This is a genomic window from Desulfosporosinus acididurans (assembly GCF_001029285.1).
In the GTDB taxonomy this organism is placed as follows: domain Bacteria; phylum Bacillota; class Desulfitobacteriia; order Desulfitobacteriales; family Desulfitobacteriaceae; genus Desulfosporosinus; species Desulfosporosinus acididurans.
In genome coordinates this window covers 173,015-230,600 of record NZ_LDZY01000009.1, presented here as the reverse complement: position 1 = coordinate 230,600, position 57,586 = coordinate 173,015, and the positions used below count along the sequence as shown (strand labels likewise).

The window sequence follows — 57,586 nt, the reverse complement described above, 5'->3', positions numbered from 1 at the left end:
TTGTGCTGTTTTAGTGTGATAGTCTTGGAGTAATAGCTGAATTTCCATTCGGGAACAAGACTCTCCTTCGGTGCAACCAATGCTCTTCTGAGCAGCTTCATACAGGCTCTTAGCCCTTTTCATTCCGACTGCTCTCAACTTGTTGTCTCTCCAAATTCGGTTTATTCCTTCTACTCCAAGTCTTTTGATATCCCTAGGTTGCGGGGCAACTTGCAGAACCAGCATGCTACTTGTCGCATCAAACTTTCCAAACACCGTTTCATGCTCGGGAAAGTAGATTTTCAGCCACCTCTGAATGCGATTTTTTATACTGCTCATTTCCTTTTGGATGCGCATTCTGCAAGCCATCGCTATTCGCAGTTCTGCATAGATCCCCTCCGGGATATAGGGCTCATTGTATCTCCCCTCGATGACCAGCTTAGCAATTGTTTTGGGGTCCTTAGCATCCGTTTTGCTGGGGTGGTTGTCATCAAGCTCCTTACTACGCTTTACATGGAATGGGTTTACGAGGACTAGCTTAATGCTTTGCTCTTTTAGATATGATGCCAGGCCGAACCAGTAATGGCCGGTTGGCTCTGCGCCTACCACTATGCAGTCCTTTTGTGCTTGACCTTTTAAACGTTCAATCCATGCATAGAAATCCCTGAATCCTTCAGCACTGTTTTCAAACTTGAATACTTTGCCCAGCTCTACTCCTCGCCAGTCGAAAGCCCTGGCGTAATGAAGCTCGCTGGCGATGTCCACTCCGATAACAATACTTCTTTCAGAAAGTTGCTTTAGTTTCTCGTTTTGTGTAAAATTCATTTGGGATGACCTCCGTTATTTTGATTGGATTCTGTTGGCCAACAGTCCTTTCAAATTGTAACGTGAGGTCTTCTTTTTGACAAAGCTCATTTTTTCCTACTACAGGAATGCTCCTTGAGTCCTATAAAGAACGTTACGTCAAGTCTCTTTGTCCACATAGGAAAGCTAGTTTATGTAAGTCTTTTTAAAATATCTTTACAAGCCTCATCCTCAGTAGAAAACGTCAATAAATCAAACTTATTCCCACGCTCGCTGTAATAAACAATCCATCCTTGATTATCAATTCCAAGACATACTTTTTGATCAGTCTCTCCAACTTCATCAAGATTATAGTAATATTCAGGTACTCCTTTTATCTTTAGTAAATTTCTTAACTCTTTTCTATTCATACAAGAACCAAAAATTTACTTTCTGTACTCACTGACATTACCCCTTAGTGTTTAGGATATTAATCTTCCACCCATCAATTACATACGCGGTATTTAGACTACAATTCATTTTCCAATAATGAGATATTTACCTTTATTTTGAAATTGGGTCCGATAAAGGATACTTTGCCATTCCTCAACAATCCTCGCATTGAAGGTGGTGCTGCATACGGTTAAGGGGTTGACACGTCTTGAACGGCTCTCGTTTAAAATTCTACAAATTTCCTAAATATTCCTGCTACAAATACGAGTTCCAGAAAATAATAATACTAGAACGGCAAGAACGTCCTGTAGTCAATATCCATCCTGAACCAATTTTGCCCTATAAAAATAATTGAAATCATCCTTAACCCTTCACTTATGGGATTTAGAGACATTATAATAGTCGCAGTAAAGATTATCCAAATTAAGCCTCGTCAACTTCAATTACACCATATCCAACGGTCAAATATTATGTAACAATAATTCATGGCAAACCTGATTCTGCACTAATAGGATGAAGTGATTTGTAGTTATTCCTACTTTATTTAAACAAACCTCTAACCTACATGTTGGTCATATTAATAATCCACACCAAAAAACTCAAGCAAATTGCCTGAGTTTCATTGTACTTAATTAAAAGGATAATATTATTTTCCAACTCCAAAAGGAACATCACCTTATAAATGGAAAAGCATAAGTATGATAAAATTAGATATTTTCCTAAAAAGCAGACCATAATTGGGAACCATAACTTTTCCATACGAAATTAGAAGCATATCTTTTCCAAACGGAAATTTTATGGTTTAAGTCACATTTATTATTTTCTATTATTGGTATTTATTAGTGGAGGCGAAATGACACTTTTAAAAACCCTGTATGTCAAATTTTCATCATCTTTCTTAGGGGGCTAGCATCTTTTTTTAAATGCTGGATGCTCCCGTTGAAAATAACTTGTAGCTTTGGCATAAAACAAATGATAAGCAATTACCATTCATGAAAGGGAGGGTTATTTATAATTAGTTAATTAGTGTAAAAACACAGGATGCTAGTATATGAACTTAATGAAGTTCGGTGCCGTTAACCTATCTCAAGTTAGATTCAAAATTACTCTTCTGCCTTAAAATTGTATAACGGCTTAATAACATCAACAATTTCAACTGTATCGACAATGTTGCTTATTATCTCTTCCATTGGCTTATAGGCCACGGGAGTAACGCTAAAACCTCAAGTTACCCGACAAATAAAGATTGCAACTATAAAATCACTCTTCTCAGTCTACAATCTGATGCAGAATATTGGGATCCTTTATTTTATTATCCTCAGCCAGGAAAATAATTTTGGAGATTATCTCGGCAGTTTTTGGATCATCATCGATAAAGGGGAGAAAGATTCTTCCTTTATGCTGAGAGTAAACCGGGAGGATGTGCATAGCTCCACTTGCCATCTTGTGCGCAACAGCGCTACCAAGGTGGACGGTATATTGTCCAAGCATACCCTTAATAAATGCATGAGCGCCTTTCAGTTCCACATTGGTCAGTTTAAGCAATCTCAACATTTCCACTACAATCACCGTACGCATTTCGATGGTGGATAAACTCGCTTCTGGATCAACCCCACCAACATGAGCAACGCTGACAACCAAATCGATATCGCGCATAATCTCGGAAAAAATAACTTCTGGAATATCCGTAATCGTTAAACCTTTTCCGGTTTTTCGGTCCCGGAATACCACTCCTTCAATTGTTGGGGACTCAACTTCAGCCGGAGAGAACCAGTCGGCCATGGCATAAATTTGGGCTATGATGTTTTCCTTGTATAACACTTTTTGCAATCCTTCATCATAACTCACCGACCAACCCCTGGTCTTTAGAAGCGCGGCCGCCTTTTTCGGCTGAATCTGATGTCCGTCATATCTATGGGAGATGGTTCTGGCTTCAATCTCATCCATATTTGGTCTGTACAATTCCCTAAATACCTGCTTAAACGGCTGGGCAATCTCGCGGTCAAAAATTCCCCTCTGATAGGCCGACCATTCCCCGCCTGCATATAGGTGAACAGGGTGAGCGATCAGACAGTTATCTTTAGGTTTAAGTTTATAGTATTTGTTTTTGGCATCAACAAGTGCCTGCTCTCTGAAATAGCCTAGATGATCGCCGCTCTTGAAAACGAGATTTTTCAATAGAGGATAGATCACAGGATTTTGCGCAAGGTTTTGCAGTTCGTTAATGGTAAACGCATCTCCACTTTCCATCGCCTTTTCCAATGATACCCTCGCCCGGGCGTGTTGATCCTTAAGGGATTTCTGAACGGCTTTTATCTCCTTGATATATTCATTACCCTTTAATTTGGAAGGAACATCCTTTAACACTTTGCTGCCTTTGACAGCTACTACTGAGGCTCTGCCTAGTTCGTCAATTCCGATTTTTAAATCAAATTCCCCAACCGATACGGTCTGCAAATATGGTGCGATGGATTTCATTTTTTCCGTTTCCATCGACCAGGTAAATCGAGCAACATCACCGAAACCAGCGTTCCTCGCCAAATTCTCCAAAGCAATCGCAACTGCTTTGCCTTCACTTTCGCGCCGCTGCGCTCCAAACTGCTTACTCTCTTTCAGAAAAGCCTGCAGAAATTCATATCTGTGCAGCACTTCCATTGGTTCATTCCCGAGGGGGATCAGCCCGTAACAGAGGACATAATCCTTGTTGCGTTTTTCATGGATCATGTTTTCGGCTTGTTGGAGATCAAGCTTACCCAGCACTGCATCGGCAAAAAGTTGGGCGCGTTTATGTAAGCCGCCCCCGGCGATATATTTCGCGCTATCATAAACTATATTAAAACGCTTTTCCCCCAAAGTAGAATAAGCCTCTTTAAACCAAGAGATATCAAAGGCCCCATCTTTAAAATCCTGAGGGGATACCGGGGAATAGCGGGCGACGATGGTTTCCTTATCCGCTGAAAAGGTTTCATTGACATGGGCGTGAAAATACCAACAGGCGGATTTGAGCCCCGGCCAGGCAAGGTATTTTTCCACAAGATCCACCCATTGCGGCGAATACATTGCCGCATCAATCAACTGCTTTTCAGTAACCCTAACACCCTTAAGCAACTCACGCAGGGTGTTCTCATCCTCGCCGTCCGCCAAATAGCAGCATTTTAATAGGTGGCTGAATATTTGCTTTTTAGTACTGTTTTCACTGGCGAAAACGTACCCGCGCACATAGGTATCCTTCTCTGCTCCAACCAGTATGTCCACAAAAAATTTAGTTCCAGAGAATTTATCAATTTTAGCGGCCAGATGGCTAACCTCTGTGGTCATATCTCCTCGCCTGACTTCAATCTCAACTATCCTGTCAATTACCTTGCGACCGGTTTCATTAATCGTTTGACAATCAACCAGGTCATTGTGTCCGTGTCGTTTAGGATTGCTGAGAAGTTTTAAATTTTCCGAGCTTAAAGGTCTGCCACATAGCTCGGCGAACAATTCATTTTCATCTACTAACCCTAAATTGAAGGCCCTTTCAAAATCAGCTAGTTGTAGAGAAGCGTGTGATTTATACTTGGAGGCTTTGTACAAGGCATACCTGATAAGAAAACCTTCCTTGAAGCTTTGCTCATCATAAATGCTCGCTTGTAAATTTCGGTGCCAGAAAGAGAACTCTTTAGCGTCGACTAGACAGGAAGTGTGCCTTCCAAAGTGATGAACTTGCTTATTAAGCTTTTCATAGTCTTCTGCAAAAAGATGAACCGGTGTCTCCTGATAAATATAGGCTGCTATGTCACGGCAGAGTGCGAATATATCCTCACGTGGAAACTCGTTAATTAAAGCTGAAAAAGCGCTTCGTATATGAGAAATGTAAGGAGTTTTCTTAAAAACAGCCTCTAATTCCGTATGATTGATGGAGAACAATCGTGTCATAAGGTCTTTATACCACTCTTGCTTACCCGATCCAAACGTAAATTGTTTTACATCAAAGTAGAAAAGTATTTCAATTAACTTTTGAACTGTCAGATTAATTTCTTTGACAGCCCCCCGCCACACCTCCGGCAAGGGATAATCATCAAGGGTCAGCTTTCTGTTTCTATAGTTTTTTAAGGTTCTGATGGTATGCTGTCCACCAAGCACCACTTTAGTAAAAGAGCCATTCCATTCCTCAACCTCATATTCATAATCCTTATGTCGATCAACCAGATCGCTAAAAACATGCAGAACCTGCGCAATTTCATTCGTGTTTAAAGATAGAATTTCCCGGGCGGAAAAATCTTTGGGAGATCTTATTTCCGGCAGAGGGATTTCTCGGATTGGATCAAAGAGCCCCAAACCATTAGCCAGTGTATAATTCTCTTTATCATTGCAGATGATCTTTTCCGCCAAGACCTTGGTCTTTTGCGATGTTCCGGCCAGCGTGGCGGCTATCTGCCGGCATTCCGTCCGGATTTTCTCATATTTGGAGTCATTTTCAACCATCCCAATCATATCCAAAGCGGCAAGGTGTTTATCCTCGTTTTTCTCCTCACCAAGGTGTCGGATGCTCTCCAACAACGCTTGAGGAGTCTGACGTAGTAGGATGGAAATAGCATTTTTCCGCCGTCACTTCGTCATCGAGGGTTATGCTAATAAGCATCTTAACAATAATATCGTCCGACGATGTACTGATCCGACACCACGGAAAAATACTCTCATGAAAGATCAATTCTTTGCTCTGGAGATGATCCAGCATGTTTTTGAGTTTAAGAAACAATTCCTTCGGGCTACCAATGACCTTCTCTGTCTTGTATTTGGCAAGTCCGTTCCTTAATTCCGGTCTTAGGAAGGTCCGGTTGGCATCGGGGAAAAGATTGCCGAGAACCCAACATTTGACCTCTTTATCCGAGTCCTCCAACAATGGAGCGGCAAGCCGATGCTGAAAGAGAGGGAATTTAATCTGTCTCAGGAAAAAGAGAGCCACCATTCTTTTATATTTCTCTGCTTGAGCCAGGAGATGCTTTAAAATGCTCTCTGTAGACGCTACCTCTCCAAAAGCCTTCGACCATAGCCCCATATAAATAAGCAAAGAATCATTGCCGTTTATGCATTCATCGGCAAAAGCATCTTCTGTCAGGCAACGGTAGGCGGTTTCAAGGCATTTATTGAGCACTGCTGGTTTCTGGGCCGAAATACCCAAGCCCGTCCAGACATCAAGGGCTCGGGCAACGGACGAGAAGCGGGCAAGATTATGATCCAGGATAAGTTTTAGCAAATACACAAAGCCTTCCCGCGAACCCTCGTCCATACATTCCACGATTGCCTGGCGCAACCCCTCCTGCAATTTTGCCGCAAGGAGCAAATCCCCGACCCATTTATGAGCTTCACTACTATTACTCATGAGAAGGCCTTTAATCATGGCATGCGTAATCAGCCCTGTGTTGTTATCTCCATAGACAATGTCCTGAAGCCACTTTTGCACCAACTCGTTTCCTTCATCAATTTCCAGAGCTAAAAGGTCCGGAAGGACCGGATTATTGACAAAGGGATTATCTTTCTGCTTAAAATAACTCTCATAGCTAAAGTCGTTAGCGACTAGATCAATCATGGCATCCAGCTTAAAAATCGAATTTGAGAGATATAACGTTTCGATTAACTTAGTTCTAAAAGAACGTCGATCGTATCCAGTCGGATATATGTAATCATGGCTTCTGTCCCAGATCTTTTTAAATTTCTCCGCCCATTCCTTTCCTAAGAGCGCAACTAATACCTCGAACTCAGAACCTGAGAATACACTGGCCATGTGCTTACTGCCCGCTGGCCATAATTGGATACAAAGTTCATTCCGTTTTCTTACGGATTCGGAATATCCCGCTCCCCCGACTTGGAAACTCTTCAAGACAACTGCCAGGATTCCCGCATTACGACCGGAAAATAAGTCAAGTTTATCGGCAATTCTAGAAAGATAATTTTGCTTTATTTTATTGTTGCTAAAGTAAAACATTCTTAAATCACCTCACCCCATTCTGCCGGCAAGCATAGTAAACCGGATAAATGTCAACAGATCTCCCTCTTTTAAGGAAAGCTTTTCCTCAAGGGATGACACTTCATTATCGCCTATAAATACCCGATAAATGCCATCTTCAAAAGCCTGAATAGCTGTTTCGATTGCTTCCACCTCGTCAACTTTCTGAGGATTCTTTAGTACGTCGAAGCTAACCTTCCCCGTTTTCGCCTGATTCTCTGTCTCTTCCGCAGAAAGATATTTCAGGATCCACGACCCATCTGCTTTGTTATTATATTCAGTCACATTAAACTGGACAATCTCAGACAAAAGCTCTCTTAAGCAAGGCGGGGCGCCGGCCAAAACCAGCTCTTTTTTCGTGATGTAATCTTTACGTTTTCCTGCCTGTTTCACTGAAACATAAACTTTCATCTCTTCACCCCTCTGCCGATTTTCCTATACTTCATGATGGTAATTTGGCATATAGATCATACACCATTAATAATCTTCCTTAATTCAAGGAAATATCGGTATTCATTCTTCATATACAGTTCCACATACAGAATAAAATATCAGCTGATTTAGCTGATTTAATCAACCAGATCACTCTCTAAAGTTAAACGGAAACACACTCTCGTGTACCAGATACAAGGGTTCACACTCTACAAACCGTTCCAAAGCTTCAATACATAATGAGATTCCCTGTAAAGCGAGAAAACGTTTCCTTCCTTAGGCGAAAAACAGCATCCCACTCACCATATGGATTCAATCAGTACAGATGTTACCATTTACCCCAGCAACCACCGAATAGATTAACTTACGTCAATGTGATTTATGGTACGGGAAAATCGTCTTACCACATTAAGAAAGATGTAATTACCTTATTTTAGTATAGTCGCTAATACCATTCCAGTCATTACGTAAATTTGCAACGGAAAAGGGGCAGCTACAGCTGATCTCGACTTCTTACCAACTTTAAGTTATAGTCAAACCGTAAAGATAATGGATTAAAAATCCTCACAGGCAAGTTTCCTGTGAGGATTTCTTCAGAGATATATGTAATTTTTAAGGAAGCATAAATTATCATACTTCAAAAAGAAGCATATCTTTTCGTTTCGAAAATTAGTGGGTATTGCCGCGAGTAAATTGTTTATCATAATTGGTAAATTATGGAGGAGACGAGGGGACTTGCACCCCTGTATCGAAGAGCAACCACAAAAGCGTCTACGCGTGTGTCCTTAAATTTAAGTTTCGCCATTCATGACTCCTAAAGGCTAAGATTCATCTCAGGCTAGCTCGATAATCTTAGCTAACAACTTCGAGCATTATTGTTAGAGCGTCCTACTAATTTGACACCCTGACCCTTCACCGTAGGTCTTGAAGGCAGGATGCTGGCGGCAATTAAGCTGCTAGAGCGAAATTATTTTCGTTAACTATTTTGGTCCACCGTTTAACGAGACCAGGTGGAATCTCGACGCGCAACTTTTGTCACCGCTTCCCCGAGCGAGTCTATAACGTCCCCGTTTGAAATGGTACTCGCACAGTATAACATATTAAAATATAATGCCAACTGGATGTTAATGGATTTTTTATTATTTTTGTTCAATTATAATATATTTATTGTTTTAACCAGCAAACGCCAAAACGTTCCGTAGTAAAAATCTGTTGCAGTCATGTCATACCCAAACACTTTTTAACATGCTCCTGAAGCCCAGCATTTTTTGATGGTTATCGTTAAACTAACCCATAATCGCTTAAAAATTCTTATTGACAAAACAAAACCCATTATGTATAATCGCAGACAAATACAGTCTACAATATCTTTATAGAGGAGCTGCTATGAAGTATACAAAAGCAACAAATTATGCTTTGCATATAATAGCCTATTTCATTAGGCAAGAAGGCAAAGACAATTTAAGCCTTCAACCTTTAGCTAGTCACATGAATATATCACCTACCTACCTGTCCAAGATACTCACTCAATTAGTCAAGGCTGACCTTATTCAGTCTACACCAGGAGTAAATGGAGGCTATAGTCTCAGGAAGCCCAAGACCGAAATAAGTTTTTTCGATGTCATTCAAGCCATTGAAGGCAGCGGGGCACTTTTCACTTGTGAAATGGACGAGAATCGAACTTGTCACATAGAAAAGGTTATGAGAGACGCCGAAGAGAAAATGCAGAACCATCTTAAAAAACAACGTATTTTCGACGTTGTCTTAAAAATGAGTTAAGAAGAGTAGGCAGTTTTAACTGCTCACTTTTTTAGCATAATTATAGATATTTACAGTCTACATTATATTTTATTGGAGGTTTTATTATGAATCACATGCATCATCACAACGAACTGGATCAAAAATTTTTGAGCAAAATTGCCTTTTTAGATAGTAGGCAAAGGGAGCAGCTCATACCACCTGAAGCACTTATTAGCCAAATGCCAATTCAAAAAGATTATACTCTACTCGACGTCGGTGCTGGCTCAGGTTTTTTTACAATTCCTATGGCAGAAAATACATCTAGTAAAGTGTACGCTATGGATCCCGATAGGCGTATGCTCAGCGTCATAGAAGAAAAGGCTAAGGAAAAAGGACTGACTAATATTGAACTGATTCAAGATTATATTGAAAACTTAAGCATTCAAAATAACAGCATTGATTTTGTTATGGCATCCCTAATCCTCCACGAAGTAAGTTCACTAACAAAAGCACTCACAAATATATTTGAGGTATTAAAAGCAGGAGGGCACTTGTTATGTCTGGAGTATGAAAAGGACGACTTACTAATAGAAGGTCCTCCAATGCCCATTCGTATTGGTTCAACGGAACTCGAAAAAGCATTGTCATCAATTGGATTTGACATTCTAGAGAAGACTAAGATTAATGATGCTATATATACTGTTTTAGCAGTTAAAAAATAATCAAATGGAAACAAATTAATAATCTTCGGATTAATAGCTTATGCCGGCTTAATAAAAACCCCTTATCCTTATTTTATACGACCTATGTTAAAATCAATTCTTTTTGCTTGGGCAAGCGAGAGAAATTCTGTGATAATCTCGTAGCACGATCAAGCTCTGAGATCATCAAATCGAAGTTTGGATCAAAATATCTTGGCGGCAAAAAATAAAAGAAGCCAATGAAAAGAAGGATTTTCTCACTTCTCATTGGCTCAAATTGATGTTATTCGGCGAACTTCAGAAATTGATGATGAGGTACTCCTATCAAAGAAATCCTTTAACTATAGGTAAAAACCTTTAAGAGCTTCAATCAAGTTCTGCATAGCCGGGATATCCTTAATGGCAACTCTCATAAAATCCCCCTGCAAACCGGAAAAATTGCGGCAATCACGTACAAGAATTCCTCTCTTCCCAAGATAGGGAATTAATTCAGAAATGGAAGAGTCCAGAACCTTAAGCAAAGCAAAATTCACTGCCGAGGGATAAATCCGCAGATAATTGAAGCAAGCCGCTTCAAATTCGTGATAAAAATAGGATCGGCTTGCTTCGATCTTATTTCGTACTTCGTCTGAATACTTCTGATCCTTAAGTGCCGAAATCCCGGCCTTTTGAGCAAGGACATTAACCGACCAGGGATCGCGAAATCCTTCAAATTGGGTTAACAATGATCGATCTGCAAAAGCAGCCCCTAAACGCAATCCGGGGATGCTGTAGAACTTTGTTAAGGAATATAAGACAATAAGATGTTTATAAGTTCTTAAATAAGAGCGAGCAGATGTGTACTGCCCGGGAGGTAAAAAATCGAAAAAGGACTCATCGAAAAGAATTTTACAATCCATCTCTGCGCAAAGCTTAAGGATTTGTGCAAAGGAATCCCGTTGTAAGACACTTCCGGTAGGGTTATGAGGAGAACATAGAAATAAAAGATCACAGTCCTTTAACGTTTCGGCCCATTGTTCTTTTGTTAAATGGCAGCCGTTCCAGCCCTCTGCTCCCAAAGTGATATAACACACCTCAGCTCCCACCGATCGAGCTGCTCGTTCGTATTCGCTAAAGGTGGGCAGCGGTATAGCTACTTTGCGTGGCTTTAGGGCATTTACAATAGTAAAGATTAATTCACCGGCACCGTTACCGACCATTATTTCTTCAAGAGGAAGTTCTAAATGACTTGCAAGGGCTGTTCTCAAGGCCAAACATTCAGGATCAGGATAACTTACAATTTCCTTGAGACTTTCGTTCAAAGACTCCCAAACGCCTTGTGGAGGTCCAAAGGGATTAATATTTGCCGACAAATCTATAAAGTCATGTAAGCCATAGTTTTCCTGTGCTTTTCTAAGATTTCCGCCGTGCACGATGATGTCACCCCGCATTTTCTCTATACTTTAAATTCTTGGTTATAATTCCTCCAGGATGGCTGTTAAAGACATCGAGATAAACAGGATTGAATCGCTGCTGAACCTCACGCTGCAGATGGCTGCGTAGTGCCCGTTCAACAGATTCTGTGGCTGGGAAAACTCCGGCCAGCAACGTTCCGCTGTGAGCTGTTACTACGCCTAAGCCACCGTTTTGCAGAACCCAATCAAGAAACGGTTTAAATTGAGGTTTGGGATTTATCTCAAGATTGCATTGAGCACTTATTGTCCCGGATATAGCTAATTTTTCAATATCCCCCTGCTCAATTCCTTCCAAAGCTAATTTGTAGGCTCTTTGAATCGCACCTTCAAAACGACGGTAATGTCCTCCAAGTCCCGGGCGGGCATTAAAGGCTTTAGTATCGATTGAACCGCCCCAATCCAGAGCTAAAAACAAGGCGGGTATGGAAGATCCCAGAAAGCGATAGTTATGTCTTTGAACATGTTCAAGTGCAGTAATTCCGGGAAACATCACACTGTCACTTGGCTCTATGCGCAAAGCTAATTTCATCACTTGCTCTGGAGCAGGATTTTGATCTAAGGCCAATAAAAGAGCGGCGGCAGCAGCTGAAATATCGGCCGTTGAACTGGCCATTCCTTTCCCTTCCGGAAGCTGTTGAAGAAATTCGACTTGTCCCCCTAACGTTTGCAAGCCCAAATCTTCCTTGAGCAATTCCAGGACCTGAAGAACTTTCGTTTTATGCTGAGGGAGATCCCATTGGCCGCCGTGCGGGTTAAGGGTCACTTTAATCTCCGCAAAGCGATCGATGGGACAATCGACAAGAAATGGAACTCCGCCGTGAGCCCCTTGTACCCATTCCCCGCATGTTCCCGGACACCGGGCTAAACCGACCGAGAAATTCATTAATATTCAATCCCCCTACGACTGTGTACCCCTTGAGCAAAAGGATGCTTTACCGAGTTTAAGTCCCACCAGGAATCTACCCAAGGTTCTATTGCTTCGGGCATTCCCCTGCCTGTTAGAATCCAGCGTATAAGAGTGTTAGCTGAAAGAAGTTCCTGCAGTCGCTTGAAGCTCAAAAAACCTTTATTAAGAGCATGACTGACTTCATCTAAAATAATGAGGTCATAGCTGTTGCTCTTAGCTTCTTTGATGACATATTCGCAGGCCATATTGACAAGATCATTGGCGATCTCCGGGTCGCGATTTTGGCGAAAGCATTCACCACATCCTGTACAATGTTTCAGTCCGGTACGAATCATTCCCGACCAACGACATCCTACACCGAACTGAACAAGGGGAATTCCCAACCGATTAAGTGCCATAAGCTCGCCGCTATACGTACTCCCCTTAAGAAATTGTACCATAAGCACCTTTTTACCTTCGGAATAGGCTAATAAGGCGTCCCCGATCGCTGAGGTGGTTTTCCCTTTGCCCTGACCTGTGTAGACAGTAATCATTTTAATCATCCCCTCCATTGAGAGGTAAACCAATGCTGCATTAATTCAGGCTGTCCGGCAAAGTTGAGATGAAGGTAAGAAGCCACAAGATTGTTCCGCATATATCCCTCCAGGCGATCCGGTTGTTCTCCTTTAAACAGTTCGTAAACCGCCGGAACTTCTGATTCATAGATAACTCGTGAGTAATGGAATTCGTGGCCCCGAACCACGGTTCCCCTGGGCCCAAGGAAATTATCTTCTCTGAAAACGCCTCTGCGATAACCTATACCTTGCAAGCGTTTCGTCATTTCTGCTTTCATAGGAATGAGACCAGCCATGGGAAGTTCTTTTCCTTCAAAACTTGTGATTGATTTCCCTAAGTACATATAGCCGCCGCATTCCGCATAAATGGATTTTCCCTTTGCTGCAAAGCCGCGCAGGGAGTCAAGAAAGGAAATATTATCACTCAACTCTTGGAGGTGCAGCTCAGGGAAGCCACCTCCGAGAAAGATTCCATCCAGGTCATCCGGCAGAGCCAGATCGTGCAAAGGGCTAAAAGGTATGAGCGAACAGTTCAAACCTTCGGCAAGATCCAATGCATCTTGGTAATAAAATAAGAAAGCCTCATCCCAAGCTAGCCCCAAACGAAATTTATGGTCGGAAGCCTTAAGGTCTAATAAGTCACCCCTACGATTTGCACATCCAGACTCACCCTGTTTCAGATTATTATTCTTAAAAATGTCGATATGGTTTAAGTCCTCAATACCAGGATTTAAACCAGAGGATAAATCATCATTGTAAATATTATTGTCAGATTGTGTGATTTCCAGGAAATCAGGTGCCTGAAGCATGATTTTTTCGATCTGCTCAAGATCAAGGTACTTTTGCATAAATTCAGCGAGGGACTCAATGAATCCTTCCAGTAAGCCCCCTTCTCCAACAGGAATTAAGCCCAAATGTCTCTCCGGCAGGTGAAGTGATGTTTCTTTCGGCAGGACTCCAAGTACAGGAATTTCAAGTTCTAAAAGGGCTTCTCGGATTATTTTTTCCTGGGCCGGTGACTTAACGCGATTGAGAATGACACCTTGAAGACTCACCTCAGGATCATAGGTTTTGAATCCATGCACCAAAGCTGCTGCGCTTCGGGACATGGAAGAAGCATCAACAATCAGTATTATCGGAGCTTTGAGGAGCTTCGCCACATCGGCGGTACTGCCAAAACCGGCAGTTCCGCTCATGCCGTCGAACATTCCCATGACACCTTCGATCACTGCCCAGCGGTCCTGTGAACTTTGCAGAAAAACCGAAGGAAGACGGTCTCCCAGCAGCCAACGGTCAAGATTGCGTGATGCTCTCCCGGTCGCAGCTGCATGATAACTAGGATCAATATAATCGGGTCCGACCTTATACCCTTGAATCGGACGCTGGCGTTTATGTAACGCTGCCATTAATCCTGTTGCCAGAGTAGTTTTGCCCACGCCGCTGTGTGTGCCTGCCAGAACAAGGCGAGGAATCTTCACGTCACCGCCCCCCTTTATGATTAATTCTAATATTTCCGTTAACGTAACCAATAAGTTAAACCCAGTGCCGGAAGCAAGGACAGCCAAGTCGCTAATCTGATCAGCTTTTGACAAAGGATAATGTCTTTGAAGTTCGAATCATGCAAGACGTCTCCCATTTCTGCGCGGTGGTGAGGGCGGCCGTGATAGATATTGATGCCGCCAAGCTGAACTCCCAATAATCCGGCCACAATGCTTTCCGGATTTCCGCCATTAGGGCTCGGATGGCCTGAGGCATCTCGCCGCCAAATTTTATAGGCCCGTCTGACGGGAAGTCTTTGGAACCATCCTGCTAAGAGCAGGAAGAATACAGATAAACGTGCCGGGATATAATTGGCCCAATCATCCGTGCGGGCTGAAAACCAGCCAAAATCTTCATACTGTTCATTGCGGTAACCAACCATAGAATCCAAAGTGCTGACCGCTTTAAAAGCCATTGCCAGAGGAGCCCCTCCCAGTGCCGCGTAAAAAAGCGGCGAGAGAATTCCATCGACGAAGTTTTCAGCCAGGGTTTCCAGCGTACCCCGGACAATGTCCTTTTCGCTGAGATTGGATGTATCACGGCTGACAAACCAGGAAAGTTTGACTCGAGCCTCTTCCATATTCCTTTGCTCTAAGGGCTTTAGAACACTTTGTCCTGCATCTGGGAGAGATTTGCCTGCCAATGTTGTAAAGATAAAATAGGCGCTGATGATAAAGCCTAGGATAGGATGGATCGTCTTTGCTCCGTAAATAATGGCCCATGTCACAAGATAGCTCCCGCTTACAACTAAAACTGTGAGCAAAACGCCTTTCCTTCGTCTTGAGTTTCCTGGCCCATGATTAAGCTTTCCTTCTAAAAAGGCTATAATTTTGCCGATCATCACCACAGGATGAGGCCAATTTGACGGGTCACCAATTATTTGATCGCAAACAAACCCGAGAAAAACCGTAAGCGTTAGATAAGGAATTGCTGTCATTATCCTTCTCCTAGCTATTTCCTTGAGATGATGATTGATCAATTACAGATACCTTAGCAGGAGTTGTAATCTCAGGATCGTCATTTTGCGGCAGTCCCATCATCCTGCGGATACGTTCAAGATCAACGCTTTGACGTACGAGATCAGCTAATTCATTAAAAGCCGATTCCCTCAGGGCTGCCTGAGACTGAGTTGCTGTGCAGGGGCGCGTGCGGTCTTTGCGCTGCCAAAGCCAATTCAAAAGAGACGTTCTTAAATGATCATTGTCAAAGATCCCGTGTAAATATGTTCCGTACCCGTTCCCTGCCTGTAATCCGTCCGGATAGGATACCCCGTTCGACGTTAACTCAAAAAGCGGTTCCTGGCCTTCATCAAGTATGGAACGTCCCATATGAATCTCATAACCTGCCACAGACTCCCCGGTACACCCTTGGAAAAAGCTTCTTGTGGATTGGATGGTCCCTTTACTCTGGACCGTATGTTTTTGAGGATAAAATTCGGTAACCATAGGGAGAATTCTCAGTCCCGACACTTCTTCCAAATCGGATTCCGTATGGAGAGGGTCCTTCACCAAACGCCCCATCATTTGGTAGCCTCCACAGATTCCGATGATGGGCAGATCCTCTTTCCAGAACTCAAAAATCTGATTTCCCAGACCGCTTTCATGTAAAAAGCGCAAATCTGCGAGGGTATTTTTACTGCCGGGAATAATAATTAAATCCGGGTGCCCTAAATTGTCGAGTTCCGTAATATAACGGACGGAAACATCAGGCTCATCCTGCAAAGCATCGAAATCAGTGAAGTTAGAAATATAGGGCAAGCGAATAACTGCAATATCCAGTTGATCTGCGCTGGACATGGCAGGCTTTTCAGCCGCCTCGCTGATGGCGACGGAATCTTCATCGGGAATGCGTATTTTAAAATAAGGAACAACACCGACAACAGGTATCCCTGTTCTTTCTTCAATGAAATCCAGGGCCGGCTGAAGAAGAGCCAGTTCCCCCCGGAATTTATTGAAGATAATTCCCTTAATCAAAGCTCGTTCTTCCGGTTCAATTAATTCCAACGTCCCCACCACAGAGGCCAAAGCTCCGCCGCGGTCGATGTCGGCTACTAACAGGACAGGGGCTTTCGCCTCCATGGCTACGCGCATGTTCACAATGTCATTGGATTTAAGGTTTACTTCCGCCGGGCTTCCTGCCCCTTCGATGACAACAATTTCATAGTCATTGAGTAATTCATGCAGAGCTTTTTGGGCATGAGGCCAAGTCAAACGCTGGTATTCCCCGTGATAACGCAGAGCCGTCACATTTCCTTGGGATACTCCCATAATGACGACTTGAGAACCTTTGGGTCCGCTGGGTTTCAATAAAATCGGATTCATGCGCACATCAGGATCGACTCCAGCCGCTTGGGCCTGAACCACCTGCGCCCGCCCCATTTCTCCCCCTGCTGCGGTAACAAAGGAATTAAGTGCCATGTTTTGGGCTTTAAAGGGGCTCACCCGATAACCTTCTTGATAAAAGATCCGGCAGAAAGCAGCCGCTAACACGCTTTTCCCCACGCTGGAGGAGGTTCCCTGGACCATGAGCCTGGCCGCTGTTTGTTTCTCTGGAGACAATATCCTCACCCTCTTTTCTAAGGTGGTGTTTATTTCACGTTATCTCATTTACCTTCCGCAAAGCAGTATATATCAAGGCATTAACCACGGTTGCCGCCAGAGGGCTTCCCCCGCGGGTTCCCAGAACAGTGATTGAAGGGATTTCTTGGTGCTGCCAAAGCAAATCTTTAGATTCCTTGGCACCGACAAAGCCGACTGGAATGCCAATGATTAAAGCTGGACGTGTTTCGGGATCCTCGGCTAGCCGAAGAACCTCCAACAGGGCTGTAGGAGCATTGCCGACAGCAATTATGGCCCCCTGCAAGCGCTCGGGATGCATCCGAAAGGCGGTCATAGAACGGGTAATTCCCCATTCTTTGGCCTGTTGAGCAATTTCCGGTGCATTTAGATAACACTCAACGCTTCCGCCTAACGATTTGAGTTTCTCTTTAGCTATGCCGGCGCGTACCATTTCCACGTCCGTAATAACCCTCGATCCGTTTTTCAGAGCTTGAAGCCCGCAATCAATGGCTTGGGGATGGATGGCAATAACCTGTTCCAACGATGGATCCCCACTCGTATGAATTAAGCGTTCCACGACGGGATACTCTTTTTCCAGCCAGTTGCGGGTGAGACCGGAGCGAATGATACTCATGCTTTTGGCTTCAATTTGTTGGGGATCCAAAATAAACTCTGTCATCCCATTGCCTCCTTGATGCGTTCAGAGGCCAAGCCGGCAATCCCGTCATCTGCTCCTAATTCTCTGGTATAGACGATCTCAACATCGGGATGTTGTTCGCGAAGTTCGCGCAGTTCTTCGTGAATATCGACGGTGACATGAATCCCGCGAAAGAGAAATAGCGGCATGATAATAATTCGTGAGGCGCCTTCCTTGATTTTCTCCGCCACTGCTTCAGGAAGGCTGGGCTTATCGTGAGCCATATAAGCTGGCGTAACGTGTTGGCCAAGCAATGAGCTTACTTTTTCAGCAACTACTAAAAGACCTTGATTCGCCTCAGCACGTCGGCTGCCATGTCCTAAAAGAATGATCTCAGTTTTCATAAGAGTTCCTCCATTTGTTTAAGAAATTGCGGTATTGAATGAGCCACTATTGTTTGGATATCTGGATTATTTAAATTCGCCGGCGGCCTCTTTAATAAGACTAAAGGAATATTCAGCCTGCGGCAGGCATGTACTTTTTCCAAGGTTCCTCCAACTTTGCCGCTTTCCTTAGCAACTACAGCATCGATCTTCAACTGTTGGTACATGGCTTCGTCCCAGGCTTGAGAAAACGGCCCTTGAGCAGCAATGATCTGATTGGGTTTGAAGCCTAAGTTTTCACAGCGTGTTAAAACTTGAGATGTCGGCAAGACACGAATAAAAAGGCTTTTATTGTTAAAACAGGACTGCGCCCTCCACTCCGGCAAGGAATTGCTCCCGGTGGTAAGCAAGATGCGTTCCCCCAGGTCAGCGGCCTTTTGAGCCGCATCTGGGACATCCTCGGCCCAATGAATCAGAGGATGATCCTCAAGTTCCAGTGGTAAACGCTCCCAGCGCAGATAGGGTATTTTTAGTTCAGAACAAACGAATTGGGCTGTTTCCTTGACTTGTATGGCATAAGGATGAGTGGCATCGACGAGAGCAGAATAAGATCCGCTGCGCAGAAGGTCTGTAAGCTGCTTGGCATTTATAGCTCCTGAACGGGCGTCCAGCCCAGATTCTGCAGCTAAATCTGCACCGTAAGCAGTTAGTGTCGACACTAAAACCTCATGTCCCCGAGTCTTTAAGGTTTCAGCCAGGTTTCGTCCATCCTCCGTTCCTGCCAAGACAAAAAGCCTCACAGCTTATAACCTCGAGGAGTAACCATGTAAGGTCCCACAATCCGGGTTTGGGAATTTCCAACGATGACCGTCGTCAGCATATCGATGGGGTAATTTGTAAATTCATTAAGGTTCGTAATCAGAACACTGGATTCGTCACCCCGTAAGGCTTCACGAACAAGGCCGACGGGAGTATCCGGCCGGCGATATTGCAGAAGGATTTCCCGGACTGTTTCAATGTGCTGGGTACGACCTTGACTTTTCGGATTATAAATTGCAAAAATGAAATCCGCTTCAGCGGCTAAACGAACTCGTTTTTCAATGACTTCCCAAGGGGTAAGCAAATCACTCAAACTGATAACAGCAAAATCATGCATTAACGGTGCACCAAGCATGGATGCTGCCGCCGAAGCCGCCGTAACACCCGGGATGATCTCCAGAGGCAGGTCCAAAAGCCCCGCCTGTTCCATACATTCAATAATAATTCCGGCCATCCCGTAGACGCCGGCATCACCGCTGCTTACAACGGCAACGCGATGTCCTTCTCCCGCCAAGCGAATCGCTTCCCGGCAGCGATCAATTTCCTGCCGCATGCCTGTGGCAACGACTTCCTGATGAGTTAAAAAAGGGCGAATTAACTCAATGTAAGTTTTGTAGCCTACAATGTATTCAACCTCGTTTAGTACAGATTGGACCCGTGCTGTCATATGCTCGGGGTCTCCGGGGCCAAGCCCCACGACATAGAGCTTGCTATGCTGATGGCCACCGTGACTCCCTGCCCCTTGGTCTTGGGCAGAATCAGGTGCCCCTTGTGTGCTCCCAGGATACTCGCTGCTTCGCATACTCCGTCCACTCCTATCTTTTCTTTTACAAAGTTTGAGCGCGTTAAATTTTCTTGGCTATTTACTGCTTGAAGTTCATCGGCCGAAAAGGTTTGGAAGGGAACCCCGAGGAATTTAGCCGCTTCCTGCAAACCTGCTTCTTCAGCTTTTAAATCGATGCTATAAAGACCGGATATGGCCTTTAATGAGGCCCCAATTTGATCCAGAACTGAGGTGATTGCATCTAAAACCACGTTACTGGAAATTCCCCGGCGACATCCGACCCCCACACTTAAGACCGGAGGAATTAAATAAATACAATCTTTTTTAGTATCGCCGCGGGGAAAAGCATCAATAATTACGTTTGGGTTATTTTGAAATTCATGCAGAGCTGTTTCTTGAGATATATTGAAGCTCTCAGCGACCCCAGTAATCTTAGTATCCTTAGTATCCTCAGTATCCTCAGTATCCTCAGTATCCTCAGCGTTTTTAATATCCTTTATATCCTTAATGTCCTTAACATCCTTGGCATCTATAGGATTATCCGACCCAATCGTAGATTTAGCGAATCTTCTTAGACAATCTCTAAAACAATAGTGAGGATCATCCAACCAACGTTGATCAATCGAAATGTTATCTGATTTAAGTACGTTAAGATAACCTCGCTCCAAAAGCAACCGGTTAACGACGGGCAAATGGTCAATTGGTTCAACCTTCCAGCCAAACCTTCGAGCATATTCATCAGGTGCCGTAATTCCCCGGCCGTCTGTGGCAGTGGTAATAACCGCCTGGGCTTGGAGATGCTGGGCGATGTCTCTAGCCCAGGCGTTCGCTCCCCCTAAATGACCGGAAAGCAAGGGAATCACGAAATTTCCTGCCTCGTCTAAAACCAGTACGGCGGGGTCCCGGTCCTTCCGGTCGATGAGTGGAGCGATCTGCCGGACCACAATGCCTGAGGCCATGATGAAGATAAGTACTGAACAATCCCGCCATAAGATTGGCAGGAGATCACCTAAACGCTGAAAGGGTTGTAAAGAGATAGTCTCGGGGATTATTTCAGCGCCGGCTGAGAGCGCCTTTTCATGAAGACAGTAGGTCGGTATTGCTGAAGCAGGAAGATTCTCCCCAATGTGCAAGGCCGTTGCCAAGCCTCGATCTGTTAGAGCCAGTAACGCTATTTTCACGTCTCTTTTCCCTGTCTGAATTCATGAGTAAACGTTGGGTCATAAAGCTTGGAACGGGCATATCCTCCTGCCGGATCCAGAAAATCTCCCACAAGAATTTGAGCTTGCTTGCGAATTCCGGCAGCATTTACTTTATCGGCAATCGTTTCCAACGTTCCAACGACTATTTCTTCGTCCGGCCAGCTGGCTTTAGCAACTACAGCGATAGGAGTGGAGACAGGGTACCCTCCCTCAAGTAAGGCTTCGACAACAGACCCCATATCTTGCACGCTTAGAAAAATCGCCATGCTGGATTGGTGCTGCGCTAAATGGGTTAAAGCTTCCCTGTCCGGCACGGGTGTCCGTCCGGCCAAACGAGTAAGAATCAACGTTTGGCTGATATCAGGCAGGGTGAACTCCCGTTTGACCGCCGCCGCAGCAGCAAAAACTGAGCTGACTCCCGGAACCACAGAATAAGAAATTCCTTCTTGGTCTAAGCGATCGAATTGTTCTTTGATTGCACCGTACATACTCGGGTCTCCCGTATGGAGACGTACAATAGTTTCTCCTTTTTTTGTGCCTTCGAGCATTAAAGCGGCCACCTCTTCCAGAGTCAAGGAGGCACTGTCGTGGCAAGGCGTTCCCGGCCGGCAGAGATTAAGCAAATCCGGGTTGACTAAAGAGCCGGCGTAAATGACCCGATCTGCTCTCTCCAAAGCCCGGGACCCTTTGATGGTGATCAGTTCCGGATCTCCCGGACCCGCACCCACAAAGATAACTTCTCCCTTTAGTTTATTTTCGCTCACCGTTTTCCCTCCCTAATAAATTCTTTTTCACCAGGAGCAGACTAAGGTAATCGATCTTAGTGGATTGGAAATCTTCCGGTTTCGGTTCCCAGCAGATTTGCTCCCCGGACTGACCTAAACGTGTGAGTAAAACAGCTTTTCGATCACGCTCTTGGAGAAGGTTGAGAATTTCCGGAAGCCTGCGCGAAACTTTCATCAATACCAAATTAGGAAAATCAAGATATTGGCCAACGTCTTCCGTACTCGGCAGGACCACTAAGGGCTCATCTCCCGTAGCAAGCGGCAAATTGATTTTCGCGGCCGCAGCTGCCATGGCTGTAATACCAGGAACAGTCGTAATTAATTCGGACGGTAATTGCTCTTGGAGAAGGTTCAGCAGATAACTGTAAGTACTATATAAGGAGGGATCGCCTAACGTAATAAAGGCGATAGATTTGCCCTGCTTCAGCTCCTGTAAGAGCATTTCTGCTCCGTCTCGCCAGGCCTTGGCTAAAACTTCCTGATCAGCCGTCATGGGCATTTCCAATTCCAGCAAACGCGCATTAGCAGGACAGTGGACTTTAGCAATGTCCCAAGCAACACTTTCCCTCTCCATTTTCGATTTGGGAATAGCCACCAAATCTACTGTTTGCAGAACTTCAACAGCTTGCAGAGTTAAGAGGCGAGGATCACCTGGCCCGACTCCGACTCCATAAAATTTACCCCATGTTGTTGTCATGATCTTACCCCTTTTCGTGCAGATAATATAAAGACAGGATTTAAGGCTTGGGCCATATGCAGATTATGAACAGGCTGCCAGCGGACAGCTTGAAGAGAAACAATTTCTATATCCTGATAATCCAGTTCAGAGAGTAATTTTACGCCCTGAGAAATCGTTTCAAGAGTAACGGCTGTAATGACAATCCTTCCGTCTTCAAGGAGCGGCACGTTTAACAAAATATCCTCCAGCCGCCCTTTACTTCCTCCAATGATACAGACATTAACCGGCGGAAGTTCCGGAAAAACATCGGGTGCGCTTCCGGGAATCAAATGAAGATTAGAAACGCCAAACTTCTCCTGATTAGCAAGAATCAAGGCTTGAGCTTCGGGATTATGTTCAATGGCATAGACAACTCCCTCCGGAACTAAGCCGGCAGCTTCAATACTAATACTCCCAGTACCCGCCCCAATATCAACAATACTGTCAGATCTGCTAATTTGAGCTTTAGCGAGTACTTGAACTCGAATCTCTGACTTGGTCATAGGAACGTTTCCCCGCAAAAATTCCTGATCCGGTATCCCTATTCGTCCTCCGCGTACGTTATTCGCTGAATTCTTTGCCTGATCGTCGATCACCGAAGTCAGCTCCGGATGCAAAATAAGAATTGCATTCTTCAAGGGAACAGCTTCTTGAGCCAAATGATTGGCATCCATAGTTTGCCATAGCTCTTCGGGGTAAGCTAATGCATTCCCCACTGAAATATTCGGATTTTGTCCAAGATCAAGATAAAATTGGGCGACTCTTTGCGGAGTGTTCGTCCCTCCGGTTAATACTCCCGTCAGATGCCTTATTTGAGTAGGAAGTACTGATAGATCTCGTCCGTGGACACTTACAAAATCAGCCTCTTGCCAAGGGAGTCCTGCCCGGGCAAAGGCAAATTGAAGAGAACTGATACCGGGGTAGACATCGATTTGCTCCCCTGGAAATTCTTTTTTTAGTCGGGGCAAAAGGCTGAAAAAACCTGGATCACCCGAGACAAGAACGCCGATATCTTTCTTAGCCAATAAGGCCGTTCTAATGACCTCAAGGCTGGCCTTAAGGTCTCCTGTTAAACAGTGTTGATCACCCAAGAAATCAGGAAAAAGCTTGAGAGCTCTAGATCCTCCAATTAAAACGTCACAGTTCATAGCCAAATCTCTAACGGCCGGCGGCAGCCATTCTGTTCTTCCGGGCCCGATTCCAATTACCTTTAACATTGATTACCCTTCTTCCATGGTTGACTAACGTTCGGCCGAAACCTGCCTTGGAACTTTGGAACAATTAAAAAAGAGCCTGAGCGGCTCGTATGGTTTATCCTTAATAAACACACACATCTCCTATCGCTCGTAGGACCGTGAATTACTTAAGGAAGGTTTTCTGACTTCAAATCATCATCCTCTTCCTTTATTCAAAACGGTTAAAGGAATGGAAGAGAACTCCTTGTTCACAGTGGCGGGACCGCGCCGGATTTTCACCGGCTTCCCCTTTTAGATCCTCGTTGACTGAGGAACCTTAAGTATTTGTTATAAAATTATAAACCCTAAATGATGTTTCATTAAAAAATAGATGTTTTATTATATCATGTCATCTGATTATCTGAGTATTCTATAAGTATTAGCAAAATTCCTCTTTTCAAAATAATTTATACTGATTTTTTCCATTTTCATTGATTAAAATCTATTTTATAGTTTATTTCTTAATTAGGCAATGTTAGCAATTAGTTTTAAGCCAATTTAAGCAGTTGAAAAAAATTCTCTTGTTAAGGGTATACCCTTATTATCCATTTGCTCTATATTATACCATAATTTATTTGACACTTCACTGACTCTTAAAGAATAAGATATTTTGCATAAAGTGCAAAGAAAGGAGTTTATGATAATATGCCCGAAGGTAAAAAAACTGCGAGTATCGGCTCAGTCGCCATAGCGGCGCTTGTTGGCGGAGTGGCCGGCGCCTTTGTCGGTTTAATGGTCTCACCAAAGAGCGGGGAAGCATTACGTAAGGATATTCAAACAAAGGCAGGAAATCTTGCCGAGCAAGTTCAAGACTGCACAGTTCAGCAAACAGAGGCTTTAAAAGAAACAGGCTCTAACCTGCTCGATAAGGGGAAGAAAATTAAAGAAGATCTTCAAGTCCTCTGGCAGGATTTGAAACCCAAAAAATTAAATTCCATTGACATTGCTCGCTCTTCTGCGGTAGATGTTCAGGTGGACTCAGAATCCGAATCTGAAGCTGAAGATGTTACGTACTCTTCTGAGTCGCCAACTGTTGAAACTTCAATTCAAGATGATATTGATACACTGCCCTAATATACACAAATCCTTACGTAGATTCCATAATAATCAAGAAGCCCTAAAATCGAGCACACGATTTTAGGGCTTCTCTTAACAAAGTGAATAAACGTCTTTACTCTCAAGCCCTTAAGGCTTACCAACATTCCACTTCCAATGCTGTTTTTCAACGATCTCTCGGGCATTCATATCCCAGCCAACGGGCTGACCATTTAGTAAGGTCATGATGGCTCCCACTCGAAGACGGCCAAACGTAAAAGCTTGTGCCCGTTCGCCGGCCAAATGAGCTAAATGATGCAGCAATGCTTGGTGACCAAGGTTTAAAAGTTCTAGAGCAGCTCCCTCCGTTGTGGGAAACTCTGCCAACGCTCTTAAGGTTTCAGCCTTAATTCCGTAAAGTGCAGCATGAGCCAGTAAAATTTCCGTTCGCGCATCAGCCACACGATTATGTGTGTGGAAGATACCTCCCGAAACTTTAATCAATTTGCCGATGTGGCCCAATAAAACGACATCTTCAATACCCCGGTAAACAGCTTCTTCCAAAAGATAACCGACAAAATTGCTCATTTGAATAACGGCTTCTGTGGGAACATCAAAGCCTTCTGTCGCCACACGAAATCCATAATGTCCTGGAGTTAAAACAATTGCTTTATGCCCGTAGGCCACTGCTTGGTCTAACTCCGGTAAAATTGAGGTTTTGAAGGCTTCTTCGGACATGGGACGAACGATTCCACTCGTTCCCAGAATTGAAATCCCGCCCATAATTCCCAAACGGGGGTTTAAAGTGCGTTTAGCAGTCTCTTCACCACCCGGAACTTCAATAGTGATTTCAAGTTCTTCCTGAGAAAAAACTTCCCGTACTGCTTCGCGTATCATTCGTCTGGGGACCGAGTTAATAGCCTTTTCACCTGCAGGTTGATCCAAACCTTTTTTAGTAACTGTGCCCACACCTTGTCCACCCCGAATATGAACCTCTCCTTGAGCCGAAAGCATGCGTACGAAGACACGAATCTCTAAGCCGTCCGTTACATCGGCATCATCTCCGGCATCTTTGATAATACTTGCTGTTGCCCTTGAATTGTCAAGGCTTCCGGAATGGATCAGCATCCCTAAATGTGCTTGATTGGGCAAAGGTATCTCGATTCGTTCCGGCAAACAATCTCCACGCAGGAGAAGACAAGCTGCTTTGGCAGCACCGGCAGCACAGCTGCCTGTTGTATATCCCTCGCGCCAGGTATGTCGATCTTTATTTCGCGCCATAGTTATCTCCTAGTATAAATTATTAAAATTTCAGAAACTTTTTATCCCACTGCGCTTATTTTACCACAACAAGTAGATATTTAGAACTAGTGTTCGGCAATGATTTGACGGGCGGCATTCATCTCACCGCCTATAGAGACCATCAGCCAATCAAATCTTAAATTTATTATAAGAGTCCAAAGCGTAATTTAAAGCGTACAAATAAAGCTAAAAAAGACAAGAGAATAATAACCGTAACTGCCCATAAGTCTCTAGCTGCAATGGCTTTTTTAGGCTGAACTGTCCAAGCCTGAGATAAACCGTACCCTCTGTTCAGCATAGCCATTGATAAGGAATTAGCCATTATTATGGAGTTAATAAACAAGGGGATCATAATCGGAACATAGGAACGAATTGAACCTCTAATTCCTTTCCCATGCAGATTCATTCCCCTTGCCATTTGAGCTTCTAGAATAAGGGACCTTTTTTTATCTAAGGTCGGAATAAAACGCATCGCTGTCGTCAATATCATGGATACTTCAGCAGGAACCTTCAGCCATTGAAAAAATTGAGTAAAATCCTCGAGGGACGTTGTGAAGGTTAAGATTGAAGAAGCAATCAATAAACTCCATATCCGAAGCAGAAAGGTTGTCCCCATTAAAAATCCCCCGACAGTAGCCCCTATATGTTTCCCGGGGAAAAGATAAAAGAGAATTTTCCGGTTGGAAAGATGGACAAAGTGCTGAGGCGAGTAGGAAAAGCCTGTAAGCAGAATGATGGAAATAACAATTGGCAGCAGAGGGATGATAAGGCCGGTTATCTTTCGCAGCGGGATATTTATCGCCAGGGCTAAAAAAACTGTACCTGAGATAATTGCCAGCTGATAAAGTGGATTTTGGAAAAGGAAAGTAAGTATGATAATCACTAAAAAACCCAGCATCTTGCTGCGAACATCTAAACGATGCATTAAGCTATTTTCCGCTGAAGAGGCTGCTAACATTTTGTCATTTCCCCTCTTTCGAACAGTGCCGTAAATTCTTCGGGATAGAGTAATGTCTCTGAGAAGCCGACGTCACTCAAGCAGGCGGAAAGGCGGCAGAGCTGCGGAGGAATAATGGCGGCATCCGCTAATAACTTTTCTTGAGCAAAGACTGCGCGAGGATGTCCATCAAGGAGAACACTGCCTTCTTTCAGGACGATAACACGTTGAGCATACTGAGCTACAAGATCCATGTCATGACTTACCATAATTATCGTCGTACCCCCATGATGAAGTTGGTTTATCAACCTCATCATGGCCTGAACACCAGAATAATCTGCACCGGTTGTCGGTTCGTCAACAATTAGGATTCGAGGTTTCAACACTAAGATTGAGGCTACGGCAATCATCTGCCTTTCCCCTTTTCCCAAGGTAAAGGGATGAACATGACGATAACGCTCTAAGCCGGTTTCCTTGAGGACCTGATTAATCTGTTCTTTGATTTGTGCCGTCGTTAAACCGTTATTTTTCAAACCGTATTCAATTTCTTTCTCAACGGTTGTGGAAAAAATTTGATGGTCCGGATTTTGAAAAACATAGCCAATGGTTCTTGCCAAATGAGCGGTATCATACTTTTGGGTACTCATGCCGTGGACACGGACTTCTCCGCTTGTCGGTTTCAACAAACCGTTCAAATGTTTTGCTAAGGTCGTTTTACCGGCCCCGTTTTGGCCAATCAGGGCGACAAAATCGCCGCTGTCTATTGTTAAATTGATTCCTTGGAGAATAGGTTTTCCCGCTTGATATTGATAAAACAAGTCCTTGATTTCGACGGCTCTGGCCTCCGCAAACTGATGGTCTTTCCAAGCGTGCTGTTTCGATTGAAGGGAAAAATCCTTTACACTATTAGCAAACCGCTTAGGACTCGATAACAGTTTTTTCAAAAGACGTGCCGCTGACGGGAGATCTAAGGGGATTTCGTCAAAGGCTATCCATCCTTTTTCATATAAGTTCCATCCCACAAGACTAACAGGCAAAGGTTTTATACCATACTGCTGCAATAAAGGAATGTTGCGAAAAAGCTGAGTAGGTTCACCACGCCAAACCTGTTGTCCCTGATTTAAAACGATTATCTCATCCGCCCTGTTGATCACTTCTTCACTGGAATGTTCCGCCAATAGGATGGTCAAAGCTCTTTTTCGGCGCAATTCATCAAGGGTTGCGTAAATCTCTAAGCGTCCTGCAGGGTCAAGTTCTGATGTTGGTTCATCGAGTACTAAGATTTCGGGTTCCATGGCCAGGACTCCCGCAATAGCTAAACGTTGTTTCTCACCCCCGGATAATTCCTCAGTCAAACGCTGGTTGTATCCTTTGAGCCGAACTTTTTCTAAGGAACGATCAACTCGGTGTTGGATTTCTTCTGAGGGAACAGAAATATTACGGGGACCAAAGGCCGTATCTTCTTCCACAGTACGGCCAAGGATTTGAGTTTCAGGATCTTGAAGGACAAGGCCCAAAATTGTGGACATAAGCTGGACAGGTGTTTTTCTCACGTTTCTGCCTGCCACTTTAACCTCGCCGGTTAATTTCCCCTCGAATAGCTGAGGTATCAGTCCGTTGAGGCATAGACTCAAGGTTGTTTTCCCGGCTCCGGCAGCTCCCATCAAGACAACGAACTGTCCTTTGTTTAGGCTGAGGTTAATACCTTCTAAACTTGGTTGGAGAGAATTTGGATATTGATAGGAAACATTATTAAGTTCAATGGCTTTGTCATTTCCGTCGTTAATACGATCTCTTGTTGTTGTTTCGATTACCATTGTTTCCTCAGTTTCCTCCTTACGAGCCTAAATGAGCCGTGTTCCTTTGATTGCTTTATAGGCTAGCGCCGAAATAATTACATTAAGGGCTGAGCCGATGATGAGAAAGGGCAGTAACCCAAGAGCCCCTCCCATTCCCATAATCGGCAGCATCGCAAAGGAGGATACAACTCCATTGAGGATTATGCCTGCAATGGCTGCCGGAATAAGGCCGAAAGTTTTATTCACCCAACGATAAACCACGGCCCATAAAGCCATTTGCACAGCAATATAAATATGAACGGGGATTGTCAAAGGGAAGCCAACAACAGCCGATGTTAATAAATGGCCAAAAGCAATGACTACTGCTCCCTCAATTCCTCCAAAGGCAAGAGCACAGAAAAATCCTGGCGCCGAATCCATACCAATGGTTCCCACTGGACTGGGAATCTTAATCAGTGCCCCCACATAACTCAAGGCCAGAAAAATAGCCATAATCGAAAGCCGTTTGACATTAAAGGCGGACAGCTTGACGTTCTTAGCTTCTACGTTAATTTGACTCATCGAATTTTTCCTCCCTAATATTCCATCATACTTTAATACTTTAATACTTTTATACTTTTTTACGAAAAACAACTTCATCCTACTATCTAACCAAATAAGTTCATGAATGAATACAATCTTTCATGTTTTTTGCTTTATGTTTAATATATCAGCTCACCAATTTTGACCAGCATTAATTGATTTAGGTTTGAAGTGATAAAATCTCCTGTTATAGCTGAAGATGCCGAGAAAACAAGACATGTCGACGGACCGGCGGATTTACTTAAGTCTAAACCGCAGGATTGATGAATAAACAATTGCCGTTTAGCGTTTGAGGCAAGCTGCTTGGCTTCTGCTAAAATCCCTTTTGAGCCTACAGGAATAATGTCATGGATTCCGGGAGTTGCCAAGAGTTTTCTTATCTCCATGATCTGTACTATTTCCGGGTCCTCAGGATCGCTAAGTTCTGAGCCAACTTTCGGCAAACCCAAACAATATACCTGATCTCCGGCTTGTGAAGTTCCAATACGCAGCCGATCTTTAGCAACAGTACCAATAACACTGATACCAAGGCCAGTCTGCTGGGTTGGCATATTTTTCTCAGTGCTTACAGCCATGGAGAGAGAAAGACCGGCAAAAGCTAATTCTTCTTTCACCCCCTTTAATAGTTCATCACCTGCTGGATCGGGTTCGTTAGAAATGGCAACGGTCATAATTTGAGGCTCTGCGCCCACAGCTAAGACTTCTGATAAGGCAACCCTCGTGGTCATTCTTCCTGTAACTCGCCAAGATACTTTAACGACATCGAAATCTTTCTGTCCAATTGCTCCACAGGAATCACAAGATACAATGAGATATTGTTCCGGATTAATTAAAACAGCTTCAATATCCCGCCCCTGATACCCCAACTCTTATTCAACTCCTTTCCCCAAACAAAACAAAAAGTTCATAGTCATAAATCCGCCTTGAAAGACAGAATTGTGACCATGAACTTTGCCTTGATTCATGTTCTACATTATAGGCAGGTCTCCTGACTTAGAATCAACGACTCATACGCCTTCCCGGCTTCCCAGTGGCTTAAGCATAAGTCTCCTCGTTTACAGTGGTGGGTCCGTCTGGGATTCTCACCCAGTTCCCTATTCTCCCTTATTAAGGGCACCTATAATGTCTTTAATTAATCGTATTTTAATCCATAGAGATTCAGATTACAAGAGTTTTTTGAATCTTCGACCTACCAGAAGCCGCCTCCTGCTGAGCATTAGCTCCTGTATTGATTTCTAATCAGAGCTAATTCTTTACGCCTCTTGACAAATTCTTGCACTTGGTCTTTCAGCCAGACCTGAAAATGTTCCTTTAAATAATCTTTTGTCAAGCGGCTGCCGGAAGGACCGAACTCCCAATGCCAGGAATTTCCCTGATCCGAGGGCAAGATGTTCGCTTCTTGGCCGCAAAAAGGACATAGAGCGTGATTGGGTTCTGGGAATTTCCAGAGATCAGACCAACAGGTAGGACATCGTCCGGTTTCCGGCTGATGGGGATTACCGAACAAGGATTGTCCAAGAGCTTTAATTCGCTCTTTGCCTTCCGGATCAACTAAGGCTTCACCAGGAAGAGCACCGATAAACATATGGGCGTCTTTAACGTTCAACCCCAAAAAACGTGCATAAGTGATAAGGGCCGAAAGAGTATACCCTTCCCAACCTTTAATTCCGGCTGTCCCGATAATGACACAGGGCTTGCCCCAAATCTGATCAATTTGTTGAGCAAGAGCGATAATTCGGTCTCCGAAAAGTTTTGTAATTCCTGCGGGACCCAAAGCATAGCAGGGCGACGAAAAAATAACTCCATCGGCTTCTTTGATCCGGTCAAATAAGGAATATAAATCATCATCCAAGGAACAGCGCTTATCCTGGCCTAAGCAGGCATAACAAGCTTTACACGGCAGCAGCTTTAACTCTGTCAACTTTACAAGATCCAGCTGCACTTCCTCTCCCACGGAAGCTGCGGCTTCTTTAATCAGAATTTCCCCGTTGGCTAATTTTCGCTGGGAAGCCACAATTCCCAATACTCTTCTCAAACTGATCTCCTCCCTTTATCCAGTTTTTAAGGCCCTCACTTCGTGTTAACTGTCACAATTTTTAATTATTATCTATCAAATCTCTATGTGCTAAATTATACCATCAATATTATTCTATTACTGCCTTAGAAGTAAATGGATTCATTAAAACTCTAATTCTGGAGAATCTATTAGAGAATTAAATTTAAGGAGGAATAGCCCACATGAATGTTAAGAAAATGCCTCAACCTAATACCGGAATCAAATGTGTTGTTAACACCTGTCATTATTATGGTACAGGAGATCATTGCCATGCAGAGAAAATCGAAGTTCAATCTCCCAATGCAACAACTACTACAATGACAGATTGCGCTACCTTCCTTCCCGAATAACCCTAGAAGATTTTTTACCCCATGATTTTATCATAAATAGGAAAGTCTAAGGCTGGTTTTATGAAGACAAGCCTTAGACTTTTTTATTTTATTCACTTTACTGAAGGGGATCTCGTAACAAAATCAGATATCCCGTATTTTTAACTTTTACCGTCTTTGTCACATCTCTACGTCCTCATGCATATTAAAGTGAGAGATTATATTTATCCAGTTTTTAAGCCCCTTCGTTAACTTCAGCTTTAGCTGAACGAGTTCATTTATGCCCAAGAAACTCCCTAAAGGTAAAGGAGGAAATCTTATGTCGAGACGTTTGTATAGATCAAGTCAAGATCGGCAGCTTGGCGGCGTATGCGGCGGAATAGCTGAATACTTAGATTTGGATCCCAGTCTTGTTAGGATAGGTGCTTTACTTCTTCTTTTAGTGGGCGGAACAGGTTTTTTGGCCTATCTTGTGGCCTGGTTCATAATACCAAGTGACAAAAATATCTAAATTATGAACTCCGCTCGAATTAATAACATAGCCACTTCTTCAAGTGAGGATGATCCTCATACCTTCTCCACTGGAGACTTTCGCCATCGAAGCCCCGATGTTCAGCTTTAGCTGAACGAGTTCACTGACTATTCTTCTTTATCTTTGCTCCCATGCTGCAGAATAAACATCTTGTAATATAACCCTTCTTGAGCCAAGAGTTCAGCATGAGTCCCCCTCTCCACAATTTTACCATGGTGGAGGACTAAGATAAGATCGGCATCCTGAATCGTTGAAAGCCGATGAGCAATAGCGATGGTTGTTCGTCCCTGACGCATCTTTCTTAAAGCGTTTTGGATGGCTTCTTCTGTTTCTGTATCTACATTGGCTGTGGCTTCATCTAAAACGAGAATCTTGGGATTACCGGCAATAGTCCGGGCAAAACAGATAAGTTGACGCTGTCCGCTGGATAACGTTGCCCCCCGTTCACCCATCGGCTCCTGAAGTCCCTGAGGCAGCCTGCCTATAAAGCTTTCGGCTTGAACGAAAGAAACAGCGTCTCGAACTTCAGTTTCTTTAACTTCCGATCTAGAAAGAGCAACATTACTGGAAATAGTACCAACGAACAGAAAGGGATCTTGAGCTACAAGTCCTACTTTTGACCGCAGTTCCTGATCAGAGAGCCTAGATAAAGGAATTCCGTCGATGAGAATTTCGCCGTGAGTAACCGGATAGAACCGCATGAGCAGATTGGCAATGGTACTCTTGCCGCTGCCTGTATGCCCGACTAAAGCGACAGTTTGCCCTGGATAGGCAGTAAAACTGATTGATTTTAAGGCCATTGCTCCCCTGGCGTCACTATCATAAGAGAAACTGACATTTTTAAATTCTATCTTTCCCTGACTTATGGCAGGTGAATCCGGCGCAGTGACCTTCGAGGTGATTCGGTGATCATCCAATAATTCAAAAACCCGTTCAGCAGCAACTAAAGATTGTTGAAATTGAGACAGACGCTGCATCATCATATTGACAGGTTCAAAGAAACGGTCCAGATAGTTGATAAAAGCGTACAGTACCCCGATTTCAATTGGCCCCGTCAAGGATTGGAGCCCAAAATAGTTTAAGACAATAATTAGGGCCAAAGTATAGATCAGGTCAACAGCCGGACGAACAAACAAACTTTCTAAACGAATGTTAGCCATTGCTTCCCGATAGTAATTATCGTTGATGGTCTGAAATTCCTGACGAAAGCGCTTCTCCTGGCGCATAGCCTGGATAATAGACATTCCCTGTATGGATTCATTCAGTTTGGCATTGAGATAACTAAGTTCTTTGCGTAATCTTCGGTAAACCTTGGTACTAACTTTGCGGTATGAAATCATGAGGATGATAATAATAGGAAGCAGGATCAGGCAAAAAGAGGCTAGACGCACATCTAAGTAAAACATAGCCACAAAAACCCCAAGCATAAACACCACATTCTGAACGAAAGCAGCCAAAACTCCCACAAACAGCTCTTTAATGGCTTCCGTATCGTTAGTTATGCGAGAAATTAAGGCACCGGCCGGAGTTTTGTCAAAAACCCTAAATTCCAGATGCTGCACATGGCTGAAAACATCAATTCGCAGCTGCTGGACAATTTTGAGAGCAATTTCATTAAAACTGACTAATTGACGATACTGCAATACTGCCGACAGTATGTTCAAACCAAGATAACTTGAGGCTAAGATGATTAGTGACCCCCGATTAAAGGAACGCGGCACTAAGTGCTGATCGAGAAAAATCTTAACCAAAACAGGACCGATGACGTCCGAAAAGGTAGCAAGGATTAGAAGGAAAGAAGCAACCGTTAAAGCTTTTTTATGGGGGACAAGATAGTTAAGCAAGCGTCGAATCACCATCTTAATGTTCCGCCCCCTCTTCAAGCAAGGATTCCAGCTGTTGTCTTCGATAAGTGCCAGCATACCAACCATTGAGTGCCATCAGTTCTGAATGAGAACCTTGTTCGCTGATTTGTCCGTCTTTAAGCACGATGATTAGATCTGCTTCTTCGACAGCGCTAAGACGATGTGACGATATAAACGTGGTTTTTTGAGCCCGCATTTGGCGCAGACTCTCTAAAATTGACTTTTCTGTTTTCGCATCAACAGCTGATAAAGAATCGTCTAAAATAAGAATTTCCGGTTCCAACAAAAGTGCTCTGGCAATGGAAATCCTCTGCTTTTGCCCGCCAGAAAGAGTAACCCCTCTGTCCCCAACTAACGTATTATATCCTTCTGGGAAACCCAAAATATCGTCGTGAATGTCGGCAATTCCCGCCGCATTCTGGATTTCGGCAAAGGAGGCTTCCGGTTTTCCCATGGCAATATTTTCAATAATAGTAGTGGAGAAAAGAAAATGGTCTTGAGGTACATAACCTATCTTACTGCGTAACGATTGGAGAGTTACATCGTAAACTGAAGTCCCTCCTAGTTGAAGATCTCCATCATTAAGGTCAAATTCGCGCAGAAGAAGACGGAGGAACGTTGTTTTCCCGCTCCCGGTTTTACCGACAATTCCCAGAGTTTGGCCCTGTCGGACCCGAACACTAATGTTTTGCAAAATGGGTGTCTTTCCTCCGGGATAGGTAAATGAAGCTTTGGCAAAAGTGACATCACCATTGTCGAATCGGTCAAGAGCTCCATCCTTTTCATTAATCTTCTGGTTAATCTTTAATAAGGTATCGACCCGGTCATAGGACGCTCTGCCCCGTTCAAGGATGTTAAACAACCAGCCGAAAGCGAGCATTGGCCAGATAAATTGGCCTAGATAAATAGTAAACTGAGTGAGCTGTCCAAAGGTTAAACTTCCATTAATTACGTCAATTGAACCAAAAATAAGAGCCAGAAAAAAAGAAATCCCGATAATAAGCTGAATTGTCGGATCAAAGAGAGCATCCACTTTAGCAACAGCAATGTTCTTCTCTACCACATCCTCAGATAAGCTGCGAAAAGCTTCTAATTCTGCCTCTTCTTCTCCGAAAGCTTTGACAACTCTCATGCCGTTAATGTTTTCCAGCACTTTATCGTTAAGATCAGAAAAGGCAGCTTGGGCTCGATGAAACCTCTTATGGAGCATCGTCCCATAACGACTCGTAGACCAAGCCATTAACGGCATGGGCAACAGTGTAATCAGAGTGAGTTTCCAACTGATAAATAGAGCCATGGATAAAATCACTAATCCGCCGGTCGTTAAAGAATCGACCAAAGTCAATACTCCCATGCCGGCGGTCATTTCAACGGCTTGAATGTCATTGGTCGCATGGGCCATTAAATCACCGGTTCGCTGCTTTTGATAAAACTGCGGGGACATAAGGGTAAAGTGATCAAAAAGTTGCTTTCTCAACAGCCTGCTTAAACGACTGGCCGCCCCGAAAATCATTAAACGCCAAGAAAAACGCAAAACATAAACTACCAGGCCAGTCCCTACAAGCAACAACGTCCAATGAAGCAGCGATACTGACGTTAGGACTCCGCGGCTGATTTCATCAATAATAACTCGAACTACATAGGGAGGAAATAAATTAAGAAAGGCGACGAGAACTAGGACAACTATCCCGGATATGTAGCTTTTTTTCTCCAGCTTAAAAAACCACATGAGATCTTTAAAAAGAAGCATATAATCTCCTCTCATAATCAAACAAGCGTCATTTATTATGGTTTATCCAATCGCAAGACTCCCATTTCTTAAGTGGGAGTAGTTCGAGAGTCCATCCTTCAGCGTGATAGAATTTGTTATGGGCTAGGTGCTTTCGTCAGCGAAGCCCCAATGTTCAGCTTTAGCTGAACGAGTTCAATTTATGGTTTAAGGCCAAACCCTTAAACTAATAACTGACCGACCGCAAAGAGGATGATTGTTTTAGGGGAAAGCTTAATATTAACTAATGCCAGATCTCTAAAATTATATCATATTAAGGATTGTCTGTTCTCATTTTAAGAACTAGAAATAGATCTCAAATAATAAGAGGCCTCTCATTCAAAGAATGAGAGGTTCACTTTTATCTTGTTTACTAAACTAATGATGCATAACATAGCAGATTTGTGTGGATACGCTCGGCCCATCGTCTTAAATTCCAAGTTAGTTATGATTATTGACATGCTGCCAACGGCATAATAAAGTCTCCAGCAAATCGACAATGATAAATAAGCCAACCCCAAGGATAGCCATCATAATGATCCCGGCAAACATTTCATCCGGTGCCGCCCGGCTCCAGGCATCCATAATAAAATATCCCAACCCCTTTGTCGTAGCAAAGGATTCGGCAAAAAACAATACGGCAATCGCTGTTCCCATACTGAGACGCAGTGAGGTCAGAACATCCGGTAAACTTGCAGGCAAGAGCACATAACGATAGATTTGCCCCCGGTTTCCTCCTAGCGAACGCAGGGAGGAAATTGTTTCGGATGGTATTTTGCGGACGGCATCCCGTGTCGTTACAAGAATCTGAAAAAAGACGATCAGAGTAATGAGAAAAATCTTGGATTGATCTCCCAAGCCTAGAAGTAAAAGAATTAGAGGAAGAAAGACAATTTTAGGGATTGGGTAAAGAAGGTAAATTAAAGGAGCTAAAAAGCGGTCAATCTTCTTCTCAAATCCCATCACCAAACCGAGGGGCAGTCCCAAACACAGGGAAATTAAGGTCGAAGCCAGAACTCGATAAGTACTAATCCAAAGGTGTGCCCCAAGATCTCCGTGCAATAGGCGCAGCGTTGCTCTAATGGCTGCGCCTGGTGTTGGTAAAAGTGGTGTCTTAAGAGCCCAGGCACCATACTGCCAAAGTGCCAGCAGAAATAACCCGGCTCCCAAATAACCCAAAAATTGTTTTCGAACGTTATCCTGGCCTTGCTTCATTCTGCCGTTCCTCCTTCTAAAAGAGAACGGATGTAGGTTGCCTTTTGAAAAAAATCGGAGGTCTGCCGATAACCTTTTTGTCCAACTTGAGGATTATGAATTTCTCCTACTATTTCTGTTGGACGGCCATTTTTAAGCACTAAGATACGGCTCCCTAGATAAACAGCCTCCTCAATACTATGAGTGACCAGAACCGTTGTCAGCCTCTCTTCCTGCCAGATCTCCAGTAAAAGTTCCTGCAGGCGCTCACGAGTAAGGGCGTCAAGGGCAGATAATGGTTCATCCATCAAGAGCAGATCGGGTTTAAGAGTTAAGGCCCTTGCTAAAGCCACTCTCTGTTTTTGTCCGCCGCTTAATTGACTGGGAAAATGATGACAGACATCTGCCAGCCCCATTTTGTGAATTATTTCATCGACCAGGCTCTGGTAGACTCTTTTAGGCTGATGTCGTACCTTCAAACCAAGTCGAACGTTTTGCTCAACATTAAGCCAGGGAAAAAGGCCATACTCTTGAAGGATAATGGCGGTCTGCTGGCGTGCCTTTTTTAAGGGTTCTCCGCCAATTGTAATCTCTCCCCCCGTCGGTCGTAGTAATCCCACGAGAAGATAGAGCAGAGTACTTTTTCCGCAGCCAGAAGGACCGATAAGGACAAGACTTTCACCAGTCTCAATGGTTAAGTTAAAATCATTATAAATCTTTACCGATGTTGTTCCTTGAACATAGGCAAGATTACAATTCGTCACTTCTATCACGGGCTGTGTTTCTCCTTATTCTTTAGGCACGAGGTTTTTGTCAACTAAATCGTTATAACTATACGCTTGGGGGATCAGCTTCTTGTCTTCCATCCATTTCATGACACTATCTATTTCTTCTGGAGTAGGCAGCTGCAGCTTAGAAAAAGTTGGTGTTTTGTAGCTCTGTTGAATAGCGGCAGGAACCTGAGCTTTTTCTAAAAACAAACGTCGGTATTGCTCTGGATGACTGCTTAAAGCTTGTCCGGCTAAACCGTAAACACGAACGGCAGCCTTTATACCCTCGGGATTATCCTGAATGCTTTTCGTGCGGAACAAAAGCACTGTTTGCGATATATTGCGATAGGTATCGTCGGCAATTAAGTGTGCTCCCTTAGCCTGAGCCAAAGAAGCCAGGGGATCAGGCAGGCAAGCGGCATTAATTTGATCGGAAAGAAGCATATCCAGACGTACAGGCATTTTAGGAATGGACATCTTCTTGACATCACTTAGTTGTACACTTTTGTCCTTGAGCATCTGATCACTGACATAATCAATAATAGAGTTTTCGGAGATTCCCAAGGTAGCTCCTTTTAGGCCTTGGAGGTCACGAATATTAGATTTGGGTGACGACAAAATGGCAAAACGCCCTTCTTGCGGGGTGGCGCCAAGGCCAATTGTCGCTATTTTTACGTCTGTTCCGATTTTTTTAAGCAAAGCAACTGCAACCAGATCTGCAACTTCGCCATCAATTTGACCAGCCTGCAAGGCTGTATCGCGTTCAACAGCGCTTGAGAAACTAACTAATTGAACTTGAACCCCTTCTTTGGCAAAAAGTCCGTCTTTTTCAGCCACATAGAAAGGAAGATTATCTTCAATCGGCAGCACACCGATTTTTACGGGAGTACTCGCCTTTGCTGATGGTTGTTTTGTTGTCGACGATGCAGCAGTTCCACATCCGGAGACAATCAAGGCTAACCCTAGAAGAAAGGGAATAACTTTAAACCAAAGACTGCTTTTTTTCATACGTTCTCTACACTCCTCAAGTTTGGCTCTAATTTATAATTCTGTAAACTATTTAACAATTACGATTTAGATCTTTAGCCTTTTACAGTTAAATTTTTAGTATTTAAACTCGTGGCTTTGATAATCTCCAGAACAAAACACGTAGTTCTCACCAGGTCTTCTTCCCTGATGTATTCATCCGTTGTATGAAGCTTTTCCATACCCGTAGATAATACGAGACAGGGAACACCGTACTTATTATAATTGTTTGCATCACTGCCTCCTCCGGTGGCAATAAATTCAGGAGTGAGGCCGGCGGCTTCCGCTGCTTTGGCCGCTAAAACAGCAATATGTGATTCTTTAGCCAGTTTAAACGGTGTATATAAGCGCTGAACCTTGATTTCTGACTCAGCCTCCATCTCCTGCGCAGAGTTTTGGAAGATTGCGCAGATTTCTGCAGTCAGACGCTCAAGTTTATTTAAGTCACGACTCCTTGATTCACAGACAACCTCCACATTTTCGGCCACAATGTTTGTCGCTATACCGCCTTGAATTGTGCCAACATTTGAAGTTGTCTCCCCGTCAAGACGTCCACAGGGAATTTTGGCGATGGCCTTCGCCGCGGCTACAATAGCATTAATCCCCTCTTCAGGAACAATTCCAGCATGGGACGCTCTGCCTTTAATGGATACATTAATTCTGTCTTGGCCAGGAGCTTCAAGAATGATTTTTCCGGGTGTCCCCCCGGAATCTAAGACAAAGCCTAAATCGGCTTTCAGTTTTGAGACATCAAGGTTCTTGGAACCATTCAGGCCGCCTTCTTCGGCAATGTTAAAGATTACTTGGATATCACCGTGAGGAAGGTTTTCTTCCTTAATGACTCTTAGAGCCTCCAAAATTGGTACAAGGCCGGATTTATCATCTGCCCCTAAAATTGTTGCTCCGGCAGAGCCTATTATTCCTTCCTTCTGAAAGGGTTCAATGTTTTGACAGGGTTTCACTGTATCCATATGAGCAGATAATAATAGAGTTGGAGCTTCCGGAAGATTACCTTTCAAATAGCCAAAGATATTTCCGCAGTTGCCGCCAATTGCCTCCCCGGCCTGATCTTCACTCACTGACAAGCCTAAATCACTTAGACGCTCTTTAAGGATGTCAGCTATTTTTCTTTCCTGACGTGTTGGAGATTCGATTTTTACTAATTCTAGAAATTCAGCTATCAATCGTTGACGATTGGGCATTTAACATTTCCCTCTCTTTACTAGATTTGTTGATTGGATCGTTGTCGAATTATTGCTTGCCCTAGTTTCACAAACATATTTATCTATTATTCAACAATTCTAGTTCAATTCCTTCTAAACTCGTTGGGCTAATCAAAAGAGCTAAATCTATTCGGCTATTTAACACTTCAAAAATAGATCCCGCAAAGAAAACTAGGCAGCCGTCAAGCTTCTGGAGCAGACGGCTGCCTAGTGACTTATACTTGCATGGAGCCTAATTTAGTTGCGCCAGGTCAGAGCTCTGAATAAATCAGCGGCGGCTTCAGCACGACTTACACCTTCGCTGGGAGCAAAATTCTGCCCTTTAACGTTGACAATTCCCGTGCTTGTCGCTAAGGCGACATAGCCCAAAGCATCAGGCGATATGTCCGCTGCATCCTGGTAATTTACCTGGTAGATATTTTTAAACTCGGCAAATTTATTAAGCTGGAGATATCGCAGAAAAAGTTTGCATAATAGTTCGCGGCTGACATAATCTCCTGACTGCAGGTTTTCTTTTAACCAGCCTTGTTCTTTGGCTTGGGTCAGAATATCCATGTCAGACAAGGAGGTATTGCCCATCACACCATAACGGCTTAAATACATAGCCCTTAAGAGTGAACCGAGAGTCATCTTATCATTAGGTTTAAAACTATTTCCATAATCAGTGAATAAGCCTGCATCTCCGAGGGCTGCGATTTCTTGCTCACCTTCAACTCCTGATATGTCGTTAAAGATGTAATGCTTTGGTCCTTTATCAAGCGGTCGGCCTTGAAAATCAAGCAATTCTCCGCTCTTGGCATCAAGAACATTCGAAGTCTGAGAACTCTGATCCTCTGCCTTAGGAAGGTATACTAAGCGGACATCTCCAGGAATCCCATTGGAATAAATTCGCACATAGGTCAACGTCATGGGACGCAGATTTAAAAAATCCTGAACTGCTTGATCTTTACTTAATGTTCCTGTCGGATCAGGGAAAGCAGGTTCAGACCAGTTCAAATCGTAATTAACAATGGTCCCGTCAGTAGGTTCTACAGTAACAGTCATTACATTATTGAAAAAATCAATTCCGTTGACAATGCGATGGTAGGTGAAATTGTTCGCATTATAAAGTAAAACGGCTTTTTCAGCCTGATCACTATTGTCGTCCGCATCAAAAGTTACTTGACTAAAACGGCTTGGCTGAACTTTTTTAAGAAAATCCTCAGCTATCTTTTGCATGGCTGTATGGTCTAGTTTGGGTTCTCTTTTTTCTGCGGGTTGATAGCCACGATTAAAACTCAATAATTCTCCTGTTGCAGCATCGATTCTGGCGCTCAGATATTGAGCTTTACCCTCGGAGGTTTCCGGGTTGGGGGTGAACCAATCAAAACTCCAAACACTATTGTTTCCGTTGCGCCAGTCGGTACTTAAGTTCGCACTTCGCAGAGTTAAATTGTCCGGTATACTAAGCAAGCGTTTTACATCTGCAATAGCTTCATCCTGTTTTATGAGTTTCGCGGTCTTATCTACCTCTTGCTGTTCCTGAGGAGTCAAGCTCTGTGAACTATGAACAGCAGAACTGGTACTTCCCGCTTTATCTCCCATGCCGCCATCCACTGAGTTCTGAGCAATCCAGTCACCGGGATTTAGCTTAAGAGGTTCACCTGTCAGGGCATCAATCGCTCCAGCGCTCGGGCTGGATAATTGATAAACGAGTTTTGCATCTTGCTTTTGCCCCGTTGTCAGGACCCGGTAAGGTGTGGGCATCCAATATTGAAGTTTAAAAAACGGTAATGAAGCAAAAGCTTGCTTCGCTTGAGCTTCACTAATTGCATTTTTATTCTCCGGGAAGTTAACATCACTCCAATTTAGCATATAGGAAATGATGTGTCCGTCACTGCCGGAAACTTGAATATCTACACCATTGCCCGCAAAAGGAACATTGTTAACCAGTCGCCGATAATGAAACGTATAGGTAACCGGTCCGTAATTATTAAGAGGTACAACCTCTTGGTCATTAGTTATTTGTTTGATCTCTTTGGCCCGCTCTGGCAAGAGCCGGGTCAAAAGCGAATCGCAGATTTTTTGGGCCTCAGCTTTGGAAACCTTCGGAAGGCCTGAACTTGACGCCGGGTCATCATTTTTCCAATAATTAATACTCAAAATATCCCCATTAACAGCATTTACCTCGGCTGAAAAATCTCCTCCTTTATCCGGGTTATTCCAATGAAGTGACCAAGATTGCCGCTCGTCATTGGTACTATAATTAGATGTAAAGTTTGATAAATCACTTGGTATGTTAAAATTTGCTTTTACAATCTGAAGAGCTTTTTCTAGCGTGATTTTAGGCGATGTCACTCCAACGGAAACGGCTGTTGTCGAAGAAGCGGAAGTCTTTTCAGCTGCCAAAACGGGAAATGAATACATTTGGAATAAAAAAGCCATTGTCACAACCCCTGCCATAGCTTTTTTATAATTTTGAATCATCCTTATTCCTACCTTTCTTCAGTTCTCTTAAAACTAATAATTGATTGCCTCCTTTTCAGATAATTTTTTCATAACTAGCAATTGTTTTCCAGTTCGAATCAGTTCCTTGCTCAGATAATAAAGCTTGCTTCATATTTCTTATTATAAAATATAGAAAGTTGGAACATCGGCTTTTCTAACAGAAAATTTTCCGACACCAATTTACAATAATCGCATTGTATATTTATCCAGTTTTCAAGTTGGCAAAAGCACGATCACCTGATTCAGCCATAATTAGTGGATAGTTTCATAAATATAGGCAGTAACAATCGAAGTTTGATCATTACTGCCTATGGTATGAATTATTCTTTAATTCAGTTTTATAGAACTTTCTTGAAAGACATTGCCCTAATTCAGAATTGATACTCCCCCTTCGTCCAAGTCATATTTTGATCCAATAATTTGAAGCTGTTTTTTCTCGAGAGCTTCTTTTAAGATTGAACTCTTTTTAAGGTCTTGAACAGAGCTCTGAATATTCAAGTTCACGCATTGTTCGATCAATGGGTTTCCTGATAAGCCGTCTGACTCTGCTCGAATAACTGAAGGAGTAATTTTGGCAATCACAGCAGAAATGCTTCCCTTCGTTTCTCCTCCTTCTACGGCAGCCGTGACCGCCCCGCAGCTTTCATGGCCAAGCACGACGACTAAAGGAACCTTTAGATGTTCAACGGCATATTCAACGCTCCCCAGTTCAACCGGTGTTATGACATTTCCTGCCACCCGAATGACGAATAAATCACCAAGAGCTTGATCAAATAACATTTCTGGAGGGACTCTTGAATCGGAGCAGCTGACAATCACTGCAAAGGGGTGCTGCCCATTCCGCAATAAGTCAGTGCGTCTGGTTATACTAATATCTTTATTTAACACCTTTCCTGCTTTAAAGCGCTGGTTTCCTTCCAGAAGAAGCTGCATTGCCGCTTCAGGAGAGGTAACCTTTTCCATTCGCTGATAAACTGGAACGCTAGAGGTTTCTAGAACAGTACTGTTCTTGTCGGCTGAAGGAATCGCAGGCGTTGGATATGATGACTGATGACATCCGCTTAGAAGAATCAACAGACCTAACAGGGTTACGCAGATATAGGAAGATGACCGGTTCATGAAAATCTCTCCTTTATCATAGATAATTTATATCTTCAGTGTAACCCAAACTAGCCTAGTACTAATCAATGATAAGTAACTATTAAAGAGGTATGAATGAAAGAAAATCGCAAGCGAACTCGGGAGACCTACTCCCACTTAAGAAGTGGAAGTCTTACGATTGGATAAAAATATACCCTATAGATTGGCCGACACAGCGTCTTATCTGTGTCCAACTATAGGGTACAGCTTAATATTCCTGTTCCTTACTTATTATGTCCTTTTAAAGTGGTCAGGCAATTAAAATGAGAACACTTTTGATTCTGCCGCCAGATCGATTAATTTACCGGCGGTTGATAATTGTGCGCCTTTGATAAATTGATCCTCCCCAAAGAGTCTGGTTCGAGCACAGGGAGTGCATACATAAAAGGAAACATTTTGACTGATGAGATAGTCCAGATATTGTTTCGCATTATCTCCTGTCGGTGCCGTTACACCATCTGCCAGTCCCAAAATTGCATAAGAAACGGCATCATCAACTAAGAAAATATTAACTTCATGCCCTTTTTCCTTGGCGACTTTCGCCAGTTGAAAAGCCCTTGTAGCGCGAACAGGATCCTCTAGTCCACGACTCAGCACAAATAAAAATTTTTCCATAGCTAATTTCCTCCTCTACGTTTTTGGGGATAGGGAGATCAAATCATCTTATACATCCTCCACTTCTTTGGTTGGGCAAGTCTTGCTGAGATCTATTTCTGCAGTTATCTCTTTCCAATCAGCTTCTTTAATGTTGATGGATTCCAGTAAAAGTATAAGATCTGATCTGCCAAAATAAGCCGGATTTCCTTGGGGGTCGAGTGTCATAAGGACAACCGGCATGCCAGGAAATACCGGAAGCATAGCTTTAATAATCATAATCGCATTATCTGAGTCACGGAAGATGGGGCGTTGTACTGAAATCACCGCAATAGTTTTACCTTGTTCTGTTACGACAGCTGCTTCAAATTTACTTTCCAAGTCATTCATCTCCTAATTCTTGTGTTGAAGATCAGTGTGAATTTTTCAAATCATTACCATGAACTCGTTCAGCTAAAGCTGAACATGGGAGTTTTAAAAACCGGATAAATTATGCCCATAAAAATCAACTAAGCATATGTCTTCGACATACAATTCTGAAACCCTGCAAAAGAAATGCTTTATTAAAATATAACTGTATATCGACCTAGCTTAACCTTACCCATTTCGGTGGCTTTGCCTGAGGAATTCTTGAGATTTATCCTCTAAAATAATTTACACCGCCGGCAAAAATCGGCTGATATTTATCTCCCGGAATATTAAGTGCCACTCCATAGCCCGTTCTTTCAGAATGAGCCATCTTACCTAAGATTCTTCCATCGGGACTGGTAATTCCTTCGATAGCCTCGTATGAACCATTGGGATTATACTCAATGTGGTTGCTCGGGTCACCCTTGAAATCCACATACTGGGTCGCAATTTGTCCCTTGGCCTCCAACATCTCAATGACCTTTGCACTGGCAACGAAACGCCCTTCTCCATGGGATACTGGAATTGTATGAATATCACCAAGAGAAACTCCGCTAAACCACGGCGATAAAACAGAAACAATTTTGGTCTGAACCATACAGGAAACATGCCGGCCAATCTTATTGTACGTCAGAGTCGGCGCTTCTGAGGTTAAATCTAATATCTCTCCGTAAGGTACTAAGCCGAGCTTGATCAACGCTTGGAAGCCATTACAAATTCCCAGCATAAGCCCGTCACGTTTGTTTAAAAGCTCCGAAACCGCCTCTTTAATCCGAGGGTTTCGGAACATTGTGGCGATAAATTTACCGGAGCCGTCAGGTTCATCTCCGGCGCTGAAACCACCTGCCAGCATGACGATCTGGGCTTGACCAATCTTTTTCGTCAATTCCATAATGGACTGTTCGACATCGGAAGGCGTTAAATTGCGGATAATTAGGGTTTCTGCGTCTGCTCCCGCTTTCTCGAAGGCTCTTGCGGAGTCATATTCACAGTTGGTACCGGGAAAAACAGGAATCAAGACCTTCGGTCTGGCAATTTTCAAGGATGGTTTTTGTGTATGGCGTGACTTAAAACGTATTGATCTTGGTTCAGGCATGGTTTCAGTCCGAGTAGAAAAAATTCTCTCTAAAGGTTGTTCCCAGGCCTTTTGGGCTTCTTCTACCGCAAGAGAAACTCCATTAACTGTAATCATTGGATCATCCTGAGTTGTCCCGAGGAATTCATAGACGACATCCCCAAAGATCTGGTCCAATTCAATGGAGTCTTGAATCTCGAGAATGAGTGATCCATAATCAGCGCTAAAGAGCCGCTGAAAGTCCATTGGTTCCGTAATCGTTAGCCCTAGGCGATTCCCGAAGGACATTTTACTGACAGCAGCAGCAAGCCCTCCCATGCCAACGGTGTGTGAAGCTAAAACGTATCCCGCTTGGATTAGTTCAGAGACTTTACGGTAGTTTTTAGCAAGCTGGTCAAAGTTGGGAATTTCTTGGTTATCGCGCAGGGAAGGAATTAAGACAACCTTGCTGCCAGCCTTTTTGAACTCTTGAGATACGACCTTGTCCACATCAAGAACATTAACGGCAAAGGCTACTAAGGTGGGCGGTACATTTAAATCCATAAAGGTCCCTGACATACTGTCTTTCCCGCCGATAGCCGGTATTTGGAGTTTTTTCTGAGCATAAAACCCTCCTAACAAAGCACTGAAGGGTTTTCCCCATTTTTCCGGATCAGAACCAAGTTTTTCAAAATACTCTTGAAGGGTTAAACGAACATTACGGTAGTCTCCTCCTAAGGCGACGATTTTAGTAACAGCATGGACAACAGCATAGAGAGCTCCATGGAAAGGACTCCATTTGGCCAGCTGTGGATTATAGCCATAGGTCATTACTGTGGCAGCCTTCGAATCACCGCTCTGCATCGGAAGTTTGGCAACCATTCCCTCAGCAGGTGTCGCCTGGTATTTTCCGCCTAAAGGCATTAACACCGTCGACATGCCAATGCTGCTGTCAAACCTCTCCACAAGGCCTTTCTGACTGCATACATTCAGATCCTGCAAATTCGCAAGCCATGCCTTGACAAGCAGATTGGCATCCTTCGTCTCAGTGTTGAAGGAACTAAGTGCAGCGGGCAGCGTTTTAAAGTAATTGTTGGATGACTCCGGCAGATTCACCCGTACTTTAGTCGTTTGTTTAATACCATTGGTATTTAAAAACTCTCTGCTCAAATCAACGATGGTCTCACTTCTCCAAGACATTTTAAGTCTTGGGTTAGAACTTACATGAGCAACTAAGGTCGCTTCTAAGTTCTCCTCGCGGGCAAAGGCAATAAAAGGTTCTAAATTTTCCGCACTGATGACGACAGCCATCCGTTCTTGAGATTCAGAAATCGCCAGTTCTGTGCCATCCAGTCCTTCATATTTTTTCGGAACAGCGTCAAGATTAATCTCTAAACCCTCGGTTAATTCTCCGATAGCGACAGAAACGCCGCCTGCTCCGAAATCGTTGCAGCGTTTTATCATCGTACTAACCTCCGGCTTACGGAACAAGCGCTGAATCTTACGTTCCGTGGGAGGATTTCCTTTTTGAACCTCAGCCCCGCAGGTTAACAAAGACTCCGAAGTGTGCTCTTTAGACGAACCCGTTGCCCCGCCGCATCCGTCACGGCCGGTTCTTCCGCCGACCAGAACGACAACGTCTCCTGGTTCTGGAACCTCCCGGACAACATTTTTGCGGGGAGCTGCAGCTATAACTGCCCCAACTTCCATCCGTTTAGCCATAAAACCTTCATCATAGACTTCGGCAACTTGTCCTGTTGCCAATCCTATTTGGTTGCCGTAAGAGCTATAACCGGCGGCCGCACCCTGCGTAATTTTTCGCTGAGGCAATTTCCCCTCTAAGGTATCTTCCAGTTTGCCTCTGGGATCGCCGCTTCCTGTGACGCGCATGGCCTGGTAGACATAGGTCCTCCCTGACAGGGGATCGCGAATAGCTCCTCCCAAGCAAGTTGCCGCGCCCCCGAACGGTTCTATTTCTGTAGGATGATTATGAGTTTCATTTTTAAACATGACTAGCCACTCTTCAGATTGGCCATCATGGTCTAAGTTAACAACTATACTGCAGGCATTGATCTCCTCCGATTCATCGAGATCAGGAAGCAGCCCCTTCTTTTTCAATTCTTTCATTCCTATAACCGCCAGGTCCATAAGGCAGATATCGCGATGGTCTGTCTTTTCAGCATAAACGAAATCCCGAGATGCAAGATAGTCCTGATAGGAATTAAGCAGAGGGTCAGAAAAATCCCCGGAAGGGATAATAACTTCTTCTATTTTGGTATTAAAGGTAGTATGGCGGCAATGATCAGACCAATATGTGTCAATGACTCGAATTTCCGTAAGCGTTGGATTCCGCTTCTCGGTGTCACGAAAATAGGACTGACAAAACATCAGATCCTGAAAACTCATAGCTAAACCCGCTTGATGAAAAAACTCCCTAAGACCCTCTGGTGATTTTTGCGTAAAATCAGAAATCACTTCTACATTAGGCGGAAGGACGGATTCAAATTCCAGAGAATTGGGCTTATCTAAAGAAGCTTCCCGGGATTCCACCGGATTGATGCAATAATGTTTAATGGCTTGAAAATCTTCTTCAGTTAACGAACCTGTTAAAATAATAACTTTTGCAGAAGCAATCGCCGGCCGTTCTTTCTGCGTAAGAATTTGAAGACATTGAGCAGCTGAATCCGCCCGCTGATCATATTGACCGGGGAGGTATTCCATGGCAAAAACTCTGTCTTGAGCCGAGATATCCAAGCGTTCATCGTAAATTGAATCAAGAGGCGGCTCAGCAAAAATGATTGAGCGGGATTGTTGGTATTCTTCATCTGTAATTCCGGAAATGTCGTAACGATTGATAATCCGGACACCTGACAAAGAATTGATGCCTAAGTTTTCGCGCAGATCGCTTAATAATCCTTGAGCCTCGATATCATAACCAGGTTTTTTTTCAACATAGATCCTCTTGACAGTTTGTGATTCCATACTTACCTCCAACCTTCATTTGCCTTGAACTAAAAATATGTTTTTAAGGCTTAATTGCTAAAAATATGTTTAAGGCCATAGCGCTTTGTCTATGACCTTGTTGCCAAGTATTCTCACATCATCGATAACTTGTTATGGCTTTGCTTGCATAATACCATGATTCGAACAGAAATAAAAGCCGCTCTTTGAATTGGCAACTTTGTGAAAAGTGTGACGCATTCCTCTAACCCACTCCCACTTACAAGAAGTAGGAGTCTTACGATTGGATAAAAAAAGAGCAGCCATGCTCTTTTTATCCTTATTCCCATTCTTTTTATTATTGGGGTAATTATGTATAAGTTCTGCCCTCAAAATTAATGAGTTAATTTTCGACGATTTGCAGTTTCTGGGACCTTTTCCATCCAGCCATTTTTAATCAATAAATCCGAACCGCTTTTAGCAATAGCTAGTATCTCAGTCATAAGCTTCATATAGGTTGCAATGACATCTTTTCTCGTAATTCTCGAAAGCCCAGTCCCATAAGCTGAAAGAATATAGGCGACAATCGTTGTTGTATGAAACAACATTAGACGGTCACTGAATGGGGATTCTTGTGAGTCTGTAACGCGATAGTCAATTATTTCCGGCCCGGGTAATCCCTCTTCCTCTAATATCTCCCGGAGTACATTAATATGTTTGACAGCAAGTTTGGCTCCGTTATTAAAAAACCTTCTGATTTCATCCGATTTGACAACCTGGGCAAAACCTACCTTCACAATTTTTACGACCACTTTAAAATCCAATATAGCTAAGATATTACTAATTTCAAGAGCGTTGAGCGGTCTAGTTGCTCCAAAAAATGACCCGTAATAATCCTTATCATGAACATACTCTACTTCGTGCGGTAGTACAATGTAGGGGGTCTTCGGAAAAACGCCCTTAGCTAAGAGAACGTCATCGGTTCTTTGAATTAAATCTTTCGAACTCTCGATAAATCCGGCGAATAGCTGTCTAATATCCGAACGGGAAGACTCACTAAACGCTAAAGCATAATTTTGTATGATGAACTTTTGCATCATTCTTATATATCGGACACCGGAGGTTTCATCATACAATCGCGGGGCATCGAGATTGACATCCTTATCTCCAAAGCCTTCCGGAGTAGGGTATTGCAGCAAATTGAATATATTCCTGAGAGACTGAAGATTTTGACTTGAAAGGTTCAGAGATGAAAGCATAATCTTGTAATAATCTTGATCCTCACATTTGGCAACCATATATTTTTGGAAGGTCTCCGCCATACTTTCTGCTATATAGGCTGACCATAGATGGTTAATTTCAGCAACCGTAATAGGTATATCTGCCACATTATGCTGGATAGAACTAATCTGAGTGTTATCATATTTTTCGCCGTTATTAATTATTTCTCCACTTTCCATACTGGAATCAATCAGCTGTCCCTTTTCCATGTTAGAGCATCCTCCCTAAAACCTTAAGTGTTTTTAATATCATCTTCAATTAGGAGAAAAACTCTTCAAGTATATTTTACCATATCATTTATTCAATCATATGGCTCTAAGTGGGAGTGGTTCCCATACATTAACTCGTTAGGAAAACCACAAAATTTTAGCACAACCCTTTGAGTAGATCTCATGATTTCTACAGATAGGATTGTGCTAAGATTACGTTTAGGTTTTTGCCTCATGTAAAGCAGCTATTTCTCCGCTAATGTCAGCTTTTTTTCCAAAATGAACTCCATCAGAAGTTTGGCAGTTCCTCCCGTTAGTTTTAAACAATGCTTTAAATGTTCCGGGGAATCAAAATCGTGGGGATTTAAAACTCGACAACATGTTCCTCCAAATTGGTCGGAAAAACGGTCATGAAATTCGTGGGCCAGATTATAAAGCGGTTCCCGATCTTGTTGGTGAGTGATGCGTCCTTGGTAAAGCCCCAAAACCATCACCGAACTTGTCAAGGCACCGCACATGCAGCCGGCATGCCCTAGCCCTCCTCCAAACCCAGTCGCCATTTTCAAACTCTCAGAACTTAGGGGATTGTTAAGCAGTTCGTTAAAGGCATGAAGAATTGATTCCGAACAATTAAAACCTTCTTTGAATTTGTTTCCAGCCCGCGAACGAGCCTCTAAAACCACGTCATCGTTCATAGGTAACCTCCTTAACACAATTTAATTTAATTAAAGCTTACCTAATAATTCTAGATATATCTCAATATTCCTACTATTCAAATTAAAAAGTTTTCTAGGTACGATGGAAATACTTCCTGGCAGATTCAATACAAATTTCTATCTTATAGATATTTAATTCTTATCCAATTAATAACAAACTTCCAAGGAATTTATGGATTTTAGAAACAATCGATTTTTTCGCAATCTATGATACTCCCTTGCGATGAATGGGTGTTAGTAAAAACGACCGTAACGAGGGCAAATCGTTACAGTCGTTTTATCTTACGCTGCAGTGATAAATTCTAATTATCCTCCAGATCCTCAGGAGATTTCACAATAAAATGGGCGCCCTCAAGGATTTGGGCTAGTACATGATAGGGGGTTGTTGCCACTTCACGGTACATCCTATGAGTATATAAGTGACGTACATTGGGAAAGTCCTGTTTAAATAAACGCCTGACTTTGTCCCCCGAATAATCTGCGTCCAACAGAACAAAGACCTCATCCTCACTATACACAGAGAATAATTCTTCCAATTTATCTTCGCCTATGGTGCCATAGGTACATGCTATTTCTACAGGTTCGTCCAGAATTTGTTGTAACCGCTGCTTATCTGTCTTTCCTTCAACGATAATCACTTTTCCCATGAATCCACCTTAACTTTCCTATCTTGATTTTTGGCCTTTAAACTAGACTCTGCGCTTTGTTAAGGAAATATTCCCAAAGAGCTATTCGACCATCGAGGAAGAGAGAAATTGAAGGGGAATCTTTATTGTTACCCTAGTACCTTGGTTCAACTCACTATGGATTTCAATCTTACCTTCCAGCAATTCAATTAGGGCCTTGGCAATTGCTAAACCAAGTCCTGTCCCTTTACTGTTTCGTGACTGATCTCCTTTGTAAAAGCGTTCCCAAATATGCGGCAGTTGCTCTGCAGCTATGCCATATCCTTCATCCTTTATCCGAAGTATCAAAGCGTTTTTATCCTCCACATTGGTCTCAATATAAACTCCTCTATTATTGGGGGAATGAGTGATGGCATTGTCGAGGAAAATAATGATGAGCTGACGTAATCGATTGTAATCCCCCATAAAAGGAGGAACTTCTTCTCTAATGGAATAGCTTAATTTAATGGATTTTTTATCGGCAAGCGTTTGCAAATTTTTAATGGTATCTTCAAGCAGGCTTGGAAAATGAATTACTTCCTGGCTTATAGATATTTTACCTGATTGAAGCTGAGAAAGTTCAAGAAGATCCTTAACTAGTCGTTCTAAACCATGAGTTTCCTGGAGCATTTTTTGGTAAGTCTGCTGAAAATCCACTCGCGAATCCAGAGTTCCATCAACCATCGCTTCAAGGTACCCTCGGATGACTGTCAAAGGAGTACGAAATTCATGGGATACATTAGCAACGAAATCTCGACGCAATTGTTCGAGGCGCTCATTTTCGCTGATATCCTGAACTGAAGCAACGCACCCGGTAATGGTATCATGTTTATCAATGATAGGCGAAATCGTAAATCGCAATACCTTATCCGACCGAGTGCGGAGAATTTGTAAAGTTTCCTTAGTTTTCATCACTTGAACCAGTTTAGATTTAATCTCTAACTCCTGCAAATCTCTGTCAATATCGTCTAAGGAATAAGGATCGTTCCTATTCATGATGTCTGCAAGAGCAAAATTAACACTTACAGGCTCGAGATTAATATTAAATGCGATAATACCCTCAGAAATGCTGGATATAATATCTTTGAGTTTTCCCTTTTCCTGAAAGAGTTGGTTAATCGTTGAACCAAGTTCTCTCGCTAAAAGATCGAGAGAATTCCCCAGTTGACCTAGTTCATCGTCTCGCGTGATGCCTGTCCTTGCCTGATAATTCCCCTTAGTAATTTCAAGAGCCGTGCGGTTCATTGCTTTTAGAGGACGTGTAAAAAGAATGGAGTACATGACTCCCAAAGCCGCAGCTAAGAGTAGCGCCACTAATAGACTGACAGCTAGAATACCAACAGCCTTGTTCAAAACACTGGTGATTCCTGTCACAGGAGTATGTAAAAGGACTGCTCCTATGACTTTATGCTGATGATCAAAAATTGGAACACCAACAGTAATCGTAGCTTCGTGATACAGGCTGCTAAAACTTTCGCTGGTAGATTCCTGGCCCTGAAGAACATCCTGAATTACTCTTTCAGCCTCTGGAGGCAAAGGACCTGCATTCGTCGAAATGCCTTGTCCGGCTCCGCTTCCCATAGGCCCTCCCTGTCTTGCACCATAGCCAAATCCTCGGCCTTGTCCCATTCCTTGCCCTTGCATGCGGCCGGAAATTACGGCGGGATTGCCTTTGTTATCCGTAATCCAAACCTTAGACTCAGTGATGGTGTCGAGAGAACGAAGATAACCGCCAAAACCTCTCAGGGGATTACTCGAGCCTGCTGTCTTGCCTACAGAATTGCCCATCACTTCAGACGCCATGGCTGCGATGCTTCTCGCACTTGTAACCATTGTTTTTTCTCGGCTCTCAAAGGCATATTGCTTAAAAAGCTGCATAAATAAGGCACCAATGGTAATCATACAAATAGTGATTATTACAATAAAACTCAAGGCCAATTTAAAGGCCAGTTTGTTTTTTATTAAGTTAATGATTTTATTAACGACTCTGAGACTCAAACTTATAACCAACACCCCATATCGTCTTAATATCCCAAGGAAGTTTGTCAGGAATGTTCATTTTTGATCTCAGTCTTTTAATATGAGTATCTACGGTCCGTGCATCACCAAAATATTCATAGCCCCAAACACTGTTGAGAAGGTTGTCTCTCGAAAAAACTTTTCCCGGGTTCGAGGCTAAAACCCATAAAAGCTCAAGTTCTTTTTTCGTTAAGGAAACTGGCCGTCCCTCAATTTGTACTTCATAATCTGAAAGACTAATAACAAGCCCAGGGTAGTGAATCACGTCGCCGCTTTGTTCCTCTGAAATATCAAGCCTTCTAAGAACTGCTCGGACTCGGGCCATAACTTCACTGGGATTGAATGGCTTGACAATATAGTCATCTGCGCCGATATCTAAACCCATGATTCGATCCCCATCTTCCCCTTTTGCTGTAATCATAATAATTGGGACTGACGAATTTTGACGGATTTCTCGGCAGACTGTAAAACCATCTTTCTTAGGCATCAGAACATCTAGGAGAATCAGCACAGGTTGATACTCTGCAAATTTCAGGAGCGTTTCTTCCCCATCACGGGCAACGATCGGATTATAGCCTTCTTTACTCACATAGGTTTTTAAGATATCGAGGATACCCTCATTATCATCGGCAATTAAAAGAAACTTCTTCATAATATCCCCCCTACTCCAATCAATTTTACCATTAATTTGTTTCATGATTGTGACAAATTTGTGGCACACTTAATGTCAAAACAGGTTCAAAGTTTTGCCATATTTTTGCCACAATTTCCTTGTAAGCTTGAGTTGCAATAAATTATTGAAAGGATGTGGATTGATGAGAATCTACAAAAAACTTGCAGTTACCCTAACTATGTTGGGAATGTTAGGGGTTGCCGGGACAGCTTATGCCGCTGTATATCAGACACCTGCGGACATAGCGGCAAGTGTCACTGGAAAATCAATCACTGATGTCAACCAAGAAAGAGCTTCAGGTAAAACTTATGGGACTATTGCTAAAGAAGCCGGAAAGTTAGAAGAATTTCAAGCTCAAGTGTTAGAACAAAAAAAGGCCATACTTAATCAAAGGGTTACGGATGGCCAATTAACCCAACAACAGGCGGATCAAATCTATGCCGGAATAAAAAGCAATCAAGCCTTATGTAATGGAACTGGCAATTGTGCCGGACTCATGGGCGGACAAGGTATGGGACGCGGTGCAGGAAATCGAATGGGGAGCGGTATGGGAATGGGTTGTAGGCTTGGTTTATATCCTTAAGCAATTTACACGTTAATATTAACGCTGTCTGAAGACCAATCAGACAGCGTTTTATTATTGCCTGGTAAAGTTACTAATGATGTTTTGAAATTTCATAAGTATTGTTTAACTCATGATAGTGGCATTTCGTCCGGAAATATCCATATGAGTGTTGCGTAAAAATATTTGAAACTTTATTGTTCCGACTCTATTCGCATCTTCTTGAATAATCTCCCACCGGCAATCATCCAACATTGCATATCCACAATTTTTCATTTGAGAACAGAGCATACATACACAGGATTTTCCTCTACACTCTCGACATTGGCAGCTCATAGTTTACCTCCACCTTCAGTTTAGCTATTTCAACAGATTATTTCGCTCGATCCCACTTATTTTTGTTTCAGTACGCAAACCTAAACTTGATATTGTACGTACATTCACAAATTTAATTATAATGTTTCCTCTACTTAGATTACTTAGATGAATCTTAACTCTCTAAATACTCCAGGTCTATAGAAAAACATTATTTTCTTTATTCAATTTTCTAATGTTGTAATCTATATTCAATGTCAACGTGGTTTTTACAAATAAAGACCTTTCCTTGCAAGCAGTTCCTCATGGTTTCCACTTTCGATAATGTCGCCGTCCTTCATCACCAGAATAAGATCTGCATTTTTGATCGTTGAAAGCCGATGAGCAATGACAAAAGATGTTCTTCCCACTGTAAGCTGATCCATAGCTGCCTGGACTATTCGTTCCATACGTGTATCCACCGAACTTGTAGCTTCATCCAACATATCACATATTTTTTAGCTTCCTGGAACTATAGATAAAATTCATTTATAATAGAGGGTAAATTTAGGCAATAACGAAGGGGGTACTGGATTGAGCTCAGTATCGATAATGGATTCAAGCTACGAAAACTGTCACGAAGCTGTCGAAAGGATATTTCGCCAGTTTCCATTAGACTTAAAAGGGAAAAGAGTCGTTATAAAACCAAATGTACTTCGCAGCGCAACACCTGAAGAAGGCATAACCACCCATCCAGCTGTGTTAAAGGCAGTTATAAATGAAGTTGTCAAGCAACGCCCTGCATCGCTCATCGTTGGTGATAACCCAGGGGTTTTTTCCTACGGTATGAACGAAAAGGCTTTTGAAGATACTGGTCTAATGGAGGCAGCCGGTATATATTATCGAAATCTTGGCGCGGAAACTGTATCAATGGAAATGAATTCACCTTATATAGAGCATGCTCTAATTTCCCGGGCGATTCTTGATGCCGATGTATATATAAGCATACCCAAGTTTAAAACCCATGGACTCACTGGACTGTCTTGCGCCATCAAAAATAATTTTGGGCTTTTAGCTGGGGCCCTAAAGGCAGAAACCCATAAAAGAGCCGGCAATCCCCTTAACTTTGCCGAAGCACTGGTTGAAGTCTTTGCCCTTAAGATTCCTGATTTGGTAATAGTTGATGGTGTCTTGGCTATGGAGGGTAATGGTCCAGCCTCAAAAGACTTAGTTAACCTCGGCAAGATAATAGCCGGAGTTGACCCAGTGGCTGTTGATACAGTGGTTGCACATATGATGGGCTTCCCTGATTTACCTCGAACCATTGAGCTGGCTGCAGCCAAAGGATACGGTATCAGCGAACTTTCGAGAATACATATTGACGGAAACCTTGAAGTTATCCCAGGATTTAAACTTCCACAGACAGACCAGCGAGGTCAGACTTCCGTTAATACTATGGATTCTATTACTGCGGTAAGGCCATTGGTAGATAAAGAATTATGTAGTCTCTGCGGAACCTGTATAGAGCACTGCCCAAACGGTGCATTAACCATGGACGAATACCCGATAGTTAGCCCGGAACTGTGCATTACATGTTTTTGCTGTCAGGAACTTTGCCCGCAAAAGGCAATCGAATTAAAATAAACGCTGAAGGATACAACCATCTTGCTTCAGAGCGTGAGCATTCTGGCCCCATCAAGGCAATTGACACGCAGAAGCCTTTCCTTCCTATCGTTTTGAACTCGACGTACTGTTGTCGAGTTCATTTATTTTATTCAACTTTATCCTTTGAACTCAGTCTCTCCGCTAATAACCTCATAACCCAACAAACATAAATTTTTCTTTTATACTAAAGATTTATCTATAATTCAGCGCTTTTCAATGCATTTCCTTCACAAATAACAAAAAAAGACGCTTCCTGGCGTCAATCAAAATTATAAAATATTGGTCTACTACATATTCTTTGTAACCTTCGCTAACTGCCATGATGTTCCTCAAGTATAATCAGGCCCTTCCCATGTCGTGGTGTAGAACAATATTCCCCCTATATTTTATTTACGCATTATTTAACTACTTTTCTATGCTCTTAGTGTAACCCTTGGATACCGACTATCTCATGAACAAGGACTCTGAACATTTCAATCAGGGTCTAGGGAATAGGAAATTAAACAGAAGTGAATTGCAGTTTGAAACTGTTTTCCACTTCTGTCTTCTTATCAGCACATACCATTCATACTATACGAAAATTATAGTTATTATTGTGACTATGGATATACTACCAATGCTGAACCGAAATCCTTTAGGCTCGTACGCAGATCTTCTCTTTCGTGTGCCGGCCCATTTCGCAAGCCGGTTACGACAGGTACCTCTTTCACATCGAATTCCAGCATTTCAAACATTTGCTTTGTATAATCAATATACGTTTTAAACAGGTCGGCATCAGGATTGCCCTGATTAAACGAAAGGATCAGCTT

General features: G+C 43.0%; 49 protein-coding genes, 1 other RNA gene, 3 pseudogenes and 3 riboswitches (1 of these 56 only partly in view). Of the genes and pseudogenes, 7 read left to right on the top strand and 46 right to left on the bottom strand.

The features are described from left to right. The 7 genes and pseudogenes from DEAC_RS14190 to ssrA form a co-directional block, all read right to left on the bottom strand. Positions 1–804: IS110 family transposase (locus DEAC_RS14190; protein ID WP_047810715.1), on the bottom strand; the 804-nt coding region annotated here is incomplete at its 3' end. Between the two features lie 170 nt (positions 805–974). Then, on the bottom strand, positions 975–1,193 hold the full coding sequence (locus DEAC_RS14185) for a hypothetical protein (RefSeq protein WP_047810714.1): 219 nt from the start codon (positions 1,191–1,193) through the stop codon (positions 975–977). Between the two features lie 1,291 nt (positions 1,194–2,484). Then, entirely contained in the window at positions 2,485–5,754 is a 3,270-nt protein-coding gene (locus DEAC_RS14180) for a DUF5724 domain-containing protein (RefSeq protein ID WP_486598912.1), read from the bottom strand. After that, positions 5,729–7,183, bottom strand: a complete 1,455-nt coding sequence (locus DEAC_RS22305; RefSeq protein WP_053006445.1) for a DUF5724 domain-containing protein — start codon at positions 7,181–7,183, stop codon at positions 5,729–5,731. The genes DEAC_RS14180 and DEAC_RS22305 overlap by 26 nt, the downstream gene beginning before the upstream one ends. A gap of 12 nt (positions 7,184–7,195) precedes the next feature. Continuing rightward, positions 7,196–7,615: a hypothetical protein gene (locus tag DEAC_RS14175; RefSeq protein WP_047810713.1), complete on the bottom strand. Its 420-nt coding sequence runs from the start codon at positions 7,613–7,615 to the stop codon at positions 7,196–7,198. Positions 7,616–7,786: 171 nt separating this feature from the next. Next, positions 7,787–7,900: pseudogene (locus tag DEAC_RS24960) on the bottom strand (hypothetical protein); the annotation flags it as partial. Between the two features lie 453 nt (positions 7,901–8,353). Beyond that, positions 8,354–8,705: a transfer-messenger RNA gene (gene ssrA / locus DEAC_RS22815) on the bottom strand. A 317-nt stretch (positions 8,706–9,022) separates the two neighbouring features. On the opposite strand from ssrA, the gene DEAC_RS14170 reads away from it, so the two are divergent. Next, positions 9,023–9,415, top strand: coding sequence for an Rrf2 family transcriptional regulator (locus tag DEAC_RS14170; RefSeq protein ID WP_047810712.1), 393 nt, complete (start codon positions 9,023–9,025; stop codon positions 9,413–9,415). An 86-nt stretch (positions 9,416–9,501) separates the two neighbouring features. After that, positions 9,502–10,098: a class I SAM-dependent methyltransferase gene (locus tag DEAC_RS14165; protein ID WP_047810711.1), complete on the top strand. Its 597-nt coding sequence runs from the start codon at positions 9,502–9,504 to the stop codon at positions 10,096–10,098. 320 nt (positions 10,099–10,418) lie between these two features. On the opposite strand, the gene cobD is transcribed toward DEAC_RS14165, so the two are convergent. The 14 genes from cobD to DEAC_RS14095 all read right to left on the bottom strand — a co-directional run bounded on the left by cobD (position 10,419) and on the right by DEAC_RS14095 (position 23,634). Next, entirely contained in the window at positions 10,419–11,507 is a 1,089-nt protein-coding gene (cobD, locus tag DEAC_RS14160) for a threonine-phosphate decarboxylase CobD (protein ID WP_242847164.1), read from the bottom strand. Next, a complete protein-coding gene (locus DEAC_RS14155) occupies positions 11,497–12,414 on the bottom strand; it encodes a GHMP family kinase ATP-binding protein (RefSeq protein ID WP_047810710.1) in 918 nt (305 codons plus the stop codon). Before DEAC_RS14155 ends, cobD begins: the two co-directional genes overlap by 11 nt. Continuing rightward, positions 12,414–12,971, bottom strand: a complete 558-nt coding sequence (locus DEAC_RS14150) for a cob(I)yrinic acid a,c-diamide adenosyltransferase (RefSeq protein WP_047810738.1) — start codon at positions 12,969–12,971, stop codon at positions 12,414–12,416. The genes DEAC_RS14155 and DEAC_RS14150 overlap by 1 nt, the downstream gene beginning before the upstream one ends. 5 nt (positions 12,972–12,976) lie before the next feature. Further along, a complete protein-coding gene (locus tag DEAC_RS14145) occupies positions 12,977–14,470 on the bottom strand; it encodes a cobyrinic acid a,c-diamide synthase CobB (RefSeq protein WP_047810709.1) in 1,494 nt (497 codons plus the stop codon). A 38-nt stretch (positions 14,471–14,508) separates the two neighbouring features. After that, positions 14,509–15,468 carry an adenosylcobinamide-phosphate synthase CbiB gene (gene cbiB / locus DEAC_RS14140; protein ID WP_047810708.1) on the bottom strand — a complete coding sequence of 320 codons (960 nt, stop codon included), beginning with the start codon at positions 15,466–15,468 and terminating at the stop codon, positions 14,509–14,511. 10 nt (positions 15,469–15,478) lie between these two features. Beyond that, positions 15,479–17,056, bottom strand: a complete 1,578-nt coding sequence (locus tag DEAC_RS14135; RefSeq protein ID WP_047810737.1) for a cobyric acid synthase — start codon at positions 17,054–17,056, stop codon at positions 15,479–15,481. Between the two features lie 67 nt (positions 17,057–17,123). Continuing rightward, positions 17,124–17,768: a precorrin-8X methylmutase gene (locus DEAC_RS14130; RefSeq protein ID WP_047810707.1), complete on the bottom strand. Its 645-nt coding sequence runs from the start codon at positions 17,766–17,768 to the stop codon at positions 17,124–17,126. Next, entirely contained in the window at positions 17,765–18,130 is a 366-nt protein-coding gene (locus DEAC_RS14125; protein ID WP_047810706.1) for a sirohydrochlorin chelatase, read from the bottom strand. The genes DEAC_RS14130 and DEAC_RS14125 overlap by 4 nt, the downstream gene beginning before the upstream one ends. Next, the gene (gene cobK, locus DEAC_RS14120) at positions 18,127–18,894 is read right to left on the bottom strand and encodes a precorrin-6A reductase (protein ID WP_242847163.1); all 768 of its coding nucleotides are present in this window, start codon (positions 18,892–18,894) and stop codon (positions 18,127–18,129) included. Before cobK ends, DEAC_RS14125 begins: the two co-directional genes overlap by 4 nt. Positions 18,895–18,905: 11 nt before the next feature. Continuing rightward, on the bottom strand, positions 18,906–19,595 hold the full coding sequence (gene cobJ, locus DEAC_RS14115; protein WP_047810704.1) for a precorrin-3B C(17)-methyltransferase: 690 nt from the start codon (positions 19,593–19,595) through the stop codon (positions 18,906–18,908). Next, the gene (locus DEAC_RS14110) at positions 19,592–20,893 is read right to left on the bottom strand and encodes a cobalt-precorrin 5A hydrolase (protein WP_047810703.1); all 1,302 of its coding nucleotides are present in this window, start codon (positions 20,891–20,893) and stop codon (positions 19,592–19,594) included. The genes cobJ and DEAC_RS14110 overlap by 4 nt, the downstream gene beginning before the upstream one ends. Beyond that, positions 20,890–21,678, bottom strand: coding sequence for a precorrin-4 C(11)-methyltransferase (gene cobM / locus DEAC_RS14105; RefSeq protein WP_047810702.1), 789 nt, complete (start codon positions 21,676–21,678; stop codon positions 20,890–20,892). Before cobM ends, DEAC_RS14110 begins: the two co-directional genes overlap by 4 nt. Next, entirely contained in the window at positions 21,665–22,396 is a 732-nt protein-coding gene (gene cobI / locus DEAC_RS14100) for a precorrin-2 C(20)-methyltransferase (RefSeq protein WP_047810701.1), read from the bottom strand. The genes cobM and cobI overlap by 14 nt, the downstream gene beginning before the upstream one ends. Continuing rightward, the gene (locus tag DEAC_RS14095; protein WP_047810700.1) at positions 22,393–23,634 is read right to left on the bottom strand and encodes a bifunctional cobalt-precorrin-7 (C(5))-methyltransferase/cobalt-precorrin-6B (C(15))-methyltransferase; all 1,242 of its coding nucleotides are present in this window, start codon (positions 23,632–23,634) and stop codon (positions 22,393–22,395) included. The genes cobI and DEAC_RS14095 overlap by 4 nt, the downstream gene beginning before the upstream one ends. A gap of 133 nt (positions 23,635–23,767) precedes the next feature. Next, positions 23,768–23,947, bottom strand: a riboswitch (cobalamin riboswitch). 350 nt (positions 23,948–24,297) lie between these two features. Between DEAC_RS14095 and DEAC_RS22300 the strand changes: the two genes are divergently transcribed. Beyond that, complete coding sequence (locus DEAC_RS22300) at positions 24,298–24,726, top strand: YtxH domain-containing protein (RefSeq protein ID WP_053006443.1); 429 nt, start codon at positions 24,298–24,300, stop codon at positions 24,724–24,726. 111 nt (positions 24,727–24,837) lie between these two features. Here DEAC_RS22300 and cbiD read toward each other — a convergent pair whose 3' ends face one another. From cbiD to DEAC_RS14060, 6 genes are all read right to left on the bottom strand, one after another. Further along, positions 24,838–25,968 carry a cobalt-precorrin-5B (C(1))-methyltransferase CbiD gene (gene cbiD / locus DEAC_RS14085; protein WP_047810699.1) on the bottom strand — a complete coding sequence of 377 codons (1,131 nt, stop codon included), beginning with the start codon at positions 25,966–25,968 and terminating at the stop codon, positions 24,838–24,840. 166 nt (positions 25,969–26,134) lie between these two features. Beyond that, complete coding sequence (locus DEAC_RS14080) at positions 26,135–26,947, bottom strand: energy-coupling factor transporter transmembrane component T family protein (protein WP_047810698.1); 813 nt, start codon at positions 26,945–26,947, stop codon at positions 26,135–26,137. Further along, positions 26,941–28,743, bottom strand: coding sequence for an ABC transporter ATP-binding protein (locus DEAC_RS14075; protein ID WP_047810697.1), 1,803 nt, complete (start codon positions 28,741–28,743; stop codon positions 26,941–26,943). Before DEAC_RS14075 ends, DEAC_RS14080 begins: the two co-directional genes overlap by 7 nt. Before the next feature lie 27 nt (positions 28,744–28,770). Next, positions 28,771–29,286, bottom strand: coding sequence for an ECF transporter S component (locus DEAC_RS14070; RefSeq protein ID WP_047810696.1), 516 nt, complete (start codon positions 29,284–29,286; stop codon positions 28,771–28,773). A gap of 140 nt (positions 29,287–29,426) precedes the next feature. Then, positions 29,427–30,173: an AIR synthase related protein gene (locus DEAC_RS14065; protein ID WP_047810695.1), complete on the bottom strand. Its 747-nt coding sequence runs from the start codon at positions 30,171–30,173 to the stop codon at positions 29,427–29,429. A 95-nt stretch (positions 30,174–30,268) separates the two neighbouring features. After that, positions 30,269–30,443: riboswitch (cobalamin riboswitch) on the bottom strand. 80 nt (positions 30,444–30,523) lie between these two features. Then, a complete protein-coding gene (locus tag DEAC_RS14060) occupies positions 30,524–31,342 on the bottom strand; it encodes a flavodoxin family protein (RefSeq protein ID WP_047810694.1) in 819 nt (272 codons plus the stop codon). A gap of 203 nt (positions 31,343–31,545) precedes the next feature. On the opposite strand from DEAC_RS14060, the gene DEAC_RS22810 reads away from it, so the two are divergent. Together DEAC_RS22810 and DEAC_RS14055 are read left to right on the top strand one after the other, a co-directional pair. Next, positions 31,546–31,713, top strand: coding sequence for a DUF1540 domain-containing protein (locus tag DEAC_RS22810; RefSeq protein WP_083996164.1), 168 nt, complete (start codon positions 31,546–31,548; stop codon positions 31,711–31,713). Positions 31,714–32,011: 298 nt separating this feature from the next. Continuing rightward, a complete protein-coding gene (locus DEAC_RS14055) occupies positions 32,012–32,203 on the top strand; it encodes a PspC domain-containing protein (protein WP_047810693.1) in 192 nt (63 codons plus the stop codon). Positions 32,204–32,331: 128 nt separating this feature from the next. Here the strand turns inward: DEAC_RS14055 and DEAC_RS14050 are convergent, their stop codons facing one another. The 16 genes and pseudogenes from DEAC_RS14050 to DEAC_RS13975 all read right to left on the bottom strand — a co-directional run bounded on the left by DEAC_RS14050 (position 32,332) and on the right by DEAC_RS13975 (position 54,235). Next, positions 32,332–34,083 carry an ABC transporter ATP-binding protein gene (locus tag DEAC_RS14050; RefSeq protein ID WP_152671407.1) on the bottom strand — a complete coding sequence of 584 codons (1,752 nt, stop codon included), beginning with the start codon at positions 34,081–34,083 and terminating at the stop codon, positions 32,332–32,334. A 1-nt stretch (position 34,084) separates the two neighbouring features. Next, positions 34,085–35,839: an ABC transporter transmembrane domain-containing protein gene (locus DEAC_RS14045; RefSeq protein WP_047810692.1), complete on the bottom strand. Its 1,755-nt coding sequence runs from the start codon at positions 35,837–35,839 to the stop codon at positions 34,085–34,087. A gap of 459 nt (positions 35,840–36,298) precedes the next feature. Beyond that, complete coding sequence (locus DEAC_RS14040; protein ID WP_047810691.1) at positions 36,299–37,072, bottom strand: ABC transporter permease; 774 nt, start codon at positions 37,070–37,072, stop codon at positions 36,299–36,301. Continuing rightward, positions 37,069–37,824 (bottom strand): ABC transporter ATP-binding protein, encoded by a 756-nt coding sequence (locus tag DEAC_RS14035; protein ID WP_047810690.1) that lies wholly within the window; start codon positions 37,822–37,824, stop codon positions 37,069–37,071. Before DEAC_RS14035 ends, DEAC_RS14040 begins: the two co-directional genes overlap by 4 nt. Before the next feature lie 15 nt (positions 37,825–37,839). Further along, positions 37,840–38,829 (bottom strand): ABC transporter substrate-binding protein, encoded by a 990-nt coding sequence (locus DEAC_RS14030; RefSeq protein WP_047810689.1) that lies wholly within the window; start codon positions 38,827–38,829, stop codon positions 37,840–37,842. 74 nt (positions 38,830–38,903) lie between these two features. Then, on the bottom strand, positions 38,904–40,049 hold the full coding sequence (locus tag DEAC_RS14025) for a M20/M25/M40 family metallo-hydrolase (protein ID WP_047810688.1): 1,146 nt from the start codon (positions 40,047–40,049) through the stop codon (positions 38,904–38,906). Positions 40,050–40,307: 258 nt separating this feature from the next. Beyond that, the gene (locus DEAC_RS14020) at positions 40,308–42,536 is read right to left on the bottom strand and encodes a YcdB/YcdC domain-containing protein (RefSeq protein ID WP_053006442.1); all 2,229 of its coding nucleotides are present in this window, start codon (positions 42,534–42,536) and stop codon (positions 40,308–40,310) included. A 387-nt stretch (positions 42,537–42,923) separates the two neighbouring features. Beyond that, positions 42,924–43,676: a carbonic anhydrase gene (locus DEAC_RS14015; protein WP_047810687.1), complete on the bottom strand. Its 753-nt coding sequence runs from the start codon at positions 43,674–43,676 to the stop codon at positions 42,924–42,926. Between the two features lie 279 nt (positions 43,677–43,955). Then, positions 43,956–44,312, bottom strand: a complete 357-nt coding sequence (locus DEAC_RS14010; RefSeq protein ID WP_047810686.1) for a DsrE family protein — start codon at positions 44,310–44,312, stop codon at positions 43,956–43,958. A gap of 48 nt (positions 44,313–44,360) precedes the next feature. Further along, on the bottom strand, positions 44,361–44,681 hold the full coding sequence (locus tag DEAC_RS14005) for a hypothetical protein (protein ID WP_242847162.1): 321 nt from the start codon (positions 44,679–44,681) through the stop codon (positions 44,361–44,363). Between the two features lie 207 nt (positions 44,682–44,888). After that, a riboswitch (glycine riboswitch) is annotated at positions 44,889–44,994 on the bottom strand. Between the two features lie 3 nt (positions 44,995–44,997). Then, positions 44,998–48,735 (bottom strand): annotated as a pseudogene (locus DEAC_RS14000) (phosphoribosylformylglycinamidine synthase); the annotation flags it as partial. A 353-nt stretch (positions 48,736–49,088) separates the two neighbouring features. After that, positions 49,089–50,183: a DUF3231 family protein gene (locus DEAC_RS13995; protein WP_242847161.1), complete on the bottom strand. Its 1,095-nt coding sequence runs from the start codon at positions 50,181–50,183 to the stop codon at positions 49,089–49,091. A gap of 245 nt (positions 50,184–50,428) precedes the next feature. Further along, entirely contained in the window at positions 50,429–50,878 is a 450-nt protein-coding gene (locus tag DEAC_RS13990; protein WP_047810683.1) for a C-GCAxxG-C-C family (seleno)protein, read from the bottom strand. A gap of 323 nt (positions 50,879–51,201) precedes the next feature. Continuing rightward, complete coding sequence (locus tag DEAC_RS13985) at positions 51,202–51,546, bottom strand: toprim domain-containing protein (RefSeq protein ID WP_047810682.1); 345 nt, start codon at positions 51,544–51,546, stop codon at positions 51,202–51,204. An 81-nt stretch (positions 51,547–51,627) separates the two neighbouring features. Beyond that, on the bottom strand, positions 51,628–53,466 hold the full coding sequence (locus tag DEAC_RS13980) for a HAMP domain-containing sensor histidine kinase (RefSeq protein WP_083996172.1): 1,839 nt from the start codon (positions 53,464–53,466) through the stop codon (positions 51,628–51,630). A gap of 76 nt (positions 53,467–53,542) precedes the next feature. Continuing rightward, on the bottom strand, positions 53,543–54,235 hold the full coding sequence (locus DEAC_RS13975; RefSeq protein WP_047810681.1) for a response regulator transcription factor: 693 nt from the start codon (positions 54,233–54,235) through the stop codon (positions 53,543–53,545). A 163-nt stretch (positions 54,236–54,398) separates the two neighbouring features. Between DEAC_RS13975 and DEAC_RS13970 the strand changes: the two genes are divergently transcribed. Continuing rightward, positions 54,399–54,839 (top strand): DUF2680 domain-containing protein, encoded by a 441-nt coding sequence (locus DEAC_RS13970; protein WP_047810680.1) that lies wholly within the window; start codon positions 54,399–54,401, stop codon positions 54,837–54,839. 105 nt (positions 54,840–54,944) lie between these two features. Here DEAC_RS13970 and DEAC_RS23595 read toward each other — a convergent pair whose 3' ends face one another. Together DEAC_RS23595 and DEAC_RS13960 are read right to left on the bottom strand one after the other, a co-directional pair. Beyond that, complete coding sequence (locus tag DEAC_RS23595; RefSeq protein WP_161796455.1) at positions 54,945–55,094, bottom strand: hypothetical protein; 150 nt, start codon at positions 55,092–55,094, stop codon at positions 54,945–54,947. A 308-nt stretch (positions 55,095–55,402) separates the two neighbouring features. Then, positions 55,403–55,618 (bottom strand): annotated as a pseudogene (locus DEAC_RS13960) (ABC transporter ATP-binding protein); the annotation flags it as partial. 88 nt (positions 55,619–55,706) lie between these two features. Between DEAC_RS13960 and DEAC_RS13955 the strand changes: the two are divergent. Next, positions 55,707–56,756, top strand: coding sequence for a DUF362 domain-containing protein (locus tag DEAC_RS13955; protein WP_047810677.1), 1,050 nt, complete (start codon positions 55,707–55,709; stop codon positions 56,754–56,756). Between the two features lie 620 nt (positions 56,757–57,376). Here DEAC_RS13955 and DEAC_RS13950 read toward each other — a convergent pair. Then, positions 57,377–57,586, bottom strand: the end of a protein-coding gene (locus DEAC_RS13950) for a flavodoxin family protein (RefSeq protein WP_047810676.1). Its footprint extends 360 nt past the window's final position; 210 of the gene's 570 nt are visible here — the last part of the coding sequence; its start codon lies beyond the right edge, outside the window; its stop codon occupies positions 57,377–57,379.

Coding starts and splice junctions, on each gene's coding strand:
- DEAC_RS14185 (WP_047810714.1), bottom strand. CDS start 1,193: ATGAATAGAAAAGAGTTAAGAAATTTACTAAAGATAAAAGGAGTACCT.
- DEAC_RS22305 (WP_053006445.1), bottom strand. CDS start 7,183: ATGTTTTACTTTAGCAACAATAAAATAAAGCAAAATTATCTTTCTAGA.
- DEAC_RS14175 (WP_047810713.1), bottom strand. CDS start 7,615: ATGAAAGTTTATGTTTCAGTGAAACAGGCAGGAAAACGTAAAGATTAC.
- DEAC_RS14170 (WP_047810712.1), top strand. CDS start 9,023: ATGAAGTATACAAAAGCAACAAATTATGCTTTGCATATAATAGCCTAT.
- DEAC_RS14165 (WP_047810711.1), top strand. CDS start 9,502: ATGAATCACATGCATCATCACAACGAACTGGATCAAAAATTTTTGAGC.
- cobD (WP_242847164.1), bottom strand. CDS start 11,507: ATGCGGGGTGACATCATCGTGCACGGCGGAAATCTTAGAAAAGCACAG.
- DEAC_RS14155 (WP_047810710.1), bottom strand. CDS start 12,414: ATGAATTTCTCGGTCGGTTTAGCCCGGTGTCCGGGAACATGCGGGGAA.
- DEAC_RS14150 (WP_047810738.1), bottom strand. CDS start 12,971: ATGATTACTGTCTACACAGGTCAGGGCAAAGGGAAAACCACCTCAGCG.
- cbiB (WP_047810708.1), bottom strand. CDS start 15,468: ATGACAGCAATTCCTTATCTAACGCTTACGGTTTTTCTCGGGTTTGTT.
- DEAC_RS14135 (WP_047810737.1), bottom strand. CDS start 17,056: ATGGTCCAGGGAACCTCCTCCAGCGTGGGGAAAAGCGTGTTAGCGGCT.
- DEAC_RS14130 (WP_047810707.1), bottom strand. CDS start 17,768: ATGACAGAGTTTATTTTGGATCCCCAACAAATTGAAGCCAAAAGCATG.
- DEAC_RS14125 (WP_047810706.1), bottom strand. CDS start 18,130: ATGAAAACTGAGATCATTCTTTTAGGACATGGCAGCCGACGTGCTGAG.
- cobJ (WP_047810704.1), bottom strand. CDS start 19,595: ATGACAGCACGGGTCCAATCTGTACTAAACGAGGTTGAATACATTGTA.
- cobI (WP_047810701.1), bottom strand. CDS start 22,396: ATGACAACAACATGGGGTAAATTTTATGGAGTCGGAGTCGGGCCAGGT.
- DEAC_RS14095 (WP_047810700.1), bottom strand. CDS start 23,634: ATGTTAAAGGTAATTGGAATCGGGCCCGGAAGAACAGAATGGCTGCCG.
- DEAC_RS22300 (WP_053006443.1), top strand. CDS start 24,298: ATGCCCGAAGGTAAAAAAACTGCGAGTATCGGCTCAGTCGCCATAGCG.
- cbiD (WP_047810699.1), bottom strand. CDS start 25,968: ATGGCGCGAAATAAAGATCGACATACCTGGCGCGAGGGATATACAACA.
- DEAC_RS14080 (WP_047810698.1), bottom strand. CDS start 26,947: ATGTTAGCAGCCTCTTCAGCGGAAAATAGCTTAATGCATCGTTTAGAT.
- DEAC_RS14075 (WP_047810697.1), bottom strand. CDS start 28,743: ATGGTAATCGAAACAACAACAAGAGATCGTATTAACGACGGAAATGAC.
- DEAC_RS14070 (WP_047810696.1), bottom strand. CDS start 29,286: ATGAGTCAAATTAACGTAGAAGCTAAGAACGTCAAGCTGTCCGCCTTT.
- DEAC_RS22810 (WP_083996164.1), top strand. CDS start 31,546: ATGAATGTTAAGAAAATGCCTCAACCTAATACCGGAATCAAATGTGTT.
- DEAC_RS14055 (WP_047810693.1), top strand. CDS start 32,012: ATGTCGAGACGTTTGTATAGATCAAGTCAAGATCGGCAGCTTGGCGGC.
- DEAC_RS14050 (WP_152671407.1), bottom strand. CDS start 34,083: ATGGTGATTCGACGCTTGCTTAACTATCTTGTCCCCCATAAAAAAGCT.
- DEAC_RS14045 (WP_047810692.1), bottom strand. CDS start 35,839: ATGCTTCTTTTTAAAGATCTCATGTGGTTTTTTAAGCTGGAGAAAAAA.
- DEAC_RS14040 (WP_047810691.1), bottom strand. CDS start 37,072: ATGAAGCAAGGCCAGGATAACGTTCGAAAACAATTTTTGGGTTATTTG.
- DEAC_RS14030 (WP_047810689.1), bottom strand. CDS start 38,829: ATGAAAAAAAGCAGTCTTTGGTTTAAAGTTATTCCCTTTCTTCTAGGG.
- DEAC_RS14025 (WP_047810688.1), bottom strand. CDS start 40,049: ATGCCCAATCGTCAACGATTGATAGCTGAATTTCTAGAATTAGTAAAA.
- DEAC_RS14020 (WP_053006442.1), bottom strand. CDS start 42,536: ATGATTCAAAATTATAAAAAAGCTATGGCAGGGGTTGTGACAATGGCT.
- DEAC_RS14015 (WP_047810687.1), bottom strand. CDS start 43,676: ATGAACCGGTCATCTTCCTATATCTGCGTAACCCTGTTAGGTCTGTTG.
- DEAC_RS14010 (WP_047810686.1), bottom strand. CDS start 44,312: ATGGAAAAATTTTTATTTGTGCTGAGTCGTGGACTAGAGGATCCTGTT.
- DEAC_RS14005 (WP_242847162.1), bottom strand. CDS start 44,681: ATGAATGACTTGGAAAGTAAATTTGAAGCAGCTGTCGTAACAGAACAA.
- DEAC_RS13995 (WP_242847161.1), bottom strand. CDS start 50,183: ATGGAAAAGGGACAGCTGATTGATTCCAGTATGGAAAGTGGAGAAATA.
- DEAC_RS13990 (WP_047810683.1), bottom strand. CDS start 50,878: ATGAACGATGACGTGGTTTTAGAGGCTCGTTCGCGGGCTGGAAACAAA.
- DEAC_RS13985 (WP_047810682.1), bottom strand. CDS start 51,546: ATGGGAAAAGTGATTATCGTTGAAGGAAAGACAGATAAGCAGCGGTTA.
- DEAC_RS13980 (WP_083996172.1), bottom strand. CDS start 53,466: ATGATTACCATTGGTGCCTTATTTATGCAGCTTTTTAAGCAATATGCC.
- DEAC_RS13975 (WP_047810681.1), bottom strand. CDS start 54,235: ATGAAGAAGTTTCTTTTAATTGCCGATGATAATGAGGGTATCCTCGAT.
- DEAC_RS13970 (WP_047810680.1), top strand. CDS start 54,399: ATGAGAATCTACAAAAAACTTGCAGTTACCCTAACTATGTTGGGAATG.
- DEAC_RS23595 (WP_161796455.1), bottom strand. CDS start 55,094: ATGAAAAATTGTGGATATGCAATGTTGGATGATTGCCGGTGGGAGATT.